At 64.9% G+C, this 55,806-nt stretch carries 57 protein-coding genes and 4 tRNA genes (1 of these 61 only partly in view); 29 read left to right on the forward strand and 32 right to left on the reverse strand.

The genetic code is table 11. The annotated features are described in order from the left end of the window. The first annotated feature begins 69 nt into the window (after positions 1-69). From nadE to FM101_RS07005, 3 genes are all read left to right on the forward strand, one after another. Positions 70-903 carry an ammonia-dependent NAD(+) synthetase gene (gene nadE / locus FM101_RS06995; RefSeq protein ID WP_086997483.1) on the forward strand — a complete coding sequence of 278 codons (834 nt, stop codon included), beginning with the start codon at positions 70-72 and terminating at the stop codon, positions 901-903. Between the two features lie 101 nt (positions 904-1,004). Continuing rightward, positions 1,005-2,744, forward strand: a complete 1,740-nt coding sequence (locus FM101_RS07000; protein ID WP_086997485.1) for an AMP-binding protein — start codon at positions 1,005-1,007, stop codon at positions 2,742-2,744. Beyond that, the gene (locus tag FM101_RS07005; protein WP_086997488.1) at positions 2,741-3,265 is read left to right on the forward strand and encodes a MarR family winged helix-turn-helix transcriptional regulator; all 525 of its coding nucleotides are present in this window, start codon (positions 2,741-2,743) and stop codon (positions 3,263-3,265) included. Before FM101_RS07000 ends, FM101_RS07005 begins: the two co-directional genes overlap by 4 nt. A 38-nt stretch (positions 3,266-3,303) precedes the next feature. On the opposite strand, the gene mmsB is transcribed toward FM101_RS07005, so the two are convergent. The 5 genes from mmsB to FM101_RS07030 all read right to left on the reverse strand — a co-directional run bounded on the left by mmsB (position 3,304) and on the right by FM101_RS07030 (position 7,587). Continuing rightward, the gene (mmsB, locus tag FM101_RS07010) at positions 3,304-4,227 is read right to left on the reverse strand and encodes a 3-hydroxyisobutyrate dehydrogenase (RefSeq protein WP_428844148.1); all 924 of its coding nucleotides are present in this window, start codon (positions 4,225-4,227) and stop codon (positions 3,304-3,306) included. Beyond that, a complete protein-coding gene (locus FM101_RS07015; protein ID WP_086997491.1) occupies positions 4,224-5,315 on the reverse strand; it encodes an enoyl-CoA hydratase/isomerase family protein in 1,092 nt (363 codons plus the stop codon). The genes mmsB and FM101_RS07015 overlap by 4 nt, the downstream gene beginning before the upstream one ends. A 170-nt stretch (positions 5,316-5,485) precedes the next feature. After that, the gene (locus tag FM101_RS07020; RefSeq protein ID WP_086997494.1) at positions 5,486-6,277 is read right to left on the reverse strand and encodes a hypothetical protein; all 792 of its coding nucleotides are present in this window, start codon (positions 6,275-6,277) and stop codon (positions 5,486-5,488) included. Then, positions 6,274-7,212 (reverse strand): ATP-binding cassette domain-containing protein, encoded by a 939-nt coding sequence (locus tag FM101_RS07025; protein WP_086997497.1) that lies wholly within the window; start codon positions 7,210-7,212, stop codon positions 6,274-6,276. Before FM101_RS07025 ends, FM101_RS07020 begins: the two co-directional genes overlap by 4 nt. A 9-nt stretch (positions 7,213-7,221) precedes the next feature. Beyond that, positions 7,222-7,587, reverse strand: coding sequence for a GntR family transcriptional regulator (locus FM101_RS07030; protein WP_086997501.1), 366 nt, complete (start codon positions 7,585-7,587; stop codon positions 7,222-7,224). A gap of 112 nt (positions 7,588-7,699) precedes the next feature. Between FM101_RS07030 and FM101_RS07035 the strand changes: the two genes are divergently transcribed. The 7 genes from FM101_RS07035 to FM101_RS07065 all read left to right on the forward strand — a co-directional run bounded on the left by FM101_RS07035 (position 7,700) and on the right by FM101_RS07065 (position 15,351). Then, positions 7,700-8,503 carry an exodeoxyribonuclease III gene (locus FM101_RS07035; RefSeq protein WP_086997504.1) on the forward strand — a complete coding sequence of 268 codons (804 nt, stop codon included), beginning with the start codon at positions 7,700-7,702 and terminating at the stop codon, positions 8,501-8,503. Continuing rightward, on the forward strand, positions 8,504-9,355 hold the full coding sequence (locus tag FM101_RS07040; RefSeq protein ID WP_086997507.1) for a hypothetical protein: 852 nt from the start codon (positions 8,504-8,506) through the stop codon (positions 9,353-9,355). A gap of 92 nt (positions 9,356-9,447) precedes the next feature. Further along, positions 9,448-9,900: a hypothetical protein gene (locus FM101_RS07045; RefSeq protein WP_086997510.1), complete on the forward strand. Its 453-nt coding sequence runs from the start codon at positions 9,448-9,450 to the stop codon at positions 9,898-9,900. Beyond that, on the forward strand, positions 9,897-11,504 hold the full coding sequence (locus FM101_RS07050) for a hypothetical protein (RefSeq protein ID WP_086997514.1): 1,608 nt from the start codon (positions 9,897-9,899) through the stop codon (positions 11,502-11,504). Before FM101_RS07045 ends, FM101_RS07050 begins: the two co-directional genes overlap by 4 nt. 39 nt (positions 11,505-11,543) lie before the next feature. Continuing rightward, positions 11,544-12,110, forward strand: a complete 567-nt coding sequence (locus FM101_RS07055) for a hypothetical protein (protein WP_086997517.1) — start codon at positions 11,544-11,546, stop codon at positions 12,108-12,110. Further along, positions 12,107-13,459, forward strand: a complete 1,353-nt coding sequence (locus tag FM101_RS07060) for a hypothetical protein (protein ID WP_086997520.1) — start codon at positions 12,107-12,109, stop codon at positions 13,457-13,459. Before FM101_RS07055 ends, FM101_RS07060 begins: the two co-directional genes overlap by 4 nt. A gap of 182 nt (positions 13,460-13,641) precedes the next feature. Continuing rightward, positions 13,642-15,351 carry a glycoside hydrolase family 13 protein gene (locus FM101_RS07065; protein WP_245806652.1) on the forward strand — a complete coding sequence of 570 codons (1,710 nt, stop codon included), beginning with the start codon at positions 13,642-13,644 and terminating at the stop codon, positions 15,349-15,351. A 1-nt stretch (position 15,352) separates the two neighbouring features. Here FM101_RS07065 and FM101_RS07070 read toward each other — a convergent pair whose 3' ends face one another. The 8 genes from FM101_RS07070 to FM101_RS07105 all read right to left on the reverse strand — a co-directional run bounded on the left by FM101_RS07070 (position 15,353) and on the right by FM101_RS07105 (position 18,050). Next, on the reverse strand, positions 15,353-15,967 hold the full coding sequence (locus tag FM101_RS07070; RefSeq protein WP_086997523.1) for a hypothetical protein: 615 nt from the start codon (positions 15,965-15,967) through the stop codon (positions 15,353-15,355). Beyond that, entirely contained in the window at positions 15,964-16,542 is a 579-nt protein-coding gene (locus FM101_RS07075) for a DUF6286 domain-containing protein (protein ID WP_086997526.1), read from the reverse strand. The genes FM101_RS07070 and FM101_RS07075 overlap by 4 nt, the downstream gene beginning before the upstream one ends. Continuing rightward, positions 16,539-16,907: a hypothetical protein gene (locus FM101_RS07080; protein WP_086997528.1), complete on the reverse strand. Its 369-nt coding sequence runs from the start codon at positions 16,905-16,907 to the stop codon at positions 16,539-16,541. Before FM101_RS07080 ends, FM101_RS07075 begins: the two co-directional genes overlap by 4 nt. After that, entirely contained in the window at positions 16,904-17,095 is a 192-nt protein-coding gene (locus tag FM101_RS07085) for a DUF2273 domain-containing protein (protein ID WP_086997531.1), read from the reverse strand. The genes FM101_RS07080 and FM101_RS07085 overlap by 4 nt, the downstream gene beginning before the upstream one ends. Beyond that, positions 17,092-17,583, reverse strand: a complete 492-nt coding sequence (locus FM101_RS07090; protein WP_086997534.1) for an Asp23/Gls24 family envelope stress response protein — start codon at positions 17,581-17,583, stop codon at positions 17,092-17,094. Before FM101_RS07090 ends, FM101_RS07085 begins: the two co-directional genes overlap by 4 nt. A gap of 106 nt (positions 17,584-17,689) precedes the next feature. Then, positions 17,690-17,765 (reverse strand) — tRNA-Phe (locus FM101_RS07095). A 55-nt stretch (positions 17,766-17,820) separates the two neighbouring features. After that, a tRNA-Asp gene (locus FM101_RS07100) sits at positions 17,821-17,894 on the reverse strand. Between the two features lie 80 nt (positions 17,895-17,974). Further along, a tRNA-Glu gene (locus FM101_RS07105) sits at positions 17,975-18,050 on the reverse strand. A gap of 116 nt (positions 18,051-18,166) precedes the next feature. Between FM101_RS07105 and FM101_RS07110 the strand changes: the two genes are divergently transcribed. Both FM101_RS07110 and FM101_RS07115 read left to right on the forward strand, forming a co-directional pair. After that, positions 18,167-18,538: a metallopeptidase family protein gene (locus FM101_RS07110; protein ID WP_086997537.1), complete on the forward strand. Its 372-nt coding sequence runs from the start codon at positions 18,167-18,169 to the stop codon at positions 18,536-18,538. Between the two features lie 240 nt (positions 18,539-18,778). Further along, positions 18,779-20,578 carry a C40 family peptidase gene (locus tag FM101_RS07115; protein WP_086997540.1) on the forward strand — a complete coding sequence of 600 codons (1,800 nt, stop codon included), beginning with the start codon at positions 18,779-18,781 and terminating at the stop codon, positions 20,576-20,578. An 88-nt stretch (positions 20,579-20,666) separates the two neighbouring features. Here the strand turns inward: FM101_RS07115 and FM101_RS07120 are convergent, their stop codons facing one another. Further along, entirely contained in the window at positions 20,667-21,635 is a 969-nt protein-coding gene (locus FM101_RS07120) for a universal stress protein (RefSeq protein ID WP_086997543.1), read from the reverse strand. Between the two features lie 123 nt (positions 21,636-21,758). Between FM101_RS07120 and FM101_RS07125 the strand changes: the two genes are divergently transcribed. Together FM101_RS07125 and FM101_RS07130 are read left to right on the forward strand one after the other, a co-directional pair. Beyond that, on the forward strand, positions 21,759-23,201 hold the full coding sequence (locus FM101_RS07125; RefSeq protein WP_086997546.1) for an NCS2 family permease: 1,443 nt from the start codon (positions 21,759-21,761) through the stop codon (positions 23,199-23,201). 44 nt (positions 23,202-23,245) lie between these two features. After that, positions 23,246-23,740, forward strand: a complete 495-nt coding sequence (locus tag FM101_RS07130) for an NUDIX domain-containing protein (RefSeq protein ID WP_086997547.1) — start codon at positions 23,246-23,248, stop codon at positions 23,738-23,740. On the opposite strand, the gene FM101_RS07135 is transcribed toward FM101_RS07130, so the two are convergent. From FM101_RS07135 to FM101_RS07145, 3 genes are read right to left on the reverse strand one after another with little or no spacing between them, the layout of a single operon-like run. Then, entirely contained in the window at positions 23,737-24,615 is an 879-nt protein-coding gene (locus FM101_RS07135) for a spermidine synthase (protein ID WP_086997550.1), read from the reverse strand. The genes FM101_RS07130 and FM101_RS07135 overlap by 4 nt on opposite strands. Further along, a complete protein-coding gene (locus tag FM101_RS07140; RefSeq protein WP_086997552.1) occupies positions 24,608-25,126 on the reverse strand; it encodes a GNAT family N-acetyltransferase in 519 nt (172 codons plus the stop codon). The genes FM101_RS07135 and FM101_RS07140 overlap by 8 nt, the downstream gene beginning before the upstream one ends. Positions 25,127-25,167: 41 nt before the next feature. Beyond that, the gene (locus tag FM101_RS07145; RefSeq protein ID WP_086997647.1) at positions 25,168-25,476 is read right to left on the reverse strand and encodes a thiamine-binding protein; all 309 of its coding nucleotides are present in this window, start codon (positions 25,474-25,476) and stop codon (positions 25,168-25,170) included. A 132-nt stretch (positions 25,477-25,608) separates the two neighbouring features. On the opposite strand from FM101_RS07145, the gene FM101_RS07150 reads away from it, so the two are divergent. From FM101_RS07150 to FM101_RS07180, 7 genes are all read left to right on the forward strand, one after another. Continuing rightward, positions 25,609-27,024 carry an amino acid permease gene (locus FM101_RS07150; RefSeq protein WP_086997555.1) on the forward strand — a complete coding sequence of 472 codons (1,416 nt, stop codon included), beginning with the start codon at positions 25,609-25,611 and terminating at the stop codon, positions 27,022-27,024. A 104-nt stretch (positions 27,025-27,128) separates the two neighbouring features. Next, entirely contained in the window at positions 27,129-28,253 is a 1,125-nt protein-coding gene (locus FM101_RS07155) for an ABC transporter permease (protein WP_086997557.1), read from the forward strand. Positions 28,254-28,321: 68 nt separating this feature from the next. Next, a complete protein-coding gene (locus FM101_RS07160) occupies positions 28,322-29,056 on the forward strand; it encodes an ABC transporter ATP-binding protein (RefSeq protein ID WP_086997559.1) in 735 nt (244 codons plus the stop codon). Between the two features lie 110 nt (positions 29,057-29,166). Further along, positions 29,167-31,239: a phosphate acetyltransferase gene (gene pta / locus FM101_RS07165; protein ID WP_086997562.1), complete on the forward strand. Its 2,073-nt coding sequence runs from the start codon at positions 29,167-29,169 to the stop codon at positions 31,237-31,239. 11 nt (positions 31,240-31,250) lie between these two features. After that, positions 31,251-32,384, forward strand: a complete 1,134-nt coding sequence (locus FM101_RS07170) for an acetate/propionate family kinase (RefSeq protein WP_086997565.1) — start codon at positions 31,251-31,253, stop codon at positions 32,382-32,384. 158 nt (positions 32,385-32,542) lie between these two features. Beyond that, positions 32,543-33,838 carry an MFS transporter gene (locus FM101_RS07175; protein ID WP_086997568.1) on the forward strand — a complete coding sequence of 432 codons (1,296 nt, stop codon included), beginning with the start codon at positions 32,543-32,545 and terminating at the stop codon, positions 33,836-33,838. Between the two features lie 75 nt (positions 33,839-33,913). Next, on the forward strand, positions 33,914-34,294 hold the full coding sequence (locus tag FM101_RS07180) for a hypothetical protein (RefSeq protein WP_086997570.1): 381 nt from the start codon (positions 33,914-33,916) through the stop codon (positions 34,292-34,294). 19 nt (positions 34,295-34,313) lie between these two features. Here the strand turns inward: FM101_RS07180 and FM101_RS07185 are convergent, their stop codons facing one another. Genes FM101_RS07185 through FM101_RS07200 form a run of 4 tightly spaced genes read right to left on the reverse strand, consistent with a single transcriptional unit; the run spans position 34,314 to position 37,201 of the window. Then, the gene (locus tag FM101_RS07185) at positions 34,314-34,625 is read right to left on the reverse strand and encodes an AzlD domain-containing protein (protein ID WP_086997573.1); all 312 of its coding nucleotides are present in this window, start codon (positions 34,623-34,625) and stop codon (positions 34,314-34,316) included. After that, on the reverse strand, positions 34,622-35,302 hold the full coding sequence (locus tag FM101_RS07190) for an AzlC family ABC transporter permease (protein ID WP_086997576.1): 681 nt from the start codon (positions 35,300-35,302) through the stop codon (positions 34,622-34,624). The genes FM101_RS07185 and FM101_RS07190 overlap by 4 nt, the downstream gene beginning before the upstream one ends. A 34-nt stretch (positions 35,303-35,336) precedes the next feature. Next, positions 35,337-36,338, reverse strand: a complete 1,002-nt coding sequence (locus tag FM101_RS07195; RefSeq protein WP_198962420.1) for an NADPH:quinone reductase — start codon at positions 36,336-36,338, stop codon at positions 35,337-35,339. Then, on the reverse strand, positions 36,335-37,201 hold the full coding sequence (locus tag FM101_RS07200; RefSeq protein WP_086997578.1) for a glycerophosphodiester phosphodiesterase: 867 nt from the start codon (positions 37,199-37,201) through the stop codon (positions 36,335-36,337). The genes FM101_RS07195 and FM101_RS07200 overlap by 4 nt, the downstream gene beginning before the upstream one ends. Between FM101_RS07200 and FM101_RS07205 the strand changes: the two genes are divergently transcribed. After that, the gene (locus tag FM101_RS07205; protein ID WP_241895377.1) at positions 37,200-38,558 is read left to right on the forward strand and encodes a DUF445 domain-containing protein; all 1,359 of its coding nucleotides are present in this window, start codon (positions 37,200-37,202) and stop codon (positions 38,556-38,558) included. The two genes, FM101_RS07200 and FM101_RS07205, sit on opposite strands and share 2 nt — an antisense overlap. 6 nt (positions 38,559-38,564) lie before the next feature. On the opposite strand, the gene FM101_RS07210 is transcribed toward FM101_RS07205, so the two are convergent. The 4 genes from FM101_RS07210 to FM101_RS07225 all read right to left on the reverse strand — a co-directional run bounded on the left by FM101_RS07210 (position 38,565) and on the right by FM101_RS07225 (position 41,650). Next, complete coding sequence (locus tag FM101_RS07210) at positions 38,565-39,413, reverse strand: hypothetical protein (RefSeq protein ID WP_086997581.1); 849 nt, start codon at positions 39,411-39,413, stop codon at positions 38,565-38,567. A gap of 40 nt (positions 39,414-39,453) precedes the next feature. After that, positions 39,454-39,903, reverse strand: a complete 450-nt coding sequence (locus FM101_RS07215) for a DUF2871 domain-containing protein (RefSeq protein ID WP_086997584.1) — start codon at positions 39,901-39,903, stop codon at positions 39,454-39,456. A 97-nt stretch (positions 39,904-40,000) separates the two neighbouring features. Then, complete coding sequence (locus FM101_RS07220; protein WP_086997587.1) at positions 40,001-41,281, reverse strand: endonuclease/exonuclease/phosphatase family protein; 1,281 nt, start codon at positions 41,279-41,281, stop codon at positions 40,001-40,003. Between the two features lie 296 nt (positions 41,282-41,577). Next, positions 41,578-41,650 (reverse strand) — tRNA-Lys (locus tag FM101_RS07225). A 101-nt stretch (positions 41,651-41,751) separates the two neighbouring features. Here FM101_RS07225 and FM101_RS07230 point away from each other — a divergent pair. Next, positions 41,752-42,411: a hypothetical protein gene (locus tag FM101_RS07230; RefSeq protein ID WP_086997590.1), complete on the forward strand. Its 660-nt coding sequence runs from the start codon at positions 41,752-41,754 to the stop codon at positions 42,409-42,411. 148 nt (positions 42,412-42,559) lie between these two features. On the opposite strand, the gene FM101_RS07235 is transcribed toward FM101_RS07230, so the two are convergent. After that, positions 42,560-43,750, reverse strand: coding sequence for an integrase catalytic domain-containing protein (locus FM101_RS07235; protein WP_086997593.1), 1,191 nt, complete (start codon positions 43,748-43,750; stop codon positions 42,560-42,562). Between the two features lie 351 nt (positions 43,751-44,101). Here FM101_RS07235 and FM101_RS07240 point away from each other — a divergent pair, with 351 nt between their 5' ends. Next, a complete protein-coding gene (locus FM101_RS07240; protein ID WP_241895493.1) occupies positions 44,102-44,698 on the forward strand; it encodes a hypothetical protein in 597 nt (198 codons plus the stop codon). A 13-nt stretch (positions 44,699-44,711) separates the two neighbouring features. Beyond that, complete coding sequence (locus tag FM101_RS07245; protein WP_086997598.1) at positions 44,712-45,734, forward strand: inorganic phosphate transporter; 1,023 nt, start codon at positions 44,712-44,714, stop codon at positions 45,732-45,734. 170 nt (positions 45,735-45,904) lie between these two features. On the opposite strand, the gene pstB is transcribed toward FM101_RS07245, so the two are convergent. From pstB to pstS, 4 genes are all read right to left on the reverse strand, one after another. Further along, positions 45,905-46,684, reverse strand: a complete 780-nt coding sequence (gene pstB, locus FM101_RS07250) for a phosphate ABC transporter ATP-binding protein PstB (RefSeq protein ID WP_086997601.1) — start codon at positions 46,682-46,684, stop codon at positions 45,905-45,907. A gap of 27 nt (positions 46,685-46,711) precedes the next feature. Then, on the reverse strand, positions 46,712-47,836 hold the full coding sequence (gene pstA / locus FM101_RS07255; protein ID WP_086997603.1) for a phosphate ABC transporter permease PstA: 1,125 nt from the start codon (positions 47,834-47,836) through the stop codon (positions 46,712-46,714). Then, entirely contained in the window at positions 47,836-48,768 is a 933-nt protein-coding gene (pstC, locus tag FM101_RS07260) for a phosphate ABC transporter permease subunit PstC (protein ID WP_086997605.1), read from the reverse strand. Before pstC ends, pstA begins: the two co-directional genes overlap by 1 nt. A gap of 88 nt (positions 48,769-48,856) precedes the next feature. Continuing rightward, positions 48,857-49,975, reverse strand: a complete 1,119-nt coding sequence (gene pstS / locus FM101_RS07265; protein ID WP_241895492.1) for a phosphate ABC transporter substrate-binding protein PstS — start codon at positions 49,973-49,975, stop codon at positions 48,857-48,859. Between the two features lie 240 nt (positions 49,976-50,215). Here pstS and FM101_RS07270 point away from each other — a divergent pair, with 240 nt between their 5' ends. The 3 genes from FM101_RS07270 (at position 50,216) to disA (ending at position 53,925) form a co-directional block, all read left to right on the forward strand. Beyond that, positions 50,216-51,343, forward strand: coding sequence for an FUSC family protein (locus FM101_RS07270; RefSeq protein ID WP_086997610.1), 1,128 nt, complete (start codon positions 50,216-50,218; stop codon positions 51,341-51,343). Between the two features lie 42 nt (positions 51,344-51,385). Beyond that, positions 51,386-52,762 (forward strand): DNA repair protein RadA, encoded by a 1,377-nt coding sequence (gene radA, locus FM101_RS07275; RefSeq protein WP_086997613.1) that lies wholly within the window; start codon positions 51,386-51,388, stop codon positions 52,760-52,762. 86 nt (positions 52,763-52,848) lie between these two features. Then, a complete protein-coding gene (gene disA / locus FM101_RS07280) occupies positions 52,849-53,925 on the forward strand; it encodes a DNA integrity scanning diadenylate cyclase DisA (RefSeq protein WP_086997616.1) in 1,077 nt (358 codons plus the stop codon). Positions 53,926-53,942: 17 nt separating this feature from the next. On the opposite strand, the gene FM101_RS07285 is transcribed toward disA, so the two are convergent. Next, positions 53,943-54,653 (reverse strand): hypothetical protein, encoded by a 711-nt coding sequence (locus tag FM101_RS07285; RefSeq protein ID WP_143269241.1) that lies wholly within the window; start codon positions 54,651-54,653, stop codon positions 53,943-53,945. Positions 54,654-54,739: 86 nt separating this feature from the next. Here FM101_RS07285 and FM101_RS07290 point away from each other — a divergent pair, with 86 nt between their 5' ends. Further along, positions 54,740-55,702 (forward strand): A/G-specific adenine glycosylase, encoded by a 963-nt coding sequence (locus FM101_RS07290; protein ID WP_275542624.1) that lies wholly within the window; start codon positions 54,740-54,742, stop codon positions 55,700-55,702. A gap of 98 nt (positions 55,703-55,800) precedes the next feature. On the opposite strand, the gene FM101_RS07295 is transcribed toward FM101_RS07290, so the two are convergent. Next, on the reverse strand, positions 55,801-55,806 hold the 3' end of the coding sequence (locus FM101_RS07295) for an Rv0909 family putative TA system antitoxin (RefSeq protein ID WP_086997625.1). The gene runs 195 nt beyond the window's last position; 6 of the gene's 201 nt are visible here — the last part of the coding sequence; its start codon lies off the right edge, out of view; its stop codon occupies positions 55,801-55,803.

Genomic DNA, 55,806 nt, shown 5'->3' on the forward strand with positions numbered 1-55,806 from the left:
TCACTACGAGGACTTCCACCCGCTGCCCGCGTACCCAACCTCAGTGGTCAATACAGCTAGGCTGATGGCATGCGCGATTTGCAGGCACGGATCATCAGTGAAATGGGCGTCAAGGCCACCATCGACCCGGAAGAAGAGATCACCCGGCGGGTGGCGTTCCTGCGGGATTACCTGGCGGCAACGGGCACGGAAGGCTTCGTGCTGGGCATTTCGGGAGGCTTGGACTCCACCCTCGCCGGGCGGTTGGCCCAGTTGGCCGTCGACGCCGCGGCGGCGGACGGGTCAGAGCTGGATTTTGTGGCCGTCCGCCTGCCCTACGGCACCCAGACCGATGAAGACGACGCCGCAGCGGCCATGGAATTCATTGCTCCCAAGACCGCCTGGACATATGACATCAAACCGGGTGTGGACGCCCTCGCCGCTCAATATGAGACGACCACCGGCGAAACGATCAGCGACTTCAATAAGGGCAATATCAAGGCCCGCCTGCGGATGACCGCCCAATACGCGCTGGCCGGCCAGCACGGGCATCTGGTCATTGGCACCGACCATGCCGCCGAATCGGTCACCGGGTTCTTCACGAAATTTGGTGACGGAGGGGCCGATATCCTGCCGCTCTACGGCCTGAATAAACGCCAGAACCGCCAGCTGCTCCGCCAGCTGGGGGCCGCCGAACGGCTCTGGGCCAAACCGCCGACGGCGGATCTGTTGGACGGGACCCCGCTGCGTACCGACGAGGACGAACTGGGCCTGGCCTATAACGATATCGACGACTACCTTGAGGGGCGTCCGGTGTCGGAGGCCGTCGCCGAGGCGATCGAGATCCGGTTCCTGCGTAGCCGTCATAAACGCACCACCCCCGTGTCACTTCTCGACGATTGGTGGACTCCCGGCGCCGACTAAGCGGCGGATCGGCCACACCCCTTCCAAACAGTAGGATGTCCACGTATATTTTGTGGAACGCCACGTCGGGATGGCCCCGGCGCCCCGACGAAAGGTGGGACATGACCGTCACCGACCAGTTCCGTGAAGCCCGCGACCGACTCGTCTCCCTGCGGGGCGACCATGCCACGGCCCAGCAGGAATTCCGTTGGCCTGAGTTCGCCGAGTTCAACTTCGGACTGGATTGGTTCGACGCCGTCGCCGCCACCACGGAGCGGGCTGACGCCCCGGCCTTGATCATCGTCGAGAAGGACGGCTCCTCCACCCGCAGGAGCTGGGCCGAACTATCCGCCCGTTCAAGCCAGGTCGCCAACTGGATGCGCAGTGTGGGGTTCTCCCGCGGCGATAAGGCGATCCTGATGCTCGGCAACCAGGTGGAATTGTGGGAGATCATGCTGGCAGCGATCAAGCTGGGCATTGTCATGATCCCGACCACCACCCAGATGGGCCCGGCCGATCTAGCTGACCGTGTGGAACGTGGAGGTGCCAGCTGGGCCATCGCCGGCACCACCGATCTGCCCAAATTCGCCGACGTGCCCGGGGACTATCGGTTGATCTCCGTGGGGGACACCTCCGGGCAAACCCCCGCGGCCAGCACCCAGGTTCTCTCCTACTCCGATTCCACCGCCGCCCCGACAGTGTTCACCCCCGACGTGACCACCCGCGGAGACGAGACCCTGCTGCTGTACTTCACCTCAGGGACCACGTCGAAGGCCAAGCTCGTGGAGCATACGCACACCTCCTACCCGGTAGGGCACCTCTCGACGATGTACTGGATCGGTTTGGAACCCGGCGACGTACACCTCAATGTTGCGTCCCCCGGCTGGGCCAAGCATGCGTGGTCGAATGTCTTCACCCCGTGGATCGCCGAGGCGACCGTCTTCATCTACAACTACGATAAATTCGACCCGGCAGCCCTGATGGATCAAATGGCAGCCGAGAAGGTCACCAGCTTCTGCGCCCCACCCACGGTCTGGCGCCTGCTCATCCAGGCGGATCTGACCCGACTGACGACCCCACCGACCAAGGTCGTCTCCGCCGGTGAGCCGCTCAACGCCGAAGTCATCGACCAGGTGTACCGCGCGTGGGGCCAACAGATCAGGGATGGTTTCGGCCAAACCGAAACCACCGTGCAGATCGCCAACTGTCCCGGACAGCCGATGAAAATCGGCGCCATGGGCACCCCTCTGCCGGGATACGACGTCGTTCTGGTCGATCAGGCCACCGGCGAAGAAGGCGATCTCGGCGAAATCTGCCTGCGGCTGGACCCCCGGCCGCTGGGCTTGATGAAGGCCTATTACGGTGACGAAGAGAAGACGGCCGCCGCCTTCCGCGACGGCTATTACCACACCGGAGATGTTGCCGAACGGGATGGCCGCGGCATTCTCACCTACGTCGGCCGCGGCGATGACGTCTTCAAATCCAGCGACTACCGGCTCAGCCCCTTCGAGCTGGAGTCGGTGCTCATTGAGCATCCCGCGGTCGCCGAAGCCGCCGTCGTGCCCTCACCGGAGGCGATGAAACTCAACGTGCCCAAGGCCTACGTGGTCTTGGCGGCCAGTTACCCGGCAGACGCCAGGACGGCGGAGGATATCTTGGGATATTGCCGCGAGCATCTTCCGGCGTTCAAACGGATCCGCCGGCTGGAATTCGCGGAACTGCCCAAAACCATCTCGGGGAAGATCCGCCGGGTTGAACTGCGCAGGAACGAAGAACTGCGCCACGGTTCGGGCACCCCGCCCACGGGCCTGGGCGTCGAATACGCCGATACCGACTTCCCGTCCCTGAAGGGGCGGGGATGAAGCCTCCCCTGTCCTTCGACCCCATCGCCGCGGCCCAGCGCAACTGGGAAGGCCAAGGGTGGACAGCCGAGGCGGCCCCGATGGCCGCCTTCACGGCGATCATGCGTGCCCAGCAGATCCTGCTGCACCGTTGCGAAGCCGTCGTCAAACCCTTCGGGTTGACCTTCGCCCGCTACGAATTATTGGCCTTGTTGTGGTTCTCCCGCACCGGCTCGCTTCCCATGGTCAAGGTCAGCGCCCTGTTGCAGGTCCACCCGACCTCGGTCACCAACGCGGTGGATCGGCTCGAACGTGCCGGCTTCGTCGAACGCAGCCCGCATCCCACCGATGGGCGGACAACCCTGGTCTCGCTGACCGAGCGGGGTCGGGACGTGGCGGCGCAGTCGACGGCACAGCTGAACTCCGTGGTGTTCTCCGATCCGGGAATGTCGACCCCGGACGTCAACGAGTTGATCGAGATCCTCGGCAGGTTCCGCCGCGATGCCGGTGACTTCGACGAGGAAACGACCCCCGACACCTGATGTCCGAGGGCCGCTATCGCCGGGTTCGTGACCTGCGGTCAGTCAGCCCGCTGGGAGCGGTCTCGGATCTCGGTGATGATGCCGGAGAAGTCGCGACCGGCACCGCCCTCATCGCGGAATCGTTCATAAATGTGCGCGGCCATCGGCCCCAGCTCGGCGGCGACTCCGGTGCTCTCGATGGCGCTCATGGCCAGGCCGAGGTCCTTGGCCATCAGCGCCCCCGCAAATCCGGGTTCGTAGTCGCGGTTTGCCGGGCTGGTCGGCACTGGGCCGGGGACCGGGCAGTTGGTGGTCACTGCCCAGCATTGGCCCGAGGCCGTGGAGACGACGTCATAGAGTGCCTGGTGGCTCAAGCCCAGTTTCTCACCCAGGACGAAGGCCTCCGAGGCGGCGATCATGCTCACACCGAGAATCATGTTGTTGCAGACCTTGGCCGCCTGCCCGGCGCCGTGGTCCCCGCAATGAACGAGTTTCCCGCCCATGACCTCCAGCAGCGGGCGAACCGATTCCAGGTCGGCTTCCAGGGCCCCGATCATGAACGTCAAGGTGCCGGCCTCGGCACCGACCACACCCCCGGAGACCGGGGCATCGACGCTGCGATGCCCGGCTTCCACGGCGAGGCCGGCGGCTTCGCGGGCATCGTCAACGTTGATGGTCGAGCAGTCCAGGAACAGCGTGTCGGGGCCGACTGATTCGAGCAGACCCGGGCCGTCGACACCTCGGTAGGCGTCCAGTAGTTGCTGCCCGCCGGGGAACATGGTCAGGACCACCGATGCGCCGCGTACGGCCTCCACCGCAGAGGGCGCGGTCGGCACCCCGGAGGCGGCAATGGCCTCGACGGCGGCAGGGACCACGTCGAAGGCACGGACGTCGTAGCCGGCTTCCACCAGGTTCTTCGCCATGGGGGCGCCCATGTGTCCGAGCCCGAGAAAGGCAATCGTTCCGGTTTCCGTGGTCATCATGCACGCTCCTTCGCGTCGGTGGCGAGGCCGAGCTCACCGCCTTGTTCGTCCGGGCCGAGCGGCTCGAAGTAGTCTCGGATCATTTCCGGGCTGATCTGTTCGAAGTTCGCCGGGCTCCACTTCGGCTGCCGGTCCTTGTCGATGACCTGGGCGCGGATGCCCTCCAGGAAGTCATGGGAGGCGAGCATGCGTGCGCCGACCCGGTAGTCCTGGTCCAGCGCCTCCTCCAGGCTTGAGAGCCCTGCGGCCCGGCGCAAGGCCGCCAGCGTGGTTTTCACCGCCGTCGGCGACTTCGCGGCAATCAGTTCGGCAGCTTCGGCACCGTGGCCTCCACGGACGCGTAGCCGACCGAGGATCCGTTCGATCGAGTCCCCGGCATAGTCCTTGGCCATCCAGGTGGCTTGGCCGGCGAGCGCCGAACCGGGAGCCGTCTCGGCGAACTGTTCGATGATTCGGTCGACGTCCTCTGCCCGGCGGACGGCTTCGAGCGCCGTCGCGACGTCGGCAAGTTTCGTCGAGGGGACGTAGGCATCGGCCAACCCCAGGAACAGGGCGTCGGCCGCGTCGAGGTGGGAGCTGGTCAGCGCAGCATGGGTGCCGGCCTCCCCCGGTGCCCGGGAGAGCAGGTAGAGCCCTCCGACGTCGGGGACGAAGCCGATGGTCGTTTCGGGCATTCCGCTGCGGGTCCGTTCGGTGACGATCCGGTGACTACCGTGGGCCGAGATGCCCACCCCCCCGCCGAGGACCAGACCGTCCATGAAGGCGATAAAGGGTTTGGGGTAGTTGCTGATCAGCGCGTTGAGCCGGTATTCGGTGCGCCAGAAGGCGGCGGTACCGGCCCCGCCTTCGGGGATGTCACGGTAGATGGCCACGATGTCGCCACCGGCGCAGAGCCCACGGTCACCGGCGCCGGTGATCATGACGCAAGCTACCGAGTCGTCGTCGCTCCATGCGGTGAGTTGGTCCAGGGCGGCTTCGACCATGCCGTGGGTGAGCGCGTTGACGGCTCGCGGTCGGTTCAGGGTGATGATGCCCAGCGCTCCTCGGACCTCGAACAGGACCTCGGGTTCGGTGGGGGCGTCGCTCATGGTTGTCCTTCCGGCGGTGCGGCGCTGGTGCGACGGTCTTCGTCCGGCCCAGCGGCAGGTGGCAGTTCGTTGACCCGGACCTGGCGCATTCGACCATGGTCCAGGTCACCCGAACTCCAAGGTACTCGGACATCCTAGGAATTTCTAGGGAACCCCCGCCCGCCAGCGGCTTACTGGCCCACCGGCGCCCGGCGGAGCACCAGCCAACTCCCGACGGCACTGATGAGGGCCACCAGGATCATGACCAGCGCGATCTTCGCGAAGGTCGCCCCCTCGAACCAGAGGAACGGGTTCACTCCCGCCGTCAGGAGCAGCCAGAGCAGTGCCAGCAGGACCGCCACCGTGCCGAAGATGACCGCGATGACGCCCTTCTGGTTCCAGCGCAGGAACACGACGGCGAACATCGCCCCGATGAACAGCATCGCGGCACTGAGTCCGAACCCCATCAGGAAGGTGCTCAGGTAGTTGCCGTCGCCGGTGGCCACGACGTCAAAGACGCGGGCCCCGTTGAACCAGTGACCGGTGGCCTTCTCCAACGCCAGCAGCACGGTCATCGTCACCCCGATGAACGCCGACTCCAGCAAGAGCGCGAGGCAGGTGCCCGCAAAGTATTGTCGCCGCGTGGACCCCATCCCCAGGGCGAAGGGCATGGTTCGGGCGTAGGCCATGACGCCGATGCTCACGAAATAGCCGGCGAAGCACCACAGGGTTGCCTGGTTGTAGCGGAACCCCTCGGAGAGTTCGGCAGGGGTTGCCGGGACGAAGTTGCGCAACAGTGCCATGATGACGATGCACAGGACGATGACACTGCCGAAGATGAACAGCGGGACACCGATCATGCGCTGCGGATCGGCGAAGTGCAGGCGCACGATCTTCATCAGGGGCCCGACGGGTCGCTGCGTGACCGGGGTGGACTGCGTGGACGGTGCGCCCGCCACGGGGCGCGGCTGGGTCATGCTCATCGGAGGGCCTCCTTGGCCTCGGTCTGGATCTTCTTTGCCGGTTGGGCCGCGGCGGCCGACTCCCCGCTCTCAAGGAGCCCGTGGGCTGCCACGAGTTCCTGCAGGGTCACCGGGCCAACCTCTAGTCCGCTGGCGTGGGCATCGGCGTAGAGACGCTCGTCGGGGGCGCCTTCGATCGTCACCGAGCGCAGGCCTCCCAGGGCCTGGGTGCGCAGGACTTGCCGATCTCCGGCCGCCTCGGCGACGGCGGACGCAGTACCCGAGAGGGTGAACGCCGAAGCGGTGGCCTCCTCCACGGAGGAGTCCAGGATCTTCCGCCCATTTTGTAGAACCACGACGTGTTCCAGGAGGTTCGCCGCCTCGTCAATCAGGTGTGTGGACATGAGGATGGTGCGTGGATGCTCCATGTAGTCCTCAAGGAGCAGGTCGTAGAAAATTCCACGTGCCGTCGCGTCGAGCCCGAGGTAGGGCTCGTCGAAAAAAGTGACCGGTGCCCGGGAGGCCAGCCCCACGACGATGGCCACCGCGGAGAGTTGCCCGCGGGAGAGCTTCTTGATCGGCGTTTTGAGGGGCAGCCGAAATTCTCCGACCAGGCGTTGGGCAAAAGTGGCGTCCCAGCCGGCATAGAACCAAGGAGCTGCGCGCAGCACGTGGGAGACCTTGAATTCCTCGGGGTATTTCTGGTTCTCGCGGGCAAAGCTGAGTTGAGCCAGTACCGCGGCGTTCTCGAAGGGTTCCGCCCCCAACACCCGGGCCCGGCCCGAGGTTTTGAGTTCCTGTCCAGCCAGGATGGACATCAAGGTCGTCTTCCCGGCGCCATTGCGGCCCAGCAGGCCACAGATGGTGTTCTTTTCGATGCCGAAACTGACGTTCTCCAGCGCTGCGGTGTGCCGGTAGACCTTCGTCAGGTCGGTGGTTTCAATAGCGAGACCCATGATGTGTTCTCACTTTCCCGCGACGGCGGCACGTTGGCCGATCATCGCAATGAGTTCGTCGGAGTCGATGCCCAGTCGTGCGGCCTCGTGGATGAGGGGTGAGAGGAACTGGTCCCCGAAGGCTTCGCGTCGGGCGGACATGAGCCGGTCGAGGGCCCCGGTGGCTACGAACATGCCGATACCTCTTCTTTTTTGTAGGATGCCGGCGTCAACGAGCCGGTTCAGTCCTTTACCGGCGGTCGCCGGGTTGATGCGCATGAAGGCCGCGAATTCGTTGGTCGAGGGGACTTGGGTCCCCTCCGGGTAGATGCCTTCGAGGATGCGGCCCTCGATCTCCTCGGCGAGCTGGATGAAGATCGGCTTGGAGTCGTCCATCCTGCTCACCCCCCGTTAGTTGGTTCATTAGTCATGTAACTAACCAAAGCACCTCGTTTTCCGTCCGTCAACCCCTACACCCGGACCGCCCTCAGATTGATAGGTTGGAGTCGTGAAGATTGCTACGTGGAATGTGAACTCCCTCCGAGCCCGCGCCGACCGCGTGGAAGACTGGCTGCGCCGCACCGATGCCGACGTGCTGGCCATCCAGGAGACCAAATGCAAGGACGAAAATTTCCCGTGGGAACTGTTCGAGAACAACGGCTACGAAGTCGCCCACTTCGGCTTCAGCCAGTGGAACGGGGTGGCCATCGCCTCCCGCGTCGGGCTCGATGACGTCGAGCGGACATTCTCCGAACAACCCACCTTCGGCAAGGGCGGCAAGGACCCGGTCCAGGAGGCGCGGGCCATCGGCGCGACCTGCAACGGGGTGCGTATCTGGAGCCTCTATGTCCCCAACGGCCGCGCCCTGGAGGACGAACACATGCCCTATAAGCTCGAGTGGCTGCGCCAGCTCAAGGAGAACGCCGCCCGCTGGATCGCTGATGATCCCCAGGCACAGATCGCCCTGATGGGCGACTGGAATATCGCCCCGTTGGATGAAGACGTCTGGGATATCGACTATTTCCGTGAGAAGGAGTTGACCCACGTCTCACGTCCCGAGCGAGCAGCCTTCGAGGCTTTTCTGGAGGCCGGCTTCTCCGACGTCGTCCGCCCGCACACCCCCGGGCCGGGGGTCTATACCTACTGGGATTACACGAAGCTGCGCTTCCCCAAGAAGGAGGGCATGCGCATCGACTTCACCTTGGCTTCCCCGGCGCTGGCCCAGCGAGTGGGCGACGCCTGGATCGACCGCGAGGAACGCAAGGGCAAGGGTGCCTCCGACCATGCCCCCGTGGTCGTGGAGTTGGACTAGATGACACAGGCGGGGACACAGGCGCGGCGTCGGCTTCCACCGACGTCGTATCTGCGGGTCTTCGAACCACTGCGAGCCTACGACGACGACGCTCAACTAGCTATTGCCGCGCAACGTGGAGTGGGGCGCGCCGCATTCGAAGAACGCGCCGCTACCGAAGCCCTGGAACGATTGACCCGCGGTGTCCCCGACCCCTTCCCCCGGGAACAGGCCGAGCGATACCGGGAACTGCACTACCCCGGGGCAGACGGGCTGACGGCCCCGTACTACTGCCCCGACCAGTTACCGGCCCGGGCGACGGTGGCCGCGGAGCAACTCGATTCCAGCATGCGCCCGGCCCTTCTGGAACTCCTCGTCCCCGACGCCGCCCGGGCGGCAAATGCCCACCGCATCGCGCCGGAGACCTTTGCCGAGGACCTCGCCTCGCTGCATACCCGCAGTGCCACGTGGGGCATCCCCTTGGGGTGGTTCATCCTGATCACCGATGAGGACCATTATGAGATCGAAGAGGACGGCACGACCTTGTTAACGGTGCGGCTCAGCGCCCCGGCCGTCCAAGTCCTGGAGCGCACCCGGCATGCAGCGGCCTCGCTGGCCATCCACGCACCGGAACTGGAGATCCTGGATGAACTCACCGCCTTAGATGAATGGCTGCACCTCTTCCACGAGGACTCGATCATCGAATTGGATTACGGCCCGATCGCCGAACATGTGTGGCCCGATGACTCTGCCCAGGACCTGCGGCACGGTATCGAGTCCTTGGCCGAACAGGACATGCTCGGCGCGGCCGCCGCCTACCGCCGCCTGACCAACAGATGGCTGAAGGTCCGTCAGCTGGCCCGCGCCAACTGACCCCACTCCCGCCCCGGGCACACCCCATGGGGAGTTCTCCCCATCGCATGGCGTCCCCCGGTCATCTACGCTCTTATATCGAGGAGGTAGAGATGACCAAATACAAGATCGACGTTGCTGCGGCTCGGTCCGCGGCGTCCAGCGCACGCAGTGAATTCGACGACCTCCATGGTCACGAAGGGCTGATCGAAGAGGCCGGCGAACTACTCGCCGATGCGGTGGAAGAAAGCAAGATCAACGACGCCCTCCGAGAGAATTTCACCGGGTTCTTGAAGCCATGGACCGTCACTTTTGTTAATCACGGGGGAAATCTTCTGGACGCCGCCGACTCGATCATTTCTGCTTTCATCGACGCCGACAGCAAAATGGAAGGCGCCGGCAGTTTCGCCGAACGCGGGAGCATCAAATCCGCGGTCGAGAGTATCGACGATCTTCCTGCCTACGAGCCAAGCCGCTCGTCCTCCACGACCTCTGCCACCTCCGCGGCGAACACCCACGGGGGCAAGGACAGTAATGGTTCAGAAGGCGAGGGGTACGATTGGTGACGGCACCAGGCAGCACGCCCGTCTCCGGCATCGATCTGACGAAATACCTACCAACCACCTTGCCCAGTGCAGAAGAAATCCGCTCGGCCGGGCGTACTTTCGACGCCAAGGGCACCACGATCGATACCACGTACTCCAATACGACGGCGCATTGGAACAAGCTGGCCACGGCGGCTACCTACCCAAGCGACGAGACCGTGAACAACGGCTTCGTCAAGGAGATCCTGCCTATCGCGGAGGCCGTCGTCATCGGCATCAACGACGTCAAATCCGCGACCGACGCCTTCGCGGACAGCATCGAGGGGTTTGAGACCAGGCACTCGAACCTGAAATCGGATGTTGAAGGCTTCAACTCCCTTCCCACGACTCCTCATACCGACTCTGAGCAGGCAGCTGCACAGGCAGCCGGCGAGACACTCCCCACCACTCGGACCATCGCCGAGCACCAGCGAATAACCGGGTTGCTGGAAACGGCCAAAAACGACTACGAGGGATACGTGGATACCTGTGTCGATGCGATCCGTGCTGCCAGCCCCGCAGGTGTGGACCCGATCGCCGACAAGATCGCCACGGGCGGCAAGGCACTGACCGCATTCAAAAATTCATACAACATGGTGAATACGAACGTCGATCGTTTGGCCGACCTCAAAGTCAACGACCGCGGCCGCATCAAATTCTCCTGGGACCTTAACGAAAAATCCTTATCGGAATTCGCTTTTGACGGCAACCCCACGCTCAAGAAGTATCTCGTCGAGGGCAAGCTGGGCGGGGACCCCGACGGCTTTTTCCAGACGAACAGGAAAGCGCTCATCAAGTGGGCCGACAATCGATATCTTAAATTTACTGATAATGTCAAGGTTTGGGGAGATGTCACCGCCCGCCCGGGTCTGATGATGATGCTCCCCGCCGCGGTCCGGGACAGGCTCTCCAACACGCTGGGTCGAAATCGGGGCGGCTTTGCCACCCAGAACAACCGACGGTTCAACTGGAAATCCAACTCCCACGGGAGAACGAAGTTCGACGGATACCTGACAGGGCACCGTAAGCCTGGGCGGGCCGACAAGGCCTTGAAGAAGTTCGACAAGGCCAGCAAGGGATTGAAGAAGCTCGGCAACAGCCGCCTGGGCAAATTGGCGGGACCGGCAGCGGGCATTCTCGATGTAGGCATGACCTACTCCGACTCCTACTCACGCAACTTTGAAGAGGCACAACGGAACGACCCGAATGCCTCCATGGCGGACCTCCGAAAGGAGGCCGGCATTTCAGCAGGATTCGAAGGGACAGCCGAAACCGCGGGCAAGATCGCGGGCGGCGTCGCAGGGCGAGCCCTTGGAGCCGCCGCGGGACAGGCTTTGATCCCCATTCCGGGCGTCGGCGCTGCCGTGGGCGGATTCGTTGGTGGTTTGGCCGGCGAATGGGTCGGCGGAAAGATCGGCAAGGGTGTCGGAGAATTCATAAACGACTGGCGCCAGGGCGGTGCCACCAAGGCCCTGGGGGACACGGCTGAAGCCGTCGAGAACATCGGGGAGGATATCGGCAATACCGCCAAGGAAGTCGGCAGCGTGGCCCTGAAGGGCGTCGGGAAGGTTTTTGGATGGGGCTAGTAGGCTCGGTACGGAACTTTCCAACTGAAAGAATCAAGGATGCTTGACGACAACAACGCCTACCTGCTGCTCAATCCGCTCTACTGGGTCTTCGTCGCCGTCGTTCTTTTCATGTGCTGGGTGCCCACCACCATCGCACGTCGGGCCCTCAACGGCAGGTGGCGAAGTTGGGTCCTCGCCCCGGGCATTCCATTCCAAATCTCGGCCCGTAATACCTGGCCGTTCATGTTCGCTGCCGCCGCCACCTCTTTATGGATCGCTACGCTCTCCCTGCCCGCTGAACTGCTTGGCTGGGAGCAGGTCCGAGTGTCTGTTTGGGGCCTCTTCTTCGTTCCTTGGGTCTTCGTCATTCTTTCGTTCGCGTGGTGGCCGTTGCAGCTGAGCCCCCGCTGGTACAAGTCGTGGGGGCAGTCCGGAGGAACGCGTCAGACCAACCCCTGGACGGAGGATGAAATCGCTGCCGTCAGAAGAGAAGTGAATTCGAAGACGAAGGGCAAGAAGCTCAAGGATATCCACCGGTGTTCCGAGATCCTACACGCTCAGACCGACGCCGATTGCGGAAATACGCCCTTTACGCCCCAGCCCGAGGAGGACTACCGCGCATGACCACCGCAATAGGCCGAACAGGAATCATCAGCCTGGATCTGCCTCCAGAATGGCTCACCGGTCCGGAGCGTCCCGAATACGAGTTGCTGGCGTATCTTCCTTCCCCCAAAGAGTCTTTCGCTCCGACGATCGTGGTCACGGCGAATCCATTCGACGGCAGCATCGCCGACTTCATGCGTCGCGTTGTCGATGGAGTCATGGAGGGAACCGCAGCCCCACAGTTCATCGACATCCGAGGGTGGACCCGTGCTCCTGGACTCGCCGCAGGGATCGAGCTGACCCCGGCCGAGGCATTGGCTGGACGCGCCGTCGCATACACACAACTCTCCCCAAGCCGAGGCCTCAGTCTATTGAGCACGGAGTTCCTGTTCATCGAAGCCGGACTAGCCATACAAGTGACGGCATCAACGGCGGTGAACCACTGGCAGTCGGCCGGGCCTCTCCTGAGCGAAATTGTTGCCACCGTACGATTGAACCGGCAGCCCACGGAGAACAAGGCCACGGCCCGGCCGGCCTCCTTGCCCCCAGAGGCGGTCGACCCAGTAGCCTCCGCTGTTTTCGGCCACGACGTTGAAAAGATCGCCGGCCTCGCCGGAGCACAGCCCTTCGAATTCGACGGCGCATGGGTCCATGGGAGAACCATAGACACTCTCACTTCGCTGTCGGACGGCCTCCGTCTCGGAGCGTTGAACAAAGCGGAGCACTCCGAACAACTCGACGAGCTAGAAGCACTCGAGCTCGTCAACGGAACCAGGCTGACTGATGTGGGGGAAATGATAGGCGCCCACTTGACTGACCCGCAGTCTTCGTACCGCATCACCGGTTTCGATACCGGCGGCGAATGCTGGTTCCAAGCCTGGACATACGGGCCCACCGCCCTGCTTCTTGTGGAACCCGGATATCACCGCAACCTAGGCGAGGAGCCCGTTCCGCGCCCCTCTCCCGAGCACTTCAACCTCCAACTGGTGCCACTGACCATGCTCTCCACACTCATGGCCCGCTGGGTGGGATTGCAACCAGCCTGGAACCTCCAGCTGGAGCCCGCCCCTTTGCCCGTTGATGATCTGGCGCGTGGCTGGCGGGGCGACCGGAGACCACCGGAAGGATCCAACGAAGCCATGCGCTCACTTTGGGACGAACCCTGGTTCTCCTGGACCCTGACGAGCGCGGGTGCCGATTCCGAGCCCGAAGACATCGCCTACTTCAATGGCGGGACGGTAGGTCACCAGCGGCTCTTCCACCAAGGAGATGCGGCCATCTTTACTCCGGTCCCGTCGACGTCTGTTTTCCTACAGATCGAGGATCGCATTCAAGCCACCATTTTCGGGCACGATCCCCTCATGCTCTAGGCATGCCCTCGCCGCCTGCCGACGAGTACTCACCGAAGATTGATCGATCACTGTGTTCTGGCAGCGCCCTGTGCCGTCGAAATGCCGGCGGAGCCTGGAACCGCTTGCACTAGGCTGGGGGCGATTCATTTGTTCCTGATACCCACTGCCCCGATCCCGGCAGAGACCCACTGAGGAGTTCCATGTCCAAGCACGCCCAGCACGTCCCCTGGTGGCAGGATGCGGTCATCTATCAGGTGTATCCCCGCTCCTTCGCCGATGCCGACGCCAACGGCATGGGCGACCTGCGCGGAGTGGCCTCCAAGATCGGGTATCTGAAGGACCTGGGCGTGAACGCCGTCTGGCTCTCCCCCTTTTATCAGTCACCGCAGGCCGATGCCGGCTATGACGTCGCCGATTACCGCCAGGTCGACCCCCTGTTCGGCACGCTGGAGGACTTCGACGACATGTTGGCCCGGGCCCATGCCGAGGACATCCGCATCATTGTGGACCTGGTGCCCAACCACACCTCGGACGAACATCTGTGGTTCCAGCAGGCCCTCGCCGCATCCCCCGGCTCCCCCGAACGGGACCGCTATATCTTCCGCGACGGCCAGGGCCCCGCAGGCGACGTGGAACCCAATAACTGGCAGTCATTATTCGGCGGACCGGCATGGACCCGCACCACCAACGCAGACGGCAGCCCGGGCCAGTGGTATCTGCACCTTTTCGATACCAAGCAGCCCGATTTGAACTGGGATAACGAAGAGGTCCACGCCGAGATGCGCTCCGTCCTGCGTTTCTGGCTGGACCGCGGGGTGGATGGCTTCCGGGTCGATGTTGCCCACGGCATGGTCAAGGCCGAAGGCCTGCCCGACTGGTCGGAGAAGGTCAGCATGGTGCAGGGCAACGACGAGGCTGCGGCACAGGCCACCCCACCGTATTTCGATCAGGAGGGCGTCCACGCGATCTACGAGGAGTGGAATGCCGTGCTCGCCGAGTACGACGGCGATCGCATGATGGTCGCCGAAGCCTGGGTCGAACCGATGGAGCGGATCTTCCGTTACGTCCGTGAGGGCGAAATGCAGCAGGCCTTCAACTTCGGCTTCCTGCTGGCCGGATGGAACGCGCAAAACATCGTGGAGAACGTGACCGAGACCCTGGCCGAGGCGGCCGTCGTGGCTGCCCCGCCGACCTGGGTGCTCTCCAACCACGACACCGTGCGCCATTGCTCACGCTTCGGCCTGACCGATCCCACCTCGTTCCCCAAGGGCATCGCCGCCCAGGACGAACAGCCCGACGAGGCCCTGGGCGCCGCCCGAGGTCGGGCCGCAGCCCTGATCATGTTCGCCCTTCCCGGTTCCGCGTACATCTACCAGGGCGATGAGTTGACGTTGCCCGAACACACCACGCTGGCCGATGAACTGCGCCAGGACCCCAGCTTCTTCCGCACCCAGGGGGCCGAACGTGGCCGTGACGGTTGCCGGATCCCCATGCCGTGGACCGCGGACGAGCCGGGCCTGGGGTTCGCCCCGGTCGGGCACGACGCCGGAACCCCGGAATCCACTGCCGCCGACCCGTGGTTGCCCCAGCCGGAGAGCTACGGCCGCTACGCGGCCGACCAACAGGTCGGTGTGGAAGGTTCGGCCTTCGAGCTGTACCGTTCGCTACTCTCGCAGCGTGCCGAACGGGAATTGGGACGCGGCCGGTTGGACTGGGCGCCGGCCAATGACCCGGCCGAGGGTGTGCTCTCCTACACCAATGGCCCCCTGCAGGTCCTGGCCAACTTGGGTACCAAGCCGGTGGAGGTTCCCGCGGGGATGTCGGTGCTGGCAGCTAGTGGCCCGGCAGTCCGCACCGAGCACGGCCTGCTCTCACCCGACGCCGCGCTATGGCTGGTGCCCGAGCAGTAAGTCAGCGGACCCGTTCGGCCCGTGACATACGGGTGCGGGCGCCGGTGGCCAGGTGGATGACCACCGGGCCGCTGGCGCCCAGAACCCCGTCCAAATCAACGGCCAGCGCCGAGAGGTCTTCGGCAATCCGGTAGGGCGCGGCTCCGAGGCGGGGTTGGACCTTGATCCGCAGTCCGGCACTGGAACGTGGCGAGGCCCACGACGTCACCGATATCGACACCAGATCCGACCGCCCCGCGAGGGAGGCCTTAAAGGCTTGTTCGGGAACAGCCGCGGCGAGTTCGACCACGCCACGGGTTCCTTCCTCACGGTATTCGCGGGCAAAGATCCCGGTTTTGCCCTGCCCCTGGACGGCGACCCACCAGATCATCAACAGGATCAAAGCGATCATCACCACCGAGACGACGATCCATAACCAGGAGTCACGCTGACCGTCCAGGGTGGTGTTATCCAGTAGTTGCATGAAACCACCCCGCATCTCATCGGCGAGTCCACGCCATCCGGCGGCGTAGGCGGGAATACCTGCCAAAAGCAGACCGTGTATACCCACCCCGGTCATGAGCAGGCCCAGGAAGGTGAGCACGATGCGGTTGGTGGCCCGTGGGGTCCGATTCATTGTCCAACCACCCCCGTCTCGGCAATCTGGATCTTCACATCGGGGAACGGGTCGATCCTATTGGCCTCCAGTTCGTTCTGGACGGCAGCGTGGACTGCCGCGGCGTCGATGCCGATACCAGAGGTGGGGCGCAGTTGGACGTCGACGTGGTTGCGGCTGACGATCACCACGATCTGTTCGGGGGCCACGCCGGCTTGAGTTCGAGCCCGGCGGGCCAGCGTGGAAGCCAGCACCCCATCGTCGATGACCACGATCGCCCGGTCGTTGGGGATCGCGTGCCGGGCTCGACGTCCGGGCAGCACCCCATGGAGCAGGAAGAACAACCCCAGGGCCAACACCACCAGCGAGCCGGCGGCCAGCACCAGGGGGTTGGCCGACTCCGGAAGGCGGGTCAGCCAGTCACCCCATTCGCCCGGAGAACGGATCCACACCTCCTGACCCAGCGACTTCAGCGCCGCCTCGAACATGAAGTAGAGGCAGATCGCCGTCACCAGTACTGCGGCGATGATGGAGGCCGTCGATCGGGCGCTATGCAATTCGTGGGACTGGAGTTTGCGGCGTTCCTCGTCGTTCATGACGTCCTCCTTCTGCGCAGGACGACGCCGGTGACCCGGACGTCTACGCGGCTGACATGAGAGCCGGTCAGTTCCACAAACCGGTCGCGCAGTATGGACCTGGCATCGCGGGCGCGGTCCATGACCGACTCCGAGGCGTCCGGCTTCTCGGGCCGGTCATAGGCCAGCGGGGCAATGGGCAGGGGCAAACTCAGCCGTAGTGCCAGCGCCCCGAACTCGTCATTCAGCGAGACCTTGATGCTGCCGGGCTGGACGTCGAAGACTTCGGAGGCGATGATCCGCGCGGAACTGGTCAAGGCCTGCGTGCTGATGCGCGTGTGCCCGGCGAGGAGGTTCCGCCCTGCTCTGGTGCTCTGATCACTCACGATGAGGAACGCCGACCGGTCAGGGCGTCACGGACCCGGCGCATATCTAAACGGCCGTCGAGGAAGCGTCCGACCAGTGAGCCGACGGCCAAGAAGACGGCCATCAGCAGGAAACCCCCGAAACCATGGGTCAGGGCGGCCCAGCCGAGGACTGCGGCGACGGCGAGGCCAAGCGTTGTGGGATTCATGGCTGCTCCAGCCTTTCGGGGGTGTCGGGGTCATCGGTGGAACCGGAGCCGGTGGTGGGCGCCCTCGAGGGCATTTCGGGTACGGCAGGACCGGCGGCAGCCGGCCCGGCGACTTCGGCGGAGCGTACATCGGCGATTTCAATATTCACTTCGATCACCTGCAATCCGGTCAGCGCTTCGACGGCCGTGTAGACCGCAGCCCGTACTTCTTCGGCGATCTGTTGCAGTGGACGGCCATGCTCGGCGGTCAGGGTGATGCCCACGGCCACCTCGGCCTGACCAACTTCCGCGGTGACTCCCTGCGCCACGTCCCCGGCGCCGACAGCGCCACGGAGTGCCCCCATAGCCCGGCTGGAACCAACACCGAGTGAATGCACGCCGACGACGCTTCGGGCGGCACTGGCCGCGACCTTGGCAGCCGCGGTATCGGTGATCGTCGTCGTTCCCGTTGCCGCCGGCTGCGCGGAGGTCTGCTCGGGCTGGTTCATCGGTGACGGCCTTTCATTCGAAGCGCACGGACCCGTATCCAGCCTACCGTCAGCGGCGCAAGGAGCGGATGCAGAAAACCCCCCGGGATACCCGAGGGGTTCTAGCTGGTGGCTCCGACCGGCGTCGATCCGGTGACCTTTCGATTTTCAGTCGAACGCTCTACCAACTGAGCTACAGAGCCTGGCATCATCTAGGCGATGATCACCGTGATCTTCCATCAAAAAGGAAAACCAAAGCGACCCTGACGGGACTTGAACCCGCGACCTCCGCCGTGACAGGGCGGCGCGCTAACCAGCTGCGCTACAGGGCCTAGTTTCACAAGGTTTGACCCTCGCTTCACAAGTCCTAAATAATACCAGATGATTTCATACTGGTGAAATCAGGACCTGCTGGTACCCCCAACGGGATTCGAACCCGTGCCGCCGCCGTGAAAGGGCGGTGTCCTAGGCCGCTAGACGATGGGGGCCGGACGGCTGAAGAACATCAGAGTCCTTCAGCGACGTCATCAACTATAAGGCACCTTTCGCCTCGTGCAAAACCGCGCCCCGACCACGGGCAGGACGCAGTGGATAGAGTCGCCTCATGGCCTACAGCATGTCGAATGAAGATTTCGAGAACGCCGCCTCCGAGGCGCTGGACAACATTCCGGAACGCCTGCTGGACATGATGGACAATGTGGTCGTTTTCATCGAGGACAAGTACACCCCACTGCCGAATGAGGACCCAGAGACCTCACTGCTGGGACTATACGACGGCGTCCCCCTCACCGAACGCGATGACGGTTGGGGCGCCGGGGCCTTGCCGGACAAGATCATCATCTTCCAGGAGGACACTTTGGCGGCCTGCTCGTCCCGCGCGGAGGTCATCGCCGAAGTCCAGATCACGATGGTGCACGAGATCGCGCATCATTTCGGCATCGACGACGAGACACTCCACCAGCTGGGCTGGGGCTGATCGAGACCTCCTCGCGAGCCAAGAAAATGTCCCAACTGGCCACTAATTTGCGCAACGCCGTGAAATCTGCAACGAAATGACACTGATGTTATTTATGATGATGGCGTGACTCGTGTTGCCACTGTTACCTGTTCTCCTCTAGTCTCGGGTGAAGCAGTAACCGAACCGTGACCTGACGCACGCCCCGAAGGGTGGCGTTTGAGACTCGATTCGGTTCACCACTCGCAGTGAGGATTCGATATGGCCAAGGGCCAATTTCTGGGCGTAGCCACGTGCACGGTCGCCTTGATCGGGGGAACCCTGATGACCGGGGGCGCAGCAACGGCTGCACCGGTCGAGACGACCATCAACAGCTCCGCCTTCGGCAACACGTTCGCCAAGGCCGTCCCCACGGCCCGCACCCTTCCTTCCAAGGCCGAGGTCACCGCCGCCAAGAAGGACCCCGCAGCCTTGAAGGCCATGGTCTCCAGCATTGAGGACCTCATCGGAGATTCGACGCGGGATCTGACGGATGCCGAGGCCTCCGCAGCCAACGACCAGGACGCCTACGAAACGACCTCCCAAACCCTGGCCAAGCGCAACGAGGCGGCCGATGCGGCCCGCACTGAAGCAGCCAGGGCCACCAAGTACTACGACTCGGTGAAGAAGCAGGTCGGGCAACTGGCCAGCGACCTCTACCGCAACGGCGGGGTCAACTCCGGCATCACGTCGCTGGTGAACGATTCCGAGAACAATGACGTGTTGTACAAGGCCGCGACGATGAACACGCTGGCCACCAACCGGTCGAATACGCTCACCACCGCCCAGCAGGCGGCTTCCCTGTGGGCCGACTGGCAGAACTACGCCGACGCGGCCGAGACCGCCGCCACCGACGCTGCCGATGCGAACGAGACGGCCCTGCAGGCCGCCGAGCGAACCCGCACAGCCTACGCGGACCGCGTGACTGACCAGAAGGAGCTGCGCAGCGAACTCATCGACCAGCTCGCCTACCTCCGCGACACCGAACGCGCCGATGAAGCCAAGCGCATCACCGCGATGGAGGATGCCCAACGCGAAGAGACCCTCCAGACCGAACTCGCCGCCGCGCCGACCAAGCCCGCGGTGGAGGAACCGGCCGAAGAGCCACAGGCCCTGGCCGCTGCTCCGGCGGCAGTGCCCGAGCAGGCAACGGGCAAGACGTCCTTGGCGCCGGCACCCCAGCCGAAGGCCAAGAAGTCCAGCCAGGCCTCGGTGGCTGCCGAGGCCCCGGCCCCGGTTGCCGAACCGAAGCCGGTTGCCGCATCGACCCCCTCCCCGGTGAAGGAAGCCCCTCAGGAGCCAGCCAGCACCGAGACGTCGGAGCCCAAGCCGGCAGCCGTTTCCTCCTCGAAGCCCGGGCCCACGGCCGCGCAGAAGAAGGCCACCGCTGAGAAGCGGGAACGGGAGCAGGCGGCAGCTCAGAAGGCCCGTGCCGACGCGGCTCAGGCCGCTGCCGACCAGAAGGCCCACGACGCAGCAGTCAGAGCACAGGCCTCCGCAAATAAAAAGGCACAAGCAGCAGCCCAGGCCAAGGCACAGGCCGCTGCTGAGAAGAGGGCCGCGGTAAAGCGTCAACAAGAGAAGGCCGCAGCCGAAAAGCGGGCGAAGGAGAAGGCCGCAGCCGAGGCCGCCCAGTCTTCCTCCGGTTCGTCCAAGGAATCGGCCATTTCCTGGGCTCTGGGGACCGCCTCCGATAACAGCAAGCGCTATGTCTTCGGCGCCAACGGACCCAACGCCTACGACTGCTCGAGTTTCGCACAGCGTGCCTTCGCCAAGAGTGGCATCTCACTACCCCGCACCTCATCCCAGCAGTACTTTGCCGGGGGCACGAAGGTTCCGCTGAGCCAGCTCAAACGTGGTGACCTGGTGTTCTCCACCAGCAACGGCGGCGCGTCGTTCTACCACGTCGCGATCTACCTCGGAGGGGGCCAGGTCGTCCATGCCCGGAACCCCTCAGCCGGGATCTCCACCACCCCGCTGAGCTGGGTCAACAACATCTACTCCTACGGCGTGCGCTACTAATCAGGCGCCGCAGGACCTGAAAAGGCCCTCTTCCCGTACCGCGGAAAGAGGGCCTTTTGTGTGGGTGGTGGACAGCTCCCGCCCGGTTTTAGTCGACGTCGTCGGTATCGAAGTCGGCCCGGTCTTCCAGACGAGGATCAGGTGAATCGGGGACCACCAGAACCGGGCCCTTGGAATGGTGCAAGACACCCTGCGACGTGGAGCCCAGCAGCATGCCAGCGAATCCACCGCGACCACGTGAACCGGTGACCAGTAGCTCCGCCGTCGCAGACTCCTCGATGAGCACCTCAATCGGGGCACCTTGGATGACGTCGGTCTCGATGACCAGATCCGGGAAGTGACTGGCCAGCCAGCGTGTGCCGACCCGCAATTGACGGCGCACATCCAGGGTCAGGGCTTCCTGATCAACGGTGGCCGGCATCCAGGCCAGCGATCCACTGACAGGGGGTAGCGCACAAACCACGCGCAGCGGTACCGCCCGGGACATGGCCTGTTCCGCCGCCACCAGGACGGCCCGCCGGGCCCGGTCCGAACCATCAATACCCACCACGACGATGTCTCGGACCTCCGAGCCGGCATCGGAGCGCTTGGCTGTACACACCGGGACGATGACGGTGGGGCATTTGGAGTGGGCGGGCAAGGCACTACTGACCGATCCGAGGAGCCGTCCGACGAAACCGCCACGGCCGCGGGTCCCGACCACAATAAGGTCGGCCTCTTCACTGAGTTCCAGCAGCACACCCGAGGGATCTCCCGATTCGATGCGCAGGCGCACCTCCACCTCCGTTTCACCGATACGATCCCTGGCGGCGTCAAGGACTTCCTGCGCACCGTCCCTGATGACCTGATCATCCAGGGTGGCGTAGCCGGCGTCCATGCTGGAAGCGGCGAACACGGGGATCGTGTAGCAGGTGACCACGTTCAGCGGAACACCGCGTCGCTTGGCCTCGACTGCTGCCCAATCCAGGGCACATAGCGCGGGGTCCGAGCCGTCGACGCCGACGACGATGCCCTCCGCCGTCACCGCGGCCTCCTGTGGAACATTTGCTTCGCTCATGACGGTCACTCCTTGGCAGTCGGCCACTGTTGTCTTCCGGCTAAAAGTCCACCGTAGTGGTTCTCTTCACACTACCTACTTCCACGTGGATTGGAGCCGACCGCACACATTAGGATTCTTCGCATGGTTAAAAACGCGCTCGGCACCGTCGATCGATATTTCAAGATCACCGAACGTGGTTCCACTTACTCCCGCGAGATCCGCGGTGGCCTGGCGACCTTCTTCGCCATGAGCTACATCGTGGTGCTCAACCCGCTGATCCTCAGCGGCGCGGACTCCACGGGCGCCGAGCTCGGCTCGGCCCGCGTGGCGGCGGCCACGGCTCTGGTTGCCGGTGTCCTGACGATCCTCATGGGAGCCTGGGCCAAGCACCCCTTCGCCCTGGCCACCGGGCTGGGCGTGAACGCCTTCGTGGCCGTGACCGTGGCAACGAACCCCGGCCTGACCTGGCCGGACGTCATGGGTTTGGTCGTCATTTCAGGTGCCACCATGTTCGTTCTGGTCCTCACCGGCTTTCGGACGGCGGTGTTCAACGCCGTGCCCGCGAGCCTGAAGACGGCCATCGTGGTGGGAATCGGCATGTTCATCGCCCTGATCGGCCTGGTCAATGCCGGCTTCGTGCGGCGCATCCCCGACGCCGCAGGGACCACGGTGCCTGTCGGGCTGGGCTTCGACGGCGAACTGATCGGCTGGCCCACCCTGGTCTTCGTGTTCGGCCTGTTGCTGACCATGGCACTGGTGGTCCGCAAGACCAAGGGAGCGATCCTCATCGGGATCGTCGCCACCTCGGTGCTGGCAAACATCCTCGAGGCCATCTTCCATATCGGCCCCTCCTTCGACGGGACCACAGCCAACCCGCAGGGCTGGTCGCTGGTGGTTCCTTCCATGCCCAACTGGCAGGCGCCGGACCTGAGCCTGATCGGCCAGGCCAACGTGGTTGGACCCTTCCAGCACCTAGGCGCCACCTCCGCGCTACTGCTGGCCTTCGTCATCCTGCTCTCGATCTTCTTCGACGCCATGGGCACCATGGTCGGACTCGCCAACGAAGCCGGGAACGTCGACAAGGACGGCAACATCTACGACGTCAACCGCGTGCTGCTCGTCGATTCGCTCGGCGCCATCGCCGGCGGTGGAGCCTCGTCCTCCTCGAGCCAGATCTTCGTCGAGTCCGGTGCCGGCATCGGCGAAGGGGCGCGCACCGGCCTGGCCTCGATCGTCACCGGGGTGCTGTTCATTGCCGCGATGTTCCTGACCCCGCTGATCCACCTGGTGCCCTTCGAAGCCGTCGCCCCGGCACTGGTAGTGGTCGGATTCATGATGATCACCCAAATCACCAAAATCGACTGGACGGACTGGGGCGTGGCCCTGCCTGCGTTCCTGACGTTCATCCTCATGCCGTTCACCTACTCCATCGCCAACGGCATCGGCGCCGGTTTCGTGGCCTACGTCTTCATGCGGACCATCCAGGGCAGGACGAAGGAAATCCACCCCTTGATGTGGGTCGTCGCCGCGGCCTTCGTGGTCTTCTTCGGCATCGGCGTCATCGACCAGGCCATCGGCCTCTAGCCAGGCCCTCTTCGAGACCACCGGAGAGCGTCTAGGCTGGCCGGATGGGACATGAAGGGTCGTATCTGTGGCAACTGCGCCAGGACGTGGGCTCACGACTGCTGCTGGTTCCCGGCGCGCAGGTGGTGGTCCTGGACGACGACGGCCAGGCCCTCTTCCAACGCCGGGTCGACACCGGGCGCTGGGAGTTCCCGGGAGGGGCTGCCGAACCCGGACAGAATTTCCGGGGCGTTGCATGCACCGAACTGGCCGAGGAGACCGGGCTGATCGCCCCGCCGACGGAACTGGTCCCCTTTGCTGCGCTGTCGGATCCGCAATACCACGAATTGCACTACCCCAACGGGGACCGCGTGCACGCCTTCGCCCTGTGTTTCCTCTGGCGCGGGACCCGGGGGCCGACGCATGCCGAGGAATCCGAGGTCACCGAAATCGCCTTCCACCCACTCACTGAGCCTCCGCAGCCGATGAGCAGATCGGCCGCCCGGGTGCTGGAGCTCTACCTCGAATACGTGCGCACGGGCGACTTCCAGGCCTCCTAGCCGGGGGTTCCCGGTCCATCGTCGATGACCGCCGAGGTCCCGGCGAAGGAGCGGACGCGGGCGTCATCCCAATGCTGGGCTGGCACTGCACCGCCGAGTAGCTCGCGCAACATGCCCGGGCCCGCCGGGATGGGGGCGTTGGAGGCGGCAATGACCATGTTCCCGTAGCGACGTCCCTTGAGCATCGCCGGGTCGGCCACGATCGCTGTGTGGGCGAAGACGGTACCGATGGTGGCAGCCTCCCGGCGGGCCGTCTCCAATTTCGGGGTGTCCCCGCAGTTCACGATGTACAGCCCGTCCCCGGCCAGGACGCGGGCCGCCTCGCGGGTGAAGCCCACGGTGGTCAGGTCCGCAGGGGTCTTATCCCCGGCGAAGACGTCACGGATGAGCAGATCCCGGGTGTCATCGGTCAGGGACCGCAGGACCTCGCCCGCCTCGCCGGTGCGCAGGCGCAGCAGTGGTGCGCGCGGCAGATCGAACCAACCGCGCACCAGCTCGGCCAGGCGCCCATCCAGCTCGACGACCACCTGGCGGGAATCCGGGTAGGCAGCGGCGACCCACCGTCCCATCGAACAAGCGCCCCCTCCCAGGTGCAGGGCCCGCAACCGGTGGCCACCGCCGTCGTGCCCTTGCGGGAAGCGGGCACCCACCAGGGCTGCCATCCAACGCATGTACTCGAAGTCCAAGCGCAACGGGTCGGCGAGATCGACATGGGATGAAGGGACGCCGTTGACCTTGAGGATCCAGCCGTCGTCGTCGTAGGGGTCGCGTTCCAGTGTGGCGGTGCCGGTGTCGATCGGGTAGTCCCCGGCGACCGGCCCGGTCTCGGCGGCAGTCGCCGGCGTCGAGGATTTGCGGGAGCGGGATTTAGCCACGGGGTCCCGGCCGGACCATGCGCAGCTCGTACAGGCCCTCCCACTCGTCGGCCAGCAGTTCACGGGTGCCGTCGAAGTCAAAGCCGTGCTTGCGGTAGAAGGCTTGGGCGCGCGGATTGTGCTCGAGCACCCACAGCGCCGCCGGGAGGTTGCCGATCGCGGCGCGCATCAGCCCTGCGCCCAGACCGCTGCCGTAAGCCTCGGAGAGGACGTAGAGCATCTGCAGTTCGGCGGTGGCTCCGGTGGCGGCGTCCTCGTCCAGGACGGGGGCGCCGCCGGCACAGCCGACGATCCGGCCGGCTGGATCGGTGGCGATCCAGAGCTCTGCGCCGGCCGCGAGGCCGCGGGTCCACCAGTCCACTTGGCGCTCGTGGCGTGATTCCTGCAGTTCGAAGAAGGAGGCGGGGCGCTGATCGGCGTAGGTCTCGCGCCAGGCCGCGAGTTTCATGGACAGCGTCGCGTCAATGTCCTCGGCCGTGGCCTGACGGATGGTGTAGTCGTTGATTCGCACCCCACCAGCTTAATGCCGCCGGCAGACCCCGCGGCCACCGGTTAGCCGTGGCTACGTTCCAACGCCTTTTGCAGACGGTCGATCTTGCCGGTGAGTTCACCGGTATGGCCGGGGCGGATATCGGCTTTGAGGACCAGCGAGACCCGGTTGCCGTAAGCGGCGACCGCTTCGGTGGCCCGTTTGACTACCTCCATCACCTCATCCCATTCCCCTTCGATCTCGGTGAACATCGAGGACGTGTTGTTCGGCAGGCCGGAATCCCTGACGACCTGCACGGCAGCGGCCACGGCTTCGTGGACCGACCCGTCGGTGTTCGGCATGTTGGTGGAAACAGAGAAGGCAACGATCATGCTCTCAGGATCCCACCACGGGAGCCGGTTGTCACCCATGCATTGTGTTCAGACGCACATCCTGTGCCACAGTTAATGCGGTTCGCCGACACCGTGGACCGCCTTCCCTTAGCCGCTACCCCAGGCAGGACCATGCAAGAATCACGGACTTCCACCCCGCCGACGACGTCGGGGCCCTCCCTCGAGCGGAAGCTCTCCCTCCGGCACATCCGTTTCATCGCCCTCGGTTCGGCGATCGGCACCGGCCTGTTCTACGGGTCCGCCGAGACGATCCAGGCGGCCGGGCCTGCGGTGCTGGTGGCCTACATCATCGCCGGTTGCGTGGTCTTCACGGTCATGCGCGCCCTCGGCGAAATGGCCGTTCGCCACCCGGTGGCCGGATCCTTCGCCCAGTACGCGAACCGGTACATCAGCCCCCTCTCCGGATTCCTGGTGGGGTGGACCTTCGCCTTCGAGATGGTGGTCGTCGCCATTGCCGATATGACGGCCGTGGGTCAGTACATGGGGATGTGGTATCCGGAGGCACCGGGCTGGATCTGGATGCTGGCCGCCATGCTGCTCATCGGCGGGCTGAACCTGTTGCGTGTGAGCGTCTTCGGGGAACTGGAATTCTGGTTCACGCTCGTCAAAATCGTCACCATCATCGCCATGATCATCGGCGGCCTCTACCTCATCGTCTTCGCTGTCAACGTCGGCGGCTACCAGCCGGGTCTGCACAACCTCTTCGATCACGGCGGTTTCGCGCCCTTCGGTGTCTGGGGCATCGTGATGAGCCTGGGCATCGTGGTCTTTTCCTTCGGTGGCATCGAGACCCTGGGCATGACCGCTGGGGAGACCGGTGACCCGGCGAAGGCCATTCCGAAGGCCGTGAACACCGTGCCGATGCGCATCCTGATCTTCTATGTGCTCTCCATCGGGGTGATGCTCTGCCTGTTCCCCTGGAACGAGATCGGCTCCGAGGGCAGCCCCTTCGTGCAGGTCTTCGCCGGTCTGGGCATCCCGGCTGCGGAACACATCATCAACGCCGTCGTCCTCACCGCCGCCCTCTCCGCCATGAACTCGATCTTCTACGCAGCGACCCGCACCATGTACGGGCTGGCAGAGCAGGGCAATGCGCCGGCTTCCTTCGGGCGTCTTTCCCGCAACGGGATCCCGCTCTGGCCGGTGGCCATGGTTTCGGTGTGCTTGCTGATCGGTCTGGGTCTCTACTTCTGGATCCCCGACCAGCTCTTCCTCATCGTCGCCTCCATCGCCACCTTCGCCACCGTATTCACCTGGGGGACCATCCTGCTGGCTCACCACCGGATGCGTCTAGAACTGCGGGCTACCGGCCAGGCACCGGGCAACTACGTCCTGCCGTTCTGGCCCGTGCTGAGCTACCTGGGGTTGGCCTTCATGGTCTTTATCGTGTTCATCCTGGGCTTCAGCGAAGCCGGACGGACGGCGTTGGTGGTCGGCGCCGTCTGGACCCTCATGCTGCTCGTCGCCTACCGTTTCGTCGGGCCGGAGGGCCGCCGCAGGATCGAGTTGGAGACCTCCAAAATCTAGGGCTGGATCAGGATCAACCGATCGGTTGATGGAACGGGGAACGCTCCGCGGGACAGTGGATATATAGGCCATCCGGCCACCACGACCCCCGAAAGTAGTACACCGTGTTCCTCGCTATCCGTGACATCCGCTTCGCCAAGGGCCGCTTCGCCCTGATGGGCGGCGTCGTCGCCCTGATCACCCTGCTGCTGGTCATGCTCTCGGGCCTGACTGCCGGACTGGGTGACCAGTCGACATCGTCCATCGCCAAACTGGGTTCAATCCACGCCAGCGGAACGTCCAAGCCGGTGGACAGCATCGCCTTCGGCGCCGCCGGAAATGCGGAGCCCCAGGCGTCCTTCACCGAAAGTGAAGTCACCGCGGCCCAAGTCGATACCTGGAGGGGCGCTGACGGCGTGAAGGATGCCGAGCCGCTGGGCATCAGCCAAACCCGCCTGCAGTCCGGCTCCGCCGATACCGCGGGAGGTACCACCAACGTCGCCGTCTTCGGCGTCGAAACCACAGGCCAGCTCGCTCCGGCCACCGTGGAGGACGACACCGTGGTGCTGAGCCAGACCGCCGCAGAGGATTTGTCGGTCGGCACCGGCGATCAGGTCACCCTGGGTGGAACCGAACTCCGGGTCGCCTCCGTCGTCGAGGACCAGTGGTACTCACATACCAGCGTCGTCTGGACCGCCCTGCCGACGTGGACCAAGCTCGCCCATCTGACCAACCCCGATCAGGTCGGCACCGTCACCGCGATCACCTACGACGACGGTGCCACCGTCGACGAGGCGGCAGCGAACTCCGCCGCCGATACCGTGACCACTACCCGCACCGGCGCCTTCCAAGCCCTGGGCGCCTACCAGAGCGAGCACGGCTCGCTGCTGATGATGCAGGCCTTCCTGTACGGCATTTCGGCACTGGTCATCGTCGCCTTCCTCACCGTCTGGACCGTCCAGCGGACCCGCGATATCGCGGTGCTCAAGGCGCTGGGCGGCTCCGGCAAATACATCCTCCGCGATGCCATCACCCAGGCCGCCATCGTCCTGATCGCCGGCGCCGCACTGGGTGGCGCCGTGGGGGTCGCCGGCGGATTCTTTGCCGCCCAAGCCGCGCCCTTCCTGGTGGACGCCACGACGACGCTGCTCCCCATTCTCGGGATCGTCGTCCTGGGGCTGGCCGGATCGGCCTTGGCCGTCCGGCGCACCACCAAGGTCGACGCGCTAATCGCCCTGGGCGGCAACTAACGCCCCGGGCCGTCCCGGCACGGCCCCTCCGAACCACCCCTCCGTCTTTGCCTAAAGGAAAACGCCCCATGACCATCACCACCGAATACGACCCCGCCGCCACCACCGCCAACACCGGCTCGCTGAGCCTGATCGACGTCACTCTCGAATACCCGGACGGCGAGGGTACCGTCAAGGCACTGGACGGCGTCGACCTCACCGTCCGCCCCGGTCAGATGCTCTCCCTCGTCGGCCCCTCCGGCTCGGGGAAGTCCAGCCTCCTGGCCACCGCTGCCACATTGGTCCGTCCCACCGCCGGACGGGTCTTCGTCGACGGGGCCGAAGCGACCGGACTCTCCGATCAGGACCTGACCACCCTGCGACGCGAGAAGATCGGCATCGTCTTCCAGCAGCCGAACCTCTTGGCCTCGTTGACCTCGCTGGAACAACTGGTCATCGTGGACCACCTACGCGGCAAATCGGTGAAGGAAGCACGGGTGAGGGCCGCCGAACTGCTGGGGATCGTCGGCTTGGACGAGGCATCCCATAAGCGTCCGCACCAGCTCTCCGGGGGTCAACGTCAGCGCGTGAACATCGCCCGGGCCCTCATGGGGGACCCGAAGGTGCTGCTCGTGGACGAACCGACTGCGGCACTGGACCACGACCGCAGTGACTCGATCGTAAGGCTGCTGCGCCAGGTCACCGACGAATTCCAGGTCGCCACCGTCATGGTCACCCACGACACCGAATTCGTTCCGCTGACCGATGCCGTCGCCACGATGCGCGATGGTCGGCTCACGGCTCCTGAGACCACCGCGGCCTGAGCCAAAAATTGCGGCAATGCCCACGCCCGGATGTGATCGGGGTCGTGGGCATTGCCGCGTCCGGCGTGGCACGATGGGTCAGGCACAGCGACCGCCTTCGAAGGAGACCCATGGCCCGCGGCATTTATGTCAGTGCATCCACCCCCGCCAGCGGGAAGTCACTGGTCACCCTGGGTCTGGCGGACCTCTTGCACCGCCACGCCGACAGGATCGGCTTTTTCCGTCCCATCACCGACGGCCCCGATGTGGACACCGACCCCGTTGTCGCGTTGATCCGCGATCTCTTCGATCTGGACGAGTCCCATGTCGGCGTCGCGATGACCCGAGCGCAGGCCCGCGAACTCATCGTCGCCGGGAATCTCGACGAAATCCATTCCCGGGCCCTGGATACCTACAGCCGGATCGCCCGCGATGTCGACGTCGTCATCGTGGAGGGGACCGACCTATCCGATCACGATGCCGCCCTGGAATTCGGGCTCAACGCCCAACTGGCCAACCATCTGGGCTGCCATGTGGTGGGCGTGATCAACGCGGCGGAGCATACCGTCACCGAGGCCGTGGACGCCGTCGACCTGGCCCGCAAGGGTTTCTACGAGGAAAACGTCTCCCTCCTGTCGATGATCGTGAACCGGGCCGACCCGGAGCTGGCGGATCAGATCCGGGAGTCCGTGCGTCCGGGACTGCGGCACCGCAAGGTGTATGTGCTGCCCGAGATCGCGGAGATCATCCGGCCCACGGTCGGGGAAGTGAGTTCGGCGTTGGGCGCCCGGCTGGTCGCCGGTGCCCCGGAACTGGACCGCGACATCGACCATGTCCTGGTCGCGGCCATGAACGTGGGTTATCTGCTCGACCGCTACCGGGACGATTCGTTGGTGATCGCCCCGGCTGACCGTTCCGACGTCATGGCCACCGCCGTGGCGACCTCCAGGACCCCCGGTTTTCCCACCACCGCCGGGTTGTTGCTCACCGGCCCCCGGCCGATCGAGGACTCTGTCCTGCCGCTGTTGGCTGCCGCCCCCTTCCCGGTCTTCACCGTCGAGGAGGACACCTATTCCACGGCGCACCGGGTCTGGGAGGTCTCGGGGGCGTTGACCGCGGGGCAGCCGCGCAAGACGGCAGCCGCCCTGGGTGCCTGGTATCGGGACGTCGACGAGGACGAACTGCTGGCCCGGCTCTCGCTGCCGGCACCGGAGACCATGACCCCGCTGCGGTTCCTGCACCAGCTGGTGGAACGTGCACGATCGGAGCGTAAGCGGATCGTCTTGCCCGAGGGCGAGGATCTGCGGATCCTGCGGGCGGCGGAGATCATCAGCCGTCGCGGGATCTGCGATCTAGTCATCCTGGGCAATACCCACGAGGTCCGCGAACTGGCTGCGTCCCATGGCATCGACCTGGACGGCATCCCCATCACCGATCCGGCCCGCAGCGATCTGTTGGAGGGGTTCGCCGCCGAATACGCCCGGTTGCGCGCCCACCGAGGTGTCACGGTTGAATCGGCCCGTGAGCGCCTGCTCGACCGCTCCTATTTCGCCACGATGATGGTCCATCTGGGCCACGTGGATGGCATGGTCTCCGGAGCCGCCCACACCACCGCCAACACGATCCGCCCCTCATTGGAGTTCATCAAGACCCGTCCCGGAGTGGATATCGTGTCTTCGGTCTTCTTGATGCTCATGGAGGACCGTGTTCTGGTCTACGGCGATTGTGCGGTCAACCCGGACCCGGATGCGAACCAGCTGGCCGATATAGCCCTGGCTTCGGCACAGACGGCCCGGCAGTTCGGGGTCAACCCCCGGGTGGCGATGCTCTCCTACTCGACGGGCGCCTCGGGCACCGGAGGATCCGTCGACGAGGTCCGTACCGCCACCGATCTGGTGCGCCGGCGCGAACCCGGGCTGGCAGTGGATGGGCCCATCCAGTACGACGCCGCAGTGGACACCTCCATCGGTGCCTCCAAGTTGCCGGGGTCCTCGGTGGCCGGGCAGGCAACGGTGTTCATCTTCCCGAACCTGAACACCGGGAACAACACCTATAAGGCAGTCCAGCAATCGGCTGGCGCCGTCGCGGTCGGCCCGGTCCTGCAGGGACTGAATCAACCCGTCAACGACCTCTCCCGCGGCTGCACCGTGGACGACGTCGTCAATACGGTGGCCATCACCGCCATCCAGGCCCAGGAACACTAGGAGTCCCACCCATGCTCGTACTGGTCATCAACTCGGGATCATCCTCGCTGAAATACCAGGTCCGTGAAACCGGAACCGATGAGATCCTGCTCGCCGGGCTGGTCGAACGAATCGGCGGTCCGGAGGTTCCCGACCACGCCGCCGCCTTGGAAACCGTGCAGGAACACCTGCACGGGGTTCTGGGTGAGCGCCAGATCGAGGCCGTCGGACACCGGGTGGTCCACGGTGGCGAGCGCTTCGCCGAGCCGGTGCTGATCACCCACGAGATCGTCCGCGCCATTGAGCGGTTGGCACCGCTGGCTCCCCTGCACAACCCCGCGGCCGCACTGGGCATCCGCGCCCTGTTGGAGAAGTGGCCCAAACTCCCCCAGGTGGCCGTCTTCGACACCGCCTTCCACCGCACCATGCCCGAATACGCCTGGCGCTATGCCGTGCCCGATGACCTCTATAAGCGTCATGGCGTCCGCCGCTACGGCTTCCACGGAACCAGCCACGACTACGTGGCCGGCAAAGCCGCCGAACTGCTGGGCATCGAACGCCAGCGCTTCCGTGCGGTCATCGCCCATCTGGGCAACGGCGCCTCGATCACCGCCATTCGCCAGGGCAAGAGCATCGACACCTCGATGGGCTACACCCCGCTCGAGGGACTGGTCATGGGCACCCGGTCCGGTGACCTCGATGCCTCGATCGTCACCCAGTTGGTCATCCGCGGCGAGTACACGGCCGAGCAGATGGACCACATCCTCAACCAGGACTCGGGCCTGAAGGGGCTCTCGGGCGAAAACGACATGCGTTCGGTCGTCGAGACTGCCTCCCAAGGCGACGACGGCGCGGAGCTGGCTCTGGAGGTCGCCGCCTACCGGCTGCAGAAGTACATCGGCGGATACCACGTGGCCGTGGGCGGCGCGCAGGCCATCGTCTTCACCGCTGGCATCGGGGAAAACGGTTGGTTGTTCCGCCAGCGCGTGGTCGGTGGTCTCGGCGCCCTGGGCGTCAAGCTCGACGAGATGTCCAATGTCGAGCGCAGCAAGCAGCCGCGGGTCATTTCTGCCCCCGAGTCGGCCATCCCCGTCCTGGTGGTCCCCACCGACGAGGAGTCCGAAATCGCCGCCCAGACCGCCGCCTTGGCCACCGCCCAGCAGTAGTTCACCTACACCGCGGGGCGCGCCCTCTCGCGTCAAGGACTGGACTCTTCGGTTATTTACAGTTTTTCCACAGCATTGACAAAATTCACGATAGCAATAAGGTGAATTCTGTGACTCACAACCATTCTGTTATCCCGCTTCTTGAGGCTGCCCGGTAGATGTCGTCCCAAAGTACCGACTCCGCCCCCGAAGAGAAGCTCCTCAGCATCAAGGACTACCGGTGGTGGATCGCCGGCACCACCAGCGACTCCCTCACGGTGTCGGTCCGTGATTTCGCCCTGCCGCTGCTTGCGTTCGCTCTCACCGGATCGGCGGTCCTGGCCGGATCGTTGATCACCATCAGCTCGGCGATCTTCGTGACGCTCGTACTGGTCGGCGGGGTCCTGGTGGATCGGACCGACCGACGCGTCTGCATGATCTGGCGCGCAAGCCTGGGCGCATTGACCTGGGGGATCGTGGCGCTGCTGCAGGCGATGGACCTGCTGACCTTTCCCGCCCTGATTCTGTTTGTCGCGCTCGGCGCGATCGGCAGGTCACTCTTCGGCATGGCAGATAATGCCGCCCTGCGTTCGATCGTCAGCGGCGGCAACTTCGCTCGCGCCCAATCCGTCAATCAGGGCCGCGACGCAGCCATCGAGATCGCCGGTGGCCCCTTTGGTGCCGTGCTCTATGCCTTCGCTCCCTGGCTTCCCTTTGCCTTCTCCGCCGTCGCACTCCTGGTCCTGCTGCTCTCGGCCCAACGAATCCAAGCCGACCTGTTCCCTTATGGCGACGAGACGAAGGATCCTTCTCACACCCCCCGGCAGGGGCGGATGTCCCGGATCGGGGCCGGCATCAAGGTCATCCCGAAGGATATTTCCTCTGGGTTTCGCATCGTGTTCTCCAACCCCGCATTGCGTGCCGCAGCACTGGCCGCGACGGCGCTAAACGCCGCGACGACGCTGGCGGTCTTCACCATCCAACTGGATCTGGTGTCCCGGGAAGTGGACCCCCTGCTCATCGGCTGGCTCAATGGCGCCATGGCCGCATCCATGCTCGGTGGGGCCATCCTCGGTGGCATCGTCGTGCCGAAGATGCGCGTCCCGACGCTGGTCTTGATTTCCTTGACCACTGCCATGGCGGGCATCGTCGGGCTGGTGTTCTTCCATGAATACGCGTTCCTCTTCCTCTGGTTCACCATCCTGGGCCTGGCCACCCCCGCCACGGGTGCGGCCATCAGCGGCTACGTCTTCACGGTGATCCCCATCCACTTCCAGGGCCGCGCTGGATCGACCCTCACGGTCCTGAACATGGGCCTGTCGGCACTCTCCCCGTTGGCCGCCGGCTGGTTGATCCACGGAGGAAACCTCCAGATCGCCCTCTACGCGACGGTGGCCCTGTTCGGCTCCGCGCTGCTGCTGTTGTTCTCCTCCGCGGCCTTCCGCCGGGTTGGCAAGCCGGCCGATTGGGCTTGAGCCGCGCCCGTGCCAGGGAAGCGCCGATGAGGCAGACTTGGACCATGAAGCACGCCACCCAAGGAGGCGATCGTCATGCCGTCATGGCTGGAGCATCCGCGCTCACCTGACGAACCCGATGAACCGGATGAACCAAGATACGGAGCCCGAACAGGGCAGCCGCCCAGGCCGGCCGAAGACCACTACGCCAATGGGTCCACCGAGTTCCACGGCGCCGGGCCCGTCCCTGACGGTTTCGGTTTCCGCACCGGCATGCGGAGTGCCCGCACGGTCTTGGGTTTCGCCTGGTTCGTGCTGGTGATGGCCACCCTCTTATTGCTGATGGGAGCCATCATCTTCATCGGCCAGTCCGCGTGGATCCCGTTGATCGTGTTATGCCTGCTGGAGTTGGGATTCATCGCCGTGTTCTTCGTGCTGGTGTCCCTCGCCCGACAACGCCGGGCGCAGCACGACTGAACGTTGCTGCTCCGTCGTCCTAGGGCATTCCAGCCAGCCGGAGCAATGCCGCGGCCACCGCCCCAACCATCACGACCAGCAGGAACGGGGCCCGCAGCAGCAGAGCGATCGCCGCTGCCAGCAGGGCGCCGATCCGGGCGTCGAGGACGAGCTCCTGACCGCTGGCAAAAGTGTTCACAGCGGTCAGTGAAGCCAACAGCCCGATGGTCAGCGTCCCGGCCACCCGGCCCATGCGCGGTTTGTCCAGGATCCTGGCTGGCACCAAATAACCGGAAAGCTTGGACAGGTAGGCCACCACGCAGGCGGCCAGGATCCACCACCACAGACTCATGCGCGGGCCTCCCGTCCCTGGTGTCCAACCCAACCCCACACCCCGGCAACGAGTGCAGCAATGAGGATCGGGATGCCCGGTGGCACGAACGGGATGGCCAGCACGGTGGCCGCCGCGCAGACCACGGCAATGGCCACGGGTTCACGCGAGGACAGCCGGGGCCATAACAAGGCCAGGAAGGCTGCGACCGCGGCCCCGTCCAACCCCCAGGCCTTCGGATCTCCCAGCGCGTCGCCGAGTAGGGCCCCGGCGATCGTGAACAGGTTCCAGAGGATGAAGGTCCCCAGCCCGGCGGTCCAAAACCCGCGGCGGACCTCTATCAGCTCCTCCTGGACGACGGCGGTGGCCGTGGATTCGTCGATGGTCACGTGGGCTGCGGCCGCCTTGCGCCATCCGGTGGGGCGGGCCATGGAGTTCATCTGCATCCCGTAGATGATGTTGCGGATCCCCAACAGGGTGGCGGCACCGAAGGCCGCCGAACCGGCACCTCCGCCGGCCACGACCCCGATGAACGCGAATTGTGAGCCGCCGGTGAACATCAGCGCGCTCAAGGCCACGGTCTGCCAGAAGCTCAGCCCGGAAGCCACGGCGAGCGCGCCGAAGGAGATGCCGTAGAGGCCCGTCGCCACGGCGATGGACAGGCCCGTCTTCACGGCCGGGGACTGGCTGAACTTCACCTCGGCAGTCTATCCACGCGCGGGGCCTCCCGAGTCAGGGTGCCGGCCGCAAAACGATCCGGGTGCCGCGGTTCTGCCCCGATTCCAGTCGCGCGTGGGCCCACCCGGCGTCGTCGAAGGACCCGAGGCTCACCTGCCGGGGCGTCCAGACCCCGCTGGCCAGCAGCATGTTGACGGTTGCTGCGGCGTCGGCCAGTTCGCCGACGGTGGCGTTGCTGATCGCGAAACCGCGCAGGCTCGCGTCGCGCATGTAGAGCTGTCCCACGGGCAAGACAGCTTCCGTGGTGGGCCCGGCCAGGAGAACGATCCGCCCGCGGGGCGCAGCGAGTTTCACCGCCGCCGCCAGGTCGTTATGTCCTGCGGTGTCGATGTGCACGTCGATGCCATCGGGGACGGCCTGGAGCAGTCGCGGCACCAGGTCGGGGTCGCGGTAGTCCAGCACCGTCTGGGCGCCGAGTCCGCGGCAATAGCCTGCATCGTCGGCCGAGGCGGAGGCCAGCACCCGGGCCCCGCGGGCCACGGCGAGCACGATGGCCGCCGAGCCGACCTGCCCGGCACCCCCGGCAATGTAGATACTCTCCCCGGGCTGGAGGTTCCCCTGCCGCTGAACAGCCAGGACCGCCGTCGTGCAGGGATGCAGCGCAGCGGCGGCGGTGACCGGGTCCACGTCAGGGGGAAGTAGATAAGCCTGTTCGGCGTCGACGGCGACCCGTTCGGCGGTCGCTCCGGGCCGGCCTGCGAAACCGAGGCTGTTGGTCCAGGCCCGCTGCCCGACCTGCAGGCCGGTCACCGAGGCGCCCACGGCCTCGATGGTCCCCACCGCGTCCCGGCCGACCGCCACGGGAAATTCCAGTTCCGTGGCGTAGACCCCGGAGCGGACGAAGGTGTCGACGTGGTTCACGGCGACGGCCTCCACGGCCAGGACCACCTGGTCGGCCCCACATTCCGGGGCCGGCAGCCGAAGCTGATGGATGCCCGCGGCATCGGTCAGCCGGTCGATGCCGACGGCCCGCACCGTTTCGGACCCGGTGTTCACGCCCGGGCCAGTGAATTCAAAACGTCGCGCGTGTGCTTCGGATCGTTGCTGGTCATTTCCTGGACACCCACGCCGGCGAGGAATTCGATGTCCTCCTCCCGGTCCACGGTCCACACGCGCAGCCGGGTTCCGTGATGGAGCCACGCCCTGACGGTGTCCTCGTGGCGGCGCACCCAGGCAACGCCCGGGCCCGCAACGCCGGCTGTTCCCGCCTCGATGGCTGGAACGCCTTCCTGTTCGGCCCCGTAGACGACGGACGCGACCTGGGCGCCGAGGTGGTCCCCGCGCTCTTCGAGGGCTGCGACCTTTCGGGGGTTCGCTCCGGTCACCAGTTGGCACAGGAAGTCCGGGGCAACCCGGGAGGAGAGGTGGCGGACCGATCCGGGATCGAAGCACATGAAGCTGAGAGTGACGTCTCCGATCTTCGAGGTGGCCGCCTCCCAACCCAGCCGGGTCAGTTCCGCCAATACGGCGTCTTCGAGTCGGCGCCCGAATTCGCTGGGGTGCTTGATCTCGATGGCCAAGCCGATCGGACGTCCCGCGGAGGCGGCCAGCTCCACCAGTTCGCCCAACGTCAGGAGTTGTTCCTGCAGTGTCCCGTAGTCGGCGGGAATCTCCCGGCCCTTCCAGGAGGCGAAGTCCAGCTCGCGCAGTTCCTGCAGTGTGAACGAGGAGATCCGCCCCGACGCGTTCGAGGTCCGGTCCACCGTCTGGTCGTGATGGCAGACGATCCGGCCGTCACGGGTGAGGTGGACGTCGCATTCGATCCCATCGGCCCCGTCGGCGAGCGCCTGTAGATAGGCGGCCCTGGTGTTTTCCGCGTAGGCGGCGCTGGACCCGCGATGTGCGTAGACATGGTGCATGTTCCATACGCTACGCGATGCCCCGGACTCGTTTCTGCGATCCGCTGGCGAGCCGGTGAACTATCGTGGAAGCGCGCCACCGAGACATCTCACCGATTGGACCACCATGCAGCTGATCTCCGACGTCGAACGGTCCGCAGCGTTGCGGCGCATGAAGACCATTGCCACGGGACTGTTGATCGGGATGGCGGTTCTGTTCGCCGTGTCCTTCGCCCTGCAGGAGTCCCATGGGTGGCTCCAATACGTCAGGGCGGCGGCCGAGGGCGGGATGGTCGGTGCCCTGGCCGACTGGTTCGCCGTCACAGCGCTCTTCCGCCACCCACTGGGTCTGCCGATCCCGCATACGGCCATCATCCCGCGCAAGAAGGACCAGATCGGTGAGAGCCTGGGCGGCTTCATCGAGGAGAACTTCCTCTCCGATGAGGTCGTGGGCAGCAAACTCGCTTCGCTGTCCTTCGCCGCGCCCGCCGGGGCGTGGCTCACCGAGGCCAAGAATGCCGAACGCGTCGCCGTGGAAGGGGCGACGGCGATCCGTGCCCTGCTTTCGGTGGTGAACGACGAGGACGTATTGGCCTTGGCCGAGTCCCTGGCCCGCAAGCACATGTTGGCACCGGAATGGTCCCCGACCCTGGGCCGCATGCTCGAACTGGTCCTGCGCGACGGACACCAGCGCCCCTTCGTGGACCTGCTGGCAGAACGGGTTGCCGACTGGGTGGCGGTGAACCGTCAGACAGTGGTCAAACTCGTCGCCGAGCGCTCCCCCACCTGGCTGCCGTCGATGATGGATACCTTCGTGGGTGAACGGCTACACCGCGAGTTGGCGGCTTTCACCGACGCCGTCCGGACCGACCCCGACCATCGGCTGCGCCGCAACATCGACGACTGGCTGGCCGAATTCGCCCGCGATATGCAGCACAGCCCGGACACGATCGCCAAGGTGGAAGGGCTCAAGCACAGCATTCTGGATGATCCGCAACTGCACGAGGCGGTGGCTACCGGATGGGAATCCATCAAGGCGGCGCTGCTCGATGCCCTGGAGAACCCGGAATCCGAACTGCGCCGCGGTTTCGTGCGGGCGGTCATGGACCTGGGGTCACGGTTGCGCACCGATACCGTGCTGGCGGAAAAGATCGACCGGTGGATCACCACCGCTGCCGGCTACCTGATCCACACCTACCGTGAGCAGATCTCGGCGCTGATCGGTGACACCGTGGCCCGGTGGGACGGACCCGAGACGAGCCGGAAAATCGAGTTGCAGGTGGGCCGGGACCTGCAGTTCATCAGGATCAACGGCACCGTCGTCGGCTCCCTGGCGGGCCTGGCGATCTTCATTGCCGCCAACACGCTGTTGGGCTGAGGCCGTCTAGGGGGTGCCGGAGGTGCGGCGGAGCCGCTCCTGTTCGATCGCGCGTTCGACGGCGGTCCGGGCAGCTTCCAGGTCCTCACCGTCCGCGACGCGACTCGGCTCCACCACCTGGCTGATGACTTTTCGTGGTTCCAGTTCCCCGGGAATGGTGGTGGGGACTGGCCCGAAGGCCAGGGACGCGGATTCGACGACCTTGCGGCCCAGGAACCGGTTTCCGACCCCGCCGACGGCGGCACCGAGCCCGAAGGGGATGGCCCGGCCGATGATCGAGGCACCTTGGGTGGCCAGGATCTTGCGCAGGAAGCGTTTCTGCACCTGGGCGCCGATGGCGCCCCAGGCCCCCGACGATTTTCCGTTGCTGAAGACCGACCCCCAACCCTTGACCGGGCCGACACCACGCCCTGCCGCCTGATGGGTCAGGGCGGCGATCATCGCGCTGCCTTCCTCACCCATCAGGATCGCCATCACCATCACCCGGGCCTTTTCCGGGTCTTCGGTGGTGATGCCGTGCAATTCGGCCAATGACTGGGCGTAGAGGGCACTAGCTTCCAGAAAGCCGACCGTAGCGGCCGCCGAGAGGCCCAGCGATGCCGCCGTCCCGATCCCGGGAACCACCGCCGATGCCCCGACGGCCGCGCCACCGCCAGTGACCGCAACCAGGTAGTCGCGTCGGAGCAGGCGGGCCATTTCCGGGCCGTCCGCCCGGGGGTGCTTACGCTGCAATCGGCGCAGGTAGGCCACCACCAGGGGACGTTGGACGCCGATGGCCCGGATGATCGCCCCCTGGATACCGGCTACGGGTTTTCCGTCCGGGCCCAGGACCGCTGCGGTAATTTTTTCCTTCATCCCCCGATTTTAGGCGCCACAGACCGTCCGTGCCGGAACATCAGAGCGAAACCGACGCGCGGGGAGCCTGTTGCGCGGAAAGAACTGCCTTGCGCAGCGCCAGGAAAAGTAGAACGACACCCGCGGTGAGGAGCATGTGGCCCAGTCCGGCGATCCCACTCAGCGCCGGGGAGGAAACATCTGAACCCTTGACGGCCAGGGTGCCCTTGACGAGCATCATGCCTCCGGTGATCGCCACGCCGACGGTCCAGATCCAAAAGAACCAGCTAAAGAGCTTCGGTGCTGCCGCGGAAACGTGCAGGACTCGCTCCAGGACCATCACGATCAGCAAGACGATGAACCCCAGGACCAGGAAGTGGGTGTGAACCAGGGGTAGTTGCGTGGCGGAGCGGTCCGTGAAGTCGTTGGCCTTCGTCAGCTCCCGATAGAACAGTCCGGAGAAGACGCCAACGATCGCGAAGGTGAAGGAGGTGTAGAGAAGGCGGAGCACTTCGGTGACCTTTCGTTGATGGTTCAGGCTGATTGCCTGCCTTCAACTATTCCCACCAACTGCCGATCAGTGATCAACCGATCGGTGGATTTCGTCCCTAGTCCGCGCCGGGGAGGTCAATATCGACCCACACCAGACGGTGATTCCCGCTGGGACCCGGGTCGCCGTAGACCAGGGCCCGTCCCGGCTGCCTGGCTGAGGGCCAGAACACGCCGGCCCCTGCGACGTCCACCGTCGTCGAGGCCAAGGCATAGTCGGTGCGCAAGGCGCCGGCAGCATCGTCATTCGACGTCCGCGCCTTCGGGGCCGAGGCCTTCTCTGTTTCAGAGGTAGCGGACTCGTCGGTGCCGATTTCCGCGGCGCCTTCCGACGTCGGACGCGGATCGCTCACCGATGGATTGCTCAACAACTGGTTCACGGACCCGCGGGCGGCATCGTCTTGGCCCGGGTCCACGCCGAGATCGCCGAGGACCACGAAGCGCGCATTCTTGGGCAGGCCGCCGCTCTGCCCCTGATCGTCGGTGATGTATTGAGCATCTTCGCCGCCGGAGACGTAGTCGGCGACCAACCGGATCTCGTCCGTGTTGCGCAGATGTTGCTGGTTGCCCTCCTCGTCGACGGGGGCACTGGGATCTGCGGCCACGACGTGCACGGTATGTCCCTTGACCTTCACGGGAACATCCCACGTGGTGGAGCTGTTCAGCCGCAGGATGCTGCGCACCAGCGGTGAATACTCCCCGGTGGGTAGTCCGTTGTCAGGCATCGATGACCACAGCAGGTTCTGGAAGGTCCGGATCCCGTCGCGCTGGATCGGGTGTTTGGAATACAGGACCATGCCGTGTTGTCCGGGGAACTCGCCGTAGCCGAATCCGTCGGTCGCATCCCCGACGGTCCCATTGCCGTCCAGATCGGCACCGGTGGGGATCCCGTGGTTCGTCGGTGCCACGTACATGTACGGGTAGTCGGTGGCATGCCGTTCGTTCTGGTCCTGCTGCAGGTAATTGGTGCGGAAACCCTCGGCGGCCTCATGGTCTTCGTCGTAGTCGAAGTCGCTGAGCAGCACGACATCGGGGTTGGTCCGCTGGATGACTTCCGCCACGGCCGAGGCTGCCTCGTCGCCGGGCTGGGACAGGTCCTGGGCCAACCCGCCGGCGTACCCGCGGCTGAGTGAGGAGTTGAACGCGGCGGCTCGCAGTGCGCCGTCGTGTGTGGGCGCCGCCAAGTCTCCCGCGGGCTTCAACTGGGCTTGGAAGCGCTGATAGTCGGGGGTCAGGAAGTCCGGGGCATCCGCTCCTTCGGCGAGCGCAGGCACCATGGAGGCAGCCGTCAGGCCGACGGCTAGCAGACCGGCCCCCAGGGCCCTCTTGATGACACGCACCCCACCAGCGTAGGACGTCCGGCCCCCGACGGGAACTGCCTTGTGGCTTTCTGGGCACGATCCGCCCCCGGAGATCCGACTCGGGTCCGTACCGGCGAATCAGCCCCACGCCCGCTCTTCAGCGAGATACCGGCGATCTGGCTACCAGTCGGTAGCCCATGCTGGGCGAAACAGCAGGCCTGAGCATCGTTGCCGTATTGAAATCTTCGCTCGATGGACCAATTCGGTTCACCCCGGGGACACCCCGAAACGGATCTCGCCCCGCCCCGCTGATGCGGGACGGGGCGAGATGCGGGTGGGCCCTACGGGGATCGAACCCGTGACCAGCGGATTAAAAGTCCGATGCTCTACCACCTGAGCTAAAGGCCCCCTGCGACCATGATGGCCGGTATATATCCTAACGCAATCCGCGCTCTCCGTTGCAGTGAGGTCGTGGCCGGGGTGTTTGGGCCCGGAGTATCGTCGAGTACATGAGTGACGCCCAGACATCCGCAGCGGGCTCGGGTGGACGCCGACACCACCGCCCGACACCTTTTGCCCCGGCAGATTTCGAGCCCTTCGCCAGTGGTATCGACCCCGCCCGCATTTCGGAGGCCGGCCAATTGGCGGCCGAGGCGTTGGTCCACCACGGGCGGGCCAACTCCGATCCCGCAGTCACCGCCCGGCTCATCAAGCTGGCCGATCAGGAGGGTCTGGAGGTGCTGGCCGAACTGTGGGCCAAGAGCCCGGCCCGTTCGCTCCCCGGCGCCCTGTGGCGGCTCTACGCCCTCGGAACGGCCACCCGGCGCGACCCCCAACGCTACGCCGCGTATTTCGCCGCCGGGCAACAGACCGCCGACGTTTCACGGGTCGTCGCCGGGGTGGCCGAACCTCCGGGAGCGGACGAAGTCTCGGCGATGACCGATTCGATCCTGACCGGAGCCTTCGACGGTGATTTCGACGTGGCTCTGGAACGTACTGCCGCGTTCTGCCGGATCATCTCCTTGGGCCAAGCCGAGCACGCCGACGCCTCCGAGACCTCCAGCGCCGACCGGGCCACCCGATTGACCCGCAACGCCGACCTGCTGGTGAAGACGGCGGAGGATCTCGAAGCGGCGGCCCGGTCGTGGCGGCGCGGCGAATTAACCTGAACCGCCACCAGTGCCCCGCCTGATCTGTTCCGCCATCGCGAGTATCCGGCATCCCACCTAGCGAGATCCCATGCCTGTTGCCTCATAGCAATACCTCCGGGAAGACTGCTTCGTTGCCTCATTAGAAAACCTCCGCGAGGAATCGGGTTCATGATCTTGCCTTAGCGATATCGAACACCGGTACCGGGGCCCTGTTCTTACGCCGGGCCAGCGTGTCTAGCTCCGCGGTCAGGGCAGAGATCTGTCGTTGCAGGGCCATGACCCGGATCCTCTTGAATTGAGCATTCATCGTAATGATCGGACGCTTGGCCATCCCGGGATACCCGGCGGCCCGCTGGTACGCGGTGGCTGGCTTGTCGTGCTTCTTGCTCACCTTCGCCCCGTGACGGGTCTTCGAAACGAGTTTCTGCTGAGGGAGCAGGTAGTTCGTGAAGACCCGGTCCAGCTCCCAGATCCGATTCAACAACTCCAATTCCCGGGCAGTATCGAAACGCTGATAGCCAACCAGCTCCCGGACTCGGGACCAGTTCTTCTGTTCCACGTGCGCGCCATCATTCTTATGCAACGGACGCGATCGGGTGAAGGTGATCTTGTTGTCCAGGCAGTATCGGTAGAGATGGTCATTGATGAACTCACTGCCATTATCGGAATCGATCCCGATGATCGGGAACGGGAACACGTTCTTGACGTGCATCAGGGCCTCGAACACCCATTTCTGGGCCTTGTTCTGCACCGAACGGTTCACTGTCCAGCCCGTGGCGATATCGGTGACGGTGAGCGTGCAACAGAATTGCCCTGCCGGGTTCGAGCCCTCATGGCAGACCAGATCGATCTCCACGAACCCGGGGACTGCGTCGTCCCAATCAGCCCAGGTCCGGATCGGGATCTGGGACTTCAACAGTGATCCGGGCTTGGTACGCGAGCGCCCATGCAGGCGCATCTTTTCCCGTTCGTGGGCCAGGCGACGATCGATGGTCGCCGCGCTCATCGCCATGAGCAGCCTGGCTTGTTCATCAGTGACGTCCAGAACGTGCTCGGCCCTGAGCATGGGAACCAGATAGTCCGTCGCTGCCGCCAGCAGCTTCCCCGCCGGGGCCCGCAGCACCGCCCAACACAGGATCAGGGACTGCTGAAGATCCGCCGGATAGGTAGGTGCTCGTCCTTGTCGGACCAGCTTCGGTCGTGATGGTTCAACGGCCCGGCGCAGCGCGGCTCGGGCATGATCGCGGTGCCAGCCAGTTAGTTCCACGACGTGGTCCAGGATCTCGGTCTTCACCGGCTTATTGGCGTTTTGGTATCGCTGGGCCAGGTGCTTCGTTACTGCCTTGCGCTCACTCATGGTCAGTCCCATCCATAACGGTCCCGCCTGATTTGGTCGTGGGCAACTCTGAAGCATCCGGAGGTTTTGCTATGAGGCAACGTATGGCCACAAGCGGAGGTTCTTTATGAGTCAACGCGCCATGTTGACACAGCCGGGGGTAGCGGAGAAAAATGGAGGCGGTGTCGGACCGCGGTAGCCCCGGGTTCCAAAATTTAGCCGCTTCGAGCGGCCTTCCGCCGAGAGGTGCTCCCGGTTCGGCACCACCCCACCGGTCAGGTCTTTGAAGGCCCGTGCGTAGACTGGGACGCAATCATTCGTCCACCCACCAGACGCCGGCGGTAGAGCTTCGTGAAATTCAGATTATTTCCCGTGGAGACGCGTGGACTGGAGTTGCTGCAGGAGTTGGGCACCACGGTCCGCCATTGCGTGGAAACCCTGTCCGAGCTGCTGGGGGCTCCCTCCGAGGACCAGCCGGGACTGATCCGAGAGCTCGAGCAGTTCGAGCAGCGGGCCACCGATCTGCATCATGGCCTGCTCACACATCTGCGCACCAGCTACGTCAACCCGCTACCGCGCGAGGATCTCTACACGTTTTCCCGCCTGCTCCATGACGCCGTGGGTGAACTCTGCGGGGCCGGTGACCTGTTGGTGTCCACCTCGGTGTCCGGGGTCTCCCGTCGGGCTGCGGAACAGTTGGAGATGCTCGGACGCCAGTCGGAGATGACCAATGAGGCGCTGGCCAGGCTCCAGCACCCCGATGACTTGGAGGATGTCTGGATCCAGATGATTCGGCTCAGTCGCCGTTCTCGCCGCACGCATCGGGCCTGGCTGGGAGAGATCGCCGATTTGTCCAAGGCCTCCTCGATCCTGCGCCACCGTGCGGTCGCCGAACAATTGCAGGCATCAGTGAACTCGTTGCGGGCGGTCGCCGACCATCTGGGACGCGTCCTGGTCAAGGAATCCTGAGCCGGCCGGAACCATGACCGTGCTGCTGTGGTGCGTCTTCGCCGCGATCTGTGCCTTCGCGTTCCTCAACGGCTTCCGCGACGCCTCCAACTCCGTGGCGGCAGCCGTCCGTACCCGGGCGCTGACCCCCTCGATCGCGGTGGTCTTGGCCGCATTTTTCACTGTCGTGGGAACCCTGCTCAGCACAACGTTCGGCAGTTCCTTGGTCTCCGCCGCCGATTTGAACGTCCCGGATGGGGCCGCCGGTCTGGCGATCCTGCTGACCGCCGTCTTGGCCGCGGGTGGCTGGGGATTGTTTTGCTGGTATCGGGCCATGCCGATGTCCTCGACCCAGGCGGTGATCTCGGGGTTCGCCGGAGCCAGCGGGGCCTCGGCACTGCTCGGCGGGGACGGCGCCCAGGGGATCACCCGGATGCTGGTCGGTGGCGTGCTGATCCCGCTGCTGCTGACCCCAGTGATCGCTTTTGGCCTATCCTTCCTGGTGGTCATCCCGCTGACCTGGCTGCTACGCAATTCCAGCTCCTCTGATGTGAACACCATCGGGCGGCTGGGTCAGTCGGTCACTACCGGGGCCGTGGCCCTGGGGCACGGCCTACAGGACGGCCAACGCACCGCCGCGATGCTCACCCTGGCCCTCGTGGCCGGGCAGACCGCCACCCCCACGGGAATCCCCTTCTGGGCGCAGGCCCTCGCTGCGGGCTGTTTGGGCGTCGGGGTGCTGTGCGGGGGGTGGCGCATCACCCATACGATCGCCTACCGGCTGGTGGCTATCGATCCGCTGCGCGGCATGGGCGCCCAGGCGGTGTCCGCCTCCATGCTGTTCATCGGCGCGATCGCCTTGAACATGCCCCTGTCGACGACCCAGGCGGTGACCAGCTCCATCGTGGGTTCGGGCGCCAACCAGCGGTACGAATCGGTGGCCTGGAGGCGCGTGGTCTCCGTCGTGTTGTATTGGCTGGCAACTCCCGTGACCTGCATTGCCGCCGCAGGGGTGCTTTTCCTGGCCATCAATCCACTGCTGGGCTGGGCCGGCTGAAGCAACGGCCCATGCCCTCGAGGTGCATGCTGCCCGGGGGGAGTTCAACGCACGGATGCGGGGCACCGGCAGGCACCCCGCATCCGCACTCGATCCACTGGGGATCCCCCGGAGATTCCCCCTCCGGGGCCGTTCCCGCCACGCGCTGACCCGCGACGGAAACCGTCTGTTTATCCGAACCGGCCAGAGACGTAGTCTTCGGTGGCCTTGACGGACGGGTTGGAGAAGATCGTGGCCGTATCGTCGTATTCGATGAGCTTGCCTGGTTTTCCGGTCCCGGCGATGTTGAAGAAGGCCGTCTTATCGGATACCCGGGCCGCCTGCTGCATGTTGTGCGTGACGATGACTACCGTGTAGTCGTTCTTCATCTCGTTGATCAGGTCTTCGATCGCCAGGGTGGAGATCGGGTCCAGGGCCGAGCACGGTTCGTCCATGAGGATCACCCCGGGTTTGACCGCAATGGTGCGGGCAATACACAGGCGTTGCTGCTGGCCGCCCGAGAGCCCGGATCCCGGCTTATCCAGCCGGTCCTTGACCTCGTTCCACAGGTTGGAGGCGCGCAGCGAGGACTCCACCAGGTCATCGGCGTCGGATTTGCTGATCTTGCGGGCATTCAACTTCACCCCGGCCAACACGTTGTCGCGGATGGACATCGTGGGGAACGGGTTGGGTCGCTGGAACACCATGCCGATCTGGCTGCGCACGGTGACCGGGTCGACCCCTGGGTCATAGAGGTTGTCTCCGTCGAGCAGGACCTGGCCCTCGACGGTGGCGCCGGGGATCACTTCGTGCATCCGGTTCAGGGTGCGCAGGAAGGTGGACTTGCCACAGCCCGAGGGGCCAATGAAGGCGGTGACCGACTTGGCTTCGATTTCGATGTTCACGTCCTCCACGGCGCGGAAGTTGCCGTAGTAGACGTTGAGGTCTGAGACGTCGATGCGTTTGGACATAAGGGGTTCCTTCGGTGTTCTTCGGGCCTAGCGGCCGGTCTTGGGGGAAAAGACCCGGGCAATCAGCCGGGCGCCGAGGTTCAGGACCATGACCATGATGATCAGCAGCAGGGCTGCCGCCCAGGCCCGTTGGGCACTGGGGTCGATGTTCGTCGGCGAAGTGGGGCTGAGGATCTGGTAGTAGATGAACGTCGGCAGCGTGGCCATCCAGTTGCTGAAGACGTTGAAGTTGATGTTGTTGGCCAGCCCGGCTGTGACCAGGATCGGTGCCGTCTCGCCGATGACGCGGGCAATGGCGAGGGTGACGCCCGAGGCGATCCCGGAGATCGCGGTGGGGATGACCACCTGGGAAATGGTGCGCCATTTGCGCACACCCAACGCGTAGGAGGCCTCACGGAGTTCGTTGGGGACGATCTTGAGCATCTCTTCGGTGGAGCGGACCACCGTGGGGATCATCAACACCGACAGGGCGACGGCGGCAACAATGCCCATCCGGGTGGAGGGTCCGAAGATGACACCGAACAGGGCGCCGGCGAAGAGGCCCGCCACGATCGAGGGGATGCCGGTCATCACATCAACGAAGAACGTGATCCCCCGGCTGAGCGAATTGCCCTGCCCGTATTCGACCAGGTAGATCGCCGCGAGCATCCCGATCGGGACCGAGATGATCGTCGAGAACGCCGTGATCAACAGGGTGCCGATCACTGCGTGGTAGGCGCCACCGAGGACCGGAGTCCCGTCGGCCACCGACTGGTTGTCCACGGCCCCGGTCATGCCGTTCATCGAGGTGAACAGGAAGTTCGAGGTCATTCCCGGCAGGCCGCGTTCGAGCACCGTATACAGCACCGAGATCAGCGGGATCAGCGCCAGGATGAAGCAGCCGTAGATGAGGTAGGTGAAGAACGAGTTGGTCCCCTGCCGGCGGCCCTCCACGATGACGGTCACCGTGGTGGCCCCGGCGACGAAGAGGAGGGCCGTGTAGATCATCATCGAGGCGATGGAGAAGCCACCGAGCGTGGATCCGGCGGCCCCGAGGATCAGGGCGGAGAGTCCGACGGCGGGGATCGCCCACCGAGGCAGGCGCCCCTTGGAGAGCCGGTTGCGGCGCGACGTGACCGGGACGGGAAGCGGGGTCAGGGTGGTGTTGGTCATCAGTTGGCTCCCGAGAATTGCTGGTGGCGGCTGATGATCCAGCGGGCGATCATGTTCACGGCCAGGGTGATCACGAACAGCACCAGGCCTGCCGCAATGAGTTCGGACATCCGCAGGCCGAAGGCCTCGGGGAAGTTCAGGGCGATTTCGGCGGCGATCGTCTGGTTGCCTGATTTGACCAGCGAGGGGATCAGCGTGCCGGTCGATAGCACCAGCGCCACGGCCATGGTCTCCCCGAGGGCACGGCCCAAACCGAGCATGACCGCGGAGATGATCCCGGCACGGGCGAACGGCAACACCGACATACGGATCATTTCCCAACGGGTGGCCCCCAGCGCCAGCGCCGCTTCTTCATGAAGTCCGGGGGCCTGGAGGAAGATCTCCCGCGATAAGGAGGTGATGATCGGCAGGACCATCACCGCCAACACGACGCCCGCGGTGAGCATCGTCTTCCCGGTTTGGGAGACCGGCCCGCCGAAGATGGGGAGGAACCCGAAATTCTGGTTGAGCCATTCATAACCCGGAACCAAGACCGGTGCGAGCACCAAATAGCCCCAGATCCCGTAGATCACCGAGGGGATCGCGGCGAGCAGATCGATCACATAGCCCAGCGGTGCGGCCAGCTTCCGGGGGGCGTAATGCGAGATGAAGAGGGCGACGCCGAGCCCGACCGGGGTGGCCAGCACAATGGCTATGGCCGCTGCGATCACGGTGCCGATGACAATCGGCCAGATATAGGCGAAGAACCCGTGCCCCCCGGAGATGGCTTCCGGGTCGGCGGTGAAGGCGGGGATCGCCTGGACGAAGAGGAACAGGGCGACGGCGAAGAGCGTGAGGAGGATGAGGATCCCGGCGGACTTGGCGGCCGCGGAGAAGACCCGGTCTCCGGTCCTGCCCGAACCGGGTCCCGGAGTCAGCGCATTGGTTGTCATATGTGACCTTTCGGTCCGTGGTGGCCCGGAATCCATAGCGGAGGGGAATTCCTGGACTCCGGGCTGGGTTGGTTATTCGCTTTGGCTACTAGGAAGCTACCTTGATGGAGTCGATGGCCTCATGGGCCTGTTCCATCAACGGCTCGGACAGCGGGGCGCTGCCCGCCGAGTCGGCTGCGGCCTGCTGGCCTTCGGTGCCGACGACGTAGTTGCCCCAGGCCTTGACCAGGTCAACGGTCTCCTGGTCCTGGTAGGTGCTGCAGTAGATGTGGTAGCTGACCAGGCTGATCGGGTAGGCCCCCGATTCGGTGGTATCGCGCTTCAGTTCCAGGGCCATGTCCACGTCCGAGCGTCCGGTGACCGGTTCGGCGCTTTCCACTGCCTTGGCTGCTGCTTCTGCGGAAAGCTCGGTGTAGTCCTCGCCCACCTTGACCGAGGCGGTCCCCAAGTCGCCGACGGCCGAAGCGTCGGCATAGGTGATCGCCCCCGGGGTCGAGGTGGTGGTGGATACGACGCCGGCGGTTCCCTTCGCGTTCTCGGACTGCAGGTCCGAGGGCCAGTCCCCCGACTCCTCGTACGTCCAGGTGTCTCCTGCGGCTGCCGAGAGGTACTGGGTGAAGTTCTCGGTAGTGCCCGACTCGTCGTTGCGGTGCACCACGGTGATGTTGGTGTCCGGCAGGTCGACGCCCTCGTTCTGCTCGGCAATCGCCGGGTCGTTCCAGCTGGTGACCTCCAGCTTGAAGATGGCGGCGATCGTCTTCGCATCAAGCTTGAGCTGACCGACGCCTTCGAGGTTGTAGGCCACGGCGATCGGGGAGACGTAGGCCGGGATGTCGAACGCCCCCTCGGGGCCGCAGATCTTCTGGGAGGATTCGTACTCCTCGTCGGAGAGGTAGGCATCGGAACCAGCAAATTGTGCGCCACCTGCCAAGAAGGCCTTGCGACCGGCTCCTGAGCCATCCGGGGAGTACTGGACCTTCGCCCCCTCGCCGGTGGATTCGAATCCCGACTTCCACGCGTCCATGGCCGCCTTCTGCGAGGAGGCGCCGATACCGGTCAGGGTTCCGGTGACGGCCTTGCTACTCTGCTCCGAAGAGCCGCCCGAACTTTCGGTGCTGCCGGTGGGATTATCGGAACCGCAGGCGGTGAGAGCCAGGGCTGCGACGGAAAGTACTGAGGCGATCTGAACAGTGCGGGAAAGCTTCACGTGGTCATTCCTTCTTCTTCTGCGACGATGGCTGGTCTTGCGGTGCATCTACGACGCTAGGCAGCGGAAGTGAAGAACGGTCCCGGGCCGGGTGAACAACAGGTTAACTCGGGTCGGATCTTCTCGGCATGTTCGCGGGAATTCCAACGTTGACGAGGGTTTTCGGTCGTGAGTGCGCTTCGTGAGCGGTCCATCACACCGCACTGGGGCGTTCACCTGCTTTCATGCCAAACTGTAGGCATGGACAAGGGGACACCGCTGGGCAACGTGTCCTCATTTTTGCGCCGGAGAGCACGTTCGGGGACGGCCCGGGTCCGTGTATCACTGGTGCAGATCATTCAAATCACCGTCTGCGCGGTCGGCGCCTACTGGATCGCGGAGAAGATCCTGGGCCACCAGGCGCCCCTCTTCGCTGCCACATCGGCGGTGATCGCCTTGGGGTTCGGTGGAATGACGAGGATGCGCCGCGTCCTCGAGGTGGCCATCGGCTGCACCCTGGGCATCGCCGTCGGCGACCTTTTGCTCACCGCGCTGGGTACCGGAATCTGGCAGGCGGCCACCGTGGTCTCTGTTTCCCTGATTCTCGCCCGTTTCCTGGACAGCGGCTCGATCTTCACCACCCAGTTCGGAGTTCAGGCCCTGCTCGTGGTTTTGCTCCCGGCCCCCGATGGCGGTCCCTTCACCCGTAGTGCCGATGCCATCATCGGAGGATTATGCGCCCTGCTGATCACCGCCTTGGCGCCGCGGGACCCGCGGCGGGAACCGGCGGGGGAACTACGCCAACTCATACGTGAACTCTCGGCCATCCTGCGCGAATGCTCCGTCGCCGTCCGCGAATCCGATTCGACCCGCGCCTGGCATGCACTGGTCAGGGCACGCGGATCCCAGCCGCTGATGGATAAGATTCCGGCTTCGTTGACCGGCGCCCATGAGATCGCCACGTTTTCACCACATTTTCGGCGCCACCGCGGCGAACTGCAACGGTTGCGCCGGGTTGCCGGGCAAGTAGATCTGGCCATGCGTAACCTCCGGGTCTTTTCCCGGCGGATGGCTTCGGTCATCACCCACGCGGCCCTACGCGATGAAGCCGCCCTGGAGCTCTCGGTCTACCTCGACGAGTTGGCCGATGCCGCCGACGCGTTGGCCCGCTCCGTCATGGAGCCCCAACAATCACAGCGTGACCGAGCAGAGACAGCCGCACGGGAGGAACTCATCGCTGCCGCCGGCCGGCTCACCCCCGCCTCCTTCGGCGCCACCGGACTCCAGGGCGAGGGGCTCGTCCTGTTGCTGCGCCCCCTGGTCGTGGACCTGTTGGAGGCCGCCGGCTTGGAGCACTCCGAAGCGGTTCCCTTCCTGGCCCGGCTGTAAAACGCGCCCAGCTGTCAGTCAGAGGCGATAACATCGTGAACCATGGCCAGTAAGAGCAGTACCCGCACCCGAAACGCCCCCAGCTATCGCTGCGCCGAATGCGGTTGGACGACCGTAAAGTGGGTGGGACGCTGTGGTGAATGCCAAGCCTGGGGAAGCGTCGAGGAGATCGGTCAGGTCACCGCCCGCACCACGGCGGCCGCCACCGTGGCCAGCCCGGCGTTGAAGATCGCCGACGTCGACTCCTCATTGGCCCTCTACCGTCCCACCCTCATCGGCGAGCTGGACCGGGTTCTGGGCGGCGGGCTCGTCCCCGGAGCGGTGATCCTCTTGGCCGGGGAGCCGGGGGTCGGCAAATCGACGCTGTTGCTCGACGTCGCCGCCCGCACCTCGCGCACCGACCGTACGGTCCTATACATCACCGGCGAGGAGTCGGCAGCCCAGGTGAAAATGCGTGGCGAACGCATCGACGCCCTTTCCGACACCCTCTATCTGACGGCCGAAACGGATTTGGGCATCGCCCTAGGCCAGATCGAAAGGCTGGACCCCGACCTCCTGGTCATCGATTCGGTCCAGACCTTATCGTCCGCTGATGTTGAGGGGGCCGCCGGCGGGGTGACCCAGGTCCGCGAGGTCGCTGCCTCGCTGATCAACGCCGCGAAGAAGCGAAACATGACCACCATTCTGGTCGGCCATGTGACCAAGGACGGTTCCATTGCCGGACCCCGGCTGCTCGAACACCTGGTCGACGTCGTTTGCCAGTTCGACGGCGAGCGCCACTCCCGTCTGCGCCTGCTGCGGGCCGTAAAGAACCGGTACGGGCCCACGGATGAAGTGGGTTGCTTCGACCTGACCGAATCGGGGATCGAAGGCCTCGCGGACCCCAGTGGTCTCTTCGTCACCCGCACCAAGGAACCGGTCTCGGGCACCTGTGTCACCGTGACCTTGGAGGGGCGGCGGCCCTTGGTCGCCGAAGTGCAGTCACTGCTGGCCAAGACGAGCAACGCCCAGCCTCGCCGGGCCACCAGTGGGCTCGATGCGGCCCGCACGGCCATGATCCTTGCGGTACTCCAGAGCAGGGCGGGGATGGACCTTTCCAACCTGGACTCCTACGTCGCCACCGTCGGCGGCGTCCGGCTGGGGGAACCCGCCACCGACCTGGCCACGGCCCTGGCTATTTCCGGGGCCAAGTTGGATCGTCCCCTGCCGGCACAGTTCATTGCCTTCGGGGAGGTCGGGCTGGCCGGGGAAGTCCGGCCGGTACCGGATATCGGTCGCCGCATCACCGAAGCCGAGCGCCTGGGTTTCCGCTATGCGGTCGTCCCTGCCTCTCCCAATGGTCCCGGTGTCGTACCCCATGGCTTCAAGGTCCGCGAAGTCAGTACCCTGCAGGAAGCGCTGAGCGCGGCCTTTGGTTAGGGTCGACTGCGCACCGCACCGACGTCCTGCCTCGCCGCAGCGGCCGCGCCCTGCTTAGGATGGGGTGATCCATCGGAAGGAACCCCATGCCCAAATCGCCTGAAGAAGCGTTGCGCACCACACTGGCCCGTGTCGCCCCCGGGACCCAGTTGCGTGATGGTCTGGAGCGGATCCTGCGTGGTCGGACCGGGGCCCTGATCGTTCTGGGCAGTGACCGGACCGTTGAATCGATTTCGTCGGGAGGCTTCGACATCAATATCGACTTCTCCCCCACCCGCCTGCGCGAGTTGGCGAAAATGGACGGCGCCATCCTCTGCGACCGCGACGCCTCCAACATCCTCAAGGCGGCAGTGCAGTTGGTGCCCGACCATTCCATTGACACCCAGGAATCAGGAACCCGGCACCGTACAGCCGAACGCGTGGCCATTCAGACGGGTTTCCCGGTCATCTCGGTGTCGCAGTCAATGCATATCATTGCGATCTACGTCCAGGGCATCCGCCATGTCCTGGAAGGTTCCGAACCCGTGCTGGCCCGGGCCAATCAGGCCTTGGCCACCTTGGAGCGTTACCGCAACCGGTTGGACCAGGTCACCAGCACCCTCTCCGCCCTCGAGATCGAGGCAACCGTCACCGTCCGCGATGTTGCCGTGGTGCTCCAACGTCAGGAAATGGTTCGACGCATCTCCGAGGAAATCGACCAGTATGTGCTCGAACTTGGTGTTGACGGACGCTTGCTGGCCCTGCAGTTCGATGAGCTCAGTGCTGGGCTGGGACCGGGCAGTGACCTGCTGCTGAAAGACTATTCCGAGGCCGGAACCGAAACGGAACATGTTGCCGCTTCATTGGCGCAGCTGCGTTCCTTCAGCTCCAACGACATGATCGACCTGAGCCGGATCTCCACGATCCTCGGCTTCACCCCGGGCACCGATTCGTTGGAGGCTGTGGTGCACCCCCAGGGTTTTCGCCTCTTGGCCAATATCAAATCGGTTCCCCGAGCCGTCGCCGATCGGCTGGTTGCCAGCTTCGGCGGTCTACAGCACCTGATGGCCGCCAATATCGACGACCTGATGGCCGTGGACGGCATCGGAGAGCAACGAGCCCGGACGGTCCGTGAAGGGCTCTCACGGATTGCCGAATCCAGTCTGCTCGACCGGTACATGTAGCCCCGTCGGGCGGCGCCCTACTTCAACGAAAAGTTCACCTTATCGCTCTCGACGTCGCCGAGTTTGGCGGAGAACGTGTAGGTTCCCGGACGGGGTTTGGTCTCGACGTCCTTGCAACCCGGGGCACTGCGCAGCCGATCCCAGGTGAAGTGGGCGCTCTCGGTCGCTCCTGCCTTCAACGTCATATCACTATCCGAGGCGTCCGTGCGGCAATCGGTGGTGGAGAAGATCCTGTCGGATCCCGAGACGATGCTGAACTCCTGTTGGCTGGTGCCCACATTCACCGTGCAGTCCTCGGATCCCGTATTTTGGATCTTCATTTCCAAGACAGGTTTTTCGGCCGACGCATAGGTTCCCTTGTCGGTGGCGGCGGTCAATTCAATATCATCCGAGGAGCAGCTGTCCCCTGCCGCTTGCGCGGATGCTGAACCTGCCTCGGAGGACGATGGCGGGGTGCTGCCCGGTTCGGAGGCCGCAGCGTTTCCGGAGGCGGATCCTGAAGCCTCGGCACTGGCGGTGGTGGCCGGTGCCGAACTCGAGGACGCGGCCGGCGCCGGAGGAGCGGCAGCCTCCGGGCTTTTGGTGAAGAAACCGACGACAGCGATCACGGCCCAGACCACTAGTGCCAGGACGACCAGCAGTGCCACTCCCACAACGATTCGACGACGACGGAAGACTTCCGGACTGGGCTTTCCCCTGCCCGGGGTGCGTGACTGCTGTTGTGCCATGCCCCTAGGGTATGGAGCGGCTGCGGCCACCCCCGGCTCCCACGCCGTGCACTAGGGTATTGGTGCCCCGCTTTTCAAGGAGTCACGTGCCATCCACCCCGCCCCTCGATCTTGATCGTCTCCATCACGACATCACCACCTGGTTCACCGCCGAAGGCCGGGACCTGCCCTGGCGCAGTCCGCAATGCAGCGCCTGGGGGGTCATGGTGAGCGAGTTCATGCTGCAACAGACTCCCGTGGTGCGTGTTCTGCCGGTGTGGGAGGAGTGGATGCGCCGCTGGCCAGATCCTGCAGCCCTCGCCGCCGAACCCTCGGGGGAGGCTGTTAGGGCGTGGGGACGCCTAGGCTATCCACGACGCGCCTTGAGACTATGTGAGGCCGCCCGGCGGATCGTGGAAGAACACGACGGGCAGGTGCCTTCCTCTCCCGCGGATCTGCTCGCCCTCCCCGGTGTCGGCAGCTATACGGCCGCTGCCATTTCCTGTTTCGCCTTCGGCCTGCCGGAAACCGTGGTGGACACCAATATTCGTCGAGTCCACGCCCGACTCATCAGCGGTCATGCCCTCCCCGAACCCAGCCATACTGCCGCGGAGGCACGTTTGGCGGCCGAACTCATGCCGGCCACCGAGGACGACGGAGGCACATTAGCCTGCGCCTGGAATGCAGCGGTCATGGAATTGGGGGCGCTTATTTGCACGGCCCGATCCCCCCGTTGCGGGCAGTGCCCGGTCTCGGGCTCCTGTGCGTGGATCGCCCGCGGTAAACCCGAACCGCATTACACGCCCAAGGGCCAGCCCTGGGCGGGGACCGACCGACAGGTGCGTGGAGCCATGATGGCCGTTCTGCGAGCCAGCGACGAACCACAGCAACCGGAGGCACTGCTGGCCACCGGGCCAGCGGAATCGGGAAGCGGCACGGATCTTGATCTCGCGTTCCAGAAGCTTCAAACGCTCCCTGCTGACGTCGAACAACGCAGTCGCTGCCTCGCGGGCCTGCTCGTCGACGGGTTGGCCGTGGAGTCCGGTGCCGGGATCACGCTGCCGCACTAATCGGCGACGGGCGGTTGCCTGTTAAAGACGACGGGACCCCGCAATACGCGGGGTCCCGTGGCACCGTGCGGCGCCTACATCATGAAGAACGAACAGACCTACTT

The sequence above is a fragment of the Arthrobacter rhombi genome, assembly GCF_900163545.1.
Classification (GTDB): Bacteria; Actinomycetota; Actinomycetes; order Actinomycetales; family Micrococcaceae; genus Arthrobacter_H; species Arthrobacter_H rhombi_A.

Excerpts from the sequence above, each read along its gene's own strand:
- nadE (WP_086997483.1), top strand. The coding sequence starts at position 70 with ATGCGCGATTTGCAGGCACGGATCATCAGTGAAATGGGCGTCAAGGCC.
- FM101_RS07000 (WP_086997485.1), top strand. The coding sequence starts at position 1,005 with ATGACCGTCACCGACCAGTTCCGTGAAGCCCGCGACCGACTCGTCTCC.
- FM101_RS07005 (WP_086997488.1), top strand. The coding sequence starts at position 2,741 with ATGAAGCCTCCCCTGTCCTTCGACCCCATCGCCGCGGCCCAGCGCAAC.
- mmsB (WP_428844148.1), bottom strand. The coding sequence starts at position 4,227 with ATGATGACCACGGAAACCGGAACGATTGCCTTTCTCGGGCTCGGACAC.
- FM101_RS07015 (WP_086997491.1), bottom strand. The coding sequence starts at position 5,315 with ATGAGCGACGCCCCCACCGAACCCGAGGTCCTGTTCGAGGTCCGAGGA.
- FM101_RS07020 (WP_086997494.1), bottom strand. The coding sequence starts at position 6,277 with ATGAGCATGACCCAGCCGCGCCCCGTGGCGGGCGCACCGTCCACGCAG.
- FM101_RS07025 (WP_086997497.1), bottom strand. The coding sequence starts at position 7,212 with ATGGGTCTCGCTATTGAAACCACCGACCTGACGAAGGTCTACCGGCAC.
- FM101_RS07030 (WP_086997501.1), bottom strand. The coding sequence starts at position 7,587 with ATGGACGACTCCAAGCCGATCTTCATCCAGCTCGCCGAGGAGATCGAG.
- FM101_RS07040 (WP_086997507.1), top strand. The coding sequence starts at position 8,504 with ATGACACAGGCGGGGACACAGGCGCGGCGTCGGCTTCCACCGACGTCG.
- FM101_RS07045 (WP_086997510.1), top strand. The coding sequence starts at position 9,448 with ATGACCAAATACAAGATCGACGTTGCTGCGGCTCGGTCCGCGGCGTCC.
- FM101_RS07055 (WP_086997517.1), top strand. The coding sequence starts at position 11,544 with ATGCTTGACGACAACAACGCCTACCTGCTGCTCAATCCGCTCTACTGG.
- FM101_RS07060 (WP_086997520.1), top strand. The coding sequence starts at position 12,107 with ATGACCACCGCAATAGGCCGAACAGGAATCATCAGCCTGGATCTGCCT.
- FM101_RS07065 (WP_245806652.1), top strand. The coding sequence starts at position 13,642 with ATGTCCAAGCACGCCCAGCACGTCCCCTGGTGGCAGGATGCGGTCATC.
- FM101_RS07070 (WP_086997523.1), bottom strand. The coding sequence starts at position 15,967 with ATGAATCGGACCCCACGGGCCACCAACCGCATCGTGCTCACCTTCCTG.
- FM101_RS07075 (WP_086997526.1), bottom strand. The coding sequence starts at position 16,542 with ATGAACGACGAGGAACGCCGCAAACTCCAGTCCCACGAATTGCATAGC.
- FM101_RS07085 (WP_086997531.1), bottom strand. The coding sequence starts at position 17,095 with ATGAATCCCACAACGCTTGGCCTCGCCGTCGCCGCAGTCCTCGGCTGG.
- FM101_RS07090 (WP_086997534.1), bottom strand. The coding sequence starts at position 17,583 with ATGAACCAGCCCGAGCAGACCTCCGCGCAGCCGGCGGCAACGGGAACG.
- FM101_RS07110 (WP_086997537.1), top strand. The coding sequence starts at position 18,167 with ATGGCCTACAGCATGTCGAATGAAGATTTCGAGAACGCCGCCTCCGAG.
- FM101_RS07115 (WP_086997540.1), top strand. The coding sequence starts at position 18,779 with ATGGCCAAGGGCCAATTTCTGGGCGTAGCCACGTGCACGGTCGCCTTG.
- FM101_RS07120 (WP_086997543.1), bottom strand. The coding sequence starts at position 21,635 with ATGAGCGAAGCAAATGTTCCACAGGAGGCCGCGGTGACGGCGGAGGGC.
- FM101_RS07125 (WP_086997546.1), top strand. The coding sequence starts at position 21,759 with ATGGTTAAAAACGCGCTCGGCACCGTCGATCGATATTTCAAGATCACC.
- FM101_RS07130 (WP_086997547.1), top strand. The coding sequence starts at position 23,246 with ATGGGACATGAAGGGTCGTATCTGTGGCAACTGCGCCAGGACGTGGGC.
- FM101_RS07145 (WP_086997647.1), bottom strand. The coding sequence starts at position 25,476 with ATGATCGTTGCCTTCTCTGTTTCCACCAACATGCCGAACACCGACGGG.
- FM101_RS07150 (WP_086997555.1), top strand. The coding sequence starts at position 25,609 with ATGCAAGAATCACGGACTTCCACCCCGCCGACGACGTCGGGGCCCTCC.
- FM101_RS07160 (WP_086997559.1), top strand. The coding sequence starts at position 28,322 with ATGACCATCACCACCGAATACGACCCCGCCGCCACCACCGCCAACACC.
- pta (WP_086997562.1), top strand. The coding sequence starts at position 29,167 with ATGGCCCGCGGCATTTATGTCAGTGCATCCACCCCCGCCAGCGGGAAG.
- FM101_RS07170 (WP_086997565.1), top strand. The coding sequence starts at position 31,251 with ATGCTCGTACTGGTCATCAACTCGGGATCATCCTCGCTGAAATACCAG.
- FM101_RS07175 (WP_086997568.1), top strand. The coding sequence starts at position 32,543 with ATGTCGTCCCAAAGTACCGACTCCGCCCCCGAAGAGAAGCTCCTCAGC.
- FM101_RS07180 (WP_086997570.1), top strand. The coding sequence starts at position 33,914 with ATGCCGTCATGGCTGGAGCATCCGCGCTCACCTGACGAACCCGATGAA.
- FM101_RS07185 (WP_086997573.1), bottom strand. The coding sequence starts at position 34,625 with ATGAGTCTGTGGTGGTGGATCCTGGCCGCCTGCGTGGTGGCCTACCTG.
- FM101_RS07205 (WP_241895377.1), top strand. The coding sequence starts at position 37,200 with ATGTTCCATACGCTACGCGATGCCCCGGACTCGTTTCTGCGATCCGCT.
- FM101_RS07200 (WP_086997578.1), bottom strand. The coding sequence starts at position 37,201 with ATGCACCATGTCTACGCACATCGCGGGTCCAGCGCCGCCTACGCGGAA.
- FM101_RS07210 (WP_086997581.1), bottom strand. The coding sequence starts at position 39,413 with ATGAAGGAAAAAATTACCGCAGCGGTCCTGGGCCCGGACGGAAAACCC.
- FM101_RS07230 (WP_086997590.1), top strand. The coding sequence starts at position 41,752 with ATGAGTGACGCCCAGACATCCGCAGCGGGCTCGGGTGGACGCCGACAC.
- FM101_RS07235 (WP_086997593.1), bottom strand. The coding sequence starts at position 43,750 with ATGAGTGAGCGCAAGGCAGTAACGAAGCACCTGGCCCAGCGATACCAA.
- FM101_RS07245 (WP_086997598.1), top strand. The coding sequence starts at position 44,712 with ATGACCGTGCTGCTGTGGTGCGTCTTCGCCGCGATCTGTGCCTTCGCG.
- pstB (WP_086997601.1), bottom strand. The coding sequence starts at position 46,684 with ATGTCCAAACGCATCGACGTCTCAGACCTCAACGTCTACTACGGCAAC.
- pstA (WP_086997603.1), bottom strand. The coding sequence starts at position 47,836 with ATGACCAACACCACCCTGACCCCGCTTCCCGTCCCGGTCACGTCGCGC.
- pstC (WP_086997605.1), bottom strand. The coding sequence starts at position 48,768 with ATGACAACCAATGCGCTGACTCCGGGACCCGGTTCGGGCAGGACCGGA.
- FM101_RS07270 (WP_086997610.1), top strand. The coding sequence starts at position 50,216 with ATGGACAAGGGGACACCGCTGGGCAACGTGTCCTCATTTTTGCGCCGG.
- radA (WP_086997613.1), top strand. The coding sequence starts at position 51,386 with ATGGCCAGTAAGAGCAGTACCCGCACCCGAAACGCCCCCAGCTATCGC.
- disA (WP_086997616.1), top strand. The coding sequence starts at position 52,849 with ATGCCCAAATCGCCTGAAGAAGCGTTGCGCACCACACTGGCCCGTGTC.
- FM101_RS07285 (WP_143269241.1), bottom strand. The coding sequence starts at position 54,653 with ATGGCACAACAGCAGTCACGCACCCCGGGCAGGGGAAAGCCCAGTCCG.